The organism is Streptomyces sp. SudanB182_2057 (assembly GCF_964272715.1).
Taxonomy (GTDB): domain Bacteria; phylum Actinomycetota; class Actinomycetes; order Streptomycetales; family Streptomycetaceae; genus Streptomyces; species Streptomyces rubradiris.
The window spans coordinates 4342737-4400407 of sequence record NZ_OZ186798.1 but is presented as its reverse complement, the minus strand read 5'-3'; the positions used below and the strand labels follow the sequence as shown (position 1 = coordinate 4400407).

Sequence of the window (57671 nt, the reverse complement as noted above, 5' to 3'; positions counted from 1 at the left end):
AGGAGCGGGGACCCCGCCCGGGTATCGGCCGCAGGTCCTGAAGGGGGGTCCCCCTCAGGTTGTAGGGGTGGGGCTGCCTGCACCTCCTGAAGGTGGAGCACGGGTCCGCCCCGTCTGCGGGTACGACCCTGAGGAGCCGCCGGGTACGACCCTGAAGAGCCGCCGGGTACGACCCCGGGGAATCACCGGGCACGGTCCCGGGGAGACACCGGGGACGGCCCTACGGGGTCACCGGCGACGGCCCTGAGAAGTCACCGGGGTCAGCCCCGGGAGGTCACCGGGAACCGCCCCGGGAGTTCACCGGGGACAGTCCCGAGGACTCACCCCTCCGACGTCAGGACCAGCCCTGACGTCGGTACCCCGGTGCCGGCCGTCACCAGGGTCCGCGAGGCTGCCGGCACCTGGTTCGCGGCCGTGCCCCGCAGCTGCCGCACCGCCTCCGCGACGCCGTTCATGCCGTGCAGGTACGCCTCCCCGAGCTGGCCCCCGTGGGTGTTCAGCGGCAGCCGCCGCTCGGCCACGAAGTCCGCCGCCCGCCCCCGGCCGCAGAACCCGAACTCCTCCAGCTGCATCAGCACGAAAGGGGTGAAGTGGTCGTAGAGGATCGCCACGTCGATGTCGTCCGGGCCGAACCCCGAGGTGCGCCACAGCTGGCGGGCCACCGCGTTCATCTCCGGCAGGCCGGTCAGATCGTCCCGGTAGAAGCTGGTCATCTGCTCCTGCGCCCGGCCCGCGCCCTGGGCCGCCGCCGCGATCACGGCGGGCGGGTGCGGCAGGTCCCGGGCCCGCTCCAGGGAGGTGACGACCACCGCCTGCCCGCCGTCGGTCTCCTGACAGCAGTCCAGCAGCCGCAGCGGCTCGGCGATCCAGCGGGAGGCCGCGTGGTCGGCGAGCGTGATCGGGCGGCCGTGGAAGTACGCGGCCGGGTTCGTCGCCGCGTACGCCCGGTCCACCACGGCCACCTGCCCGAACGCCTCCGGGGTCAGACCGTGGGCGTGCAGGTAGCGCCGGGCCGTCATCGCCACCCAGGAGGCGGGGGTGAGCAGCCCGAACGGCAGCGTCCAGCCGAGCGCCACGCCCTCCGCCGACGGCTCCCGGTGCCGTACGCCCGCGCCGAACCGGCGGCCCGACCGCTCGTTGAACGCGCGGTAGCAGACCACCACCTCCGCCAGGCCCGTCGCCACCGCGAGCGCCGCCTGCTGGACGGTGGCGCAGGCCGCGCCGCCGCCGTAGTGGACCCGGGAGAAGAAGGACAGCTCGCCCATCCCGCATGCCTGGGCCACGGTGATCTCCGGGCTCGTGTCCATGGTGAAGGTCACCAGCCCGTCCACGTCCGCCGGGGTGAGCCCCGCGTCGTCGAGCGCGGCCCGCACCGCCTCCACCGCCAGGCGCAGTTCGCTGCGGCCGGAGTCCTTGGAGAACTCGGTGGCCCCGATGCCGGCGATCGCGGCCCGGCCACCCAGGGTGTCGCGGGTGCGCAGGCTCATGACCCGGCCCCCGGGACCGTGACCGTCACCGTGCCCGTCACATGGTCGCCGAGCCCGTTGGCCCCTACGACCCGTACGACGGCGGTATCACCCTCGACCTCCTCGACGGTTCCGGTCAGCACCATCGTGTCACCCGGGTAGTTGGGCGCCCCCAGCCTGATGGCGACCTTGCGGAGCACCGCCGTGGGGCCGAAGTGGTCGGTGACGTACCGGCCGACCAGGCCGTTCGTCGTCAGGATGTTCATGAAGACGTCCGGCGCGCCCTTGCTCCGGGCCAGTTCCGGGTCGTGGTGGACGTCCTGGTAGTCCCGGGAGGCGATCGCCCCGGCCACGATCAGGGTGCGGGTCACCGGGATCTCCAGCGGCTCCAGCCGCTCCCCCGCCCTCACCGCTCCACCGCCGTCGCCGTCACCGACACCCCGGTCTCCACCGTCACCGCGGTCTCCGCCGTCACCGCCTGGAAGACCGGCAGCGTCGGCTCCCCGTCGACGCGCCGGAACCCGGCCCGCACCGGCATCCCGATGCGCACCTCGTCGTACGGCACCCCGATCACGTCGCCCACCATCCGCACGCCCTCGGCGAGTTCGACCAGGGCGACCGCGTACGGCGGGTCGAAGCCCGGGACGGGCGGATGGTGCACGACGACGTACGAGTAGACCGTGCCCTCGCCGCTCGCCTCCACGGTGTCCCAGCCGAGGCCACCGCACGCGTTGCAGCCGGGCAGCCAGGGGTGGCGCAGGGTGCCGCAGGCCGTGCAGCGCTGAATGAGCAGCCGGCCCTCGGCCACGCCCTGCCAGAAACCGGCGTTGTCCCGGTTGATCACCGGGCGGGGACGAGGGGGCTCCGGGGGCTCGGACTCCTGGGTGCGGTGGGGTTCGCGGGACCGGGGGTTAGGCTCACGGGGCCTGTGCCGCGCCGGGGCGTACTTGAGGATGCGGAAGCGGTGGACGCCCGCCGGTTCCCCGGCCACCCGGACCTCCGTACGGGTCGTGATGAAGTAGCCCGTGCCGAGCCGGGTCGTCTTGCGGCCGGAGACCTCCTCGATCACCGTGTCGAACGTGACCTCGTCGCCCGGCCGCAGCGGCCGCGGGTACTCCTGCTCGCAGTCGGTGGCCACCACGGCGGTGCAGCCCGCCGCGTCCAGCAGGCCGAGGAGTTCCTCGTACGCCCCGGTGCGGCCCGGGTGCCCGCTGAGGCCGCCCATCGTCCAGACCTGAAGCATGGTGGGCGGGGCGATGGCGTCCGGGCCGGTGTAGGCGGGGTGGGTGTCGCCCAGCGCCTCGCACCAGTGCCGGATCATCGGCGCGTTCACCGGGTCCTTGCCGGCACCGGCGACGGCGGCCGGCCGCCCCACGAACTTCCTGAGCCGCTCGCCCAGTCCGTCCTCCCCGGGCCGCTCGCCCAGCCCGTCACGCGCCTGTTCGCCGCTCACCGCCACCCCCGGGACTCCCGATGACGGTTTCTGACTGTCCGTCAGATACTCGGGACTGTCAAGGTCGCCGGACACGACTGCGCGGCGGCACCGAAGCACCGCCGCGCGGCCGCGTCACGACCCCGAAGCACACCCCACGAGGCCCTTCCCCACGAAGGACCTCAGCCGAGGCTCACCCCCACGGGCTCTTCCGTACGGGCTCGCCCCCCCGCGGGCTCATCCCTGGCTCATCCCCACAGGGGGGTGAAGTTGACGGACGTGTTGTCGTTGCCCTGCTGGATGCCGGTCCACCCGGACCGGTTGACCTGCGCGGTGTTGCTCTGGTTCGAGGCACCGGTGCCGACCGCGTTCTGGTTCGTGGTGGCCGAGTTCCCGCTGTTGTCGTCGCCGACACCGCTGCCGAGCACCGCCGCTGCCCCGGCGTTCGATCCGTCGTCCGCGACGACGCCGTTGTCCGCCGCCGCGACACCGGTGAAGAGGACGGCCGCGAGCGGCAGGGCGGAGACGGCGGCGAGAACGCGGGCGGTACGGATGCTTGCCATGTGTTCCTCCAGAACCAAGCACTGGGCGACCCGAAGGCCGGAAGTGTGTGAACCGCTGGCCATATCAAGGCAGTTGGCCGACCGCCTTGACGATCGTGGACGACGTCGCGCCACCAGAGTTGCCCAGCGGCTCCCCCCGAACCACTCCGGAAGCCGTGATTCGCACGCAAGCGTGATGACAAGTCGATAAACCCCTATCAGCATTTTTAGCCGCTTCCCACCCGAGAGGGAGCTGATACGACTTTCTGTTCATCAAGCGATAGAAGGGATGAATCGTTCCGGCGCAGGACCGGGCCCCCGCCACCCGTTGGCGCGTAATCGATATCCACTCTTCCCTTCCTCGAACACATGTACGACCATGAAGCCATGGCCACCGCAGACCGGCAGGCCACGGCACTGGCCCTCGCACACGCCCTGTCCGCCGCCGAGCGCGGCCTGGCCGTCATCCCCCTGTCCCGGACGAAGCTCCCGGCCCTGCGCTCCCCCCACCGCGACGAACCGGCACCGGACGGACCGCCCTGCCACGGCGCCTGCGGCCGGCCCGGCCACGGCGTGTACGACGCGACCACCGACCCCGGACGCGTCCGCGCCCTGTTCGCCGCCGCCCCCTGGGCCACCGGCTACGGCATCGCCTGCGGACTTCCGCCGTACCACCTGATCGGCGTCGACCTGGACACCAAGTCCGGCACGGACTCGGCCACCGCCCTGCGCGAACTGGCCGCGCGCCATCTGTTCACGATCCCGGAGACGGTCGTCGTACACACCCCGAGCGGAGGCCGCCACCTGTGGCTGACCGGCCCGCCGGACACCGTGGTCCCCAACTCGGCCGGCCGGCTCGCCCCCGGCATCGACATCCGGGGCGCCGGCGGCTACCTGGTGGGCCCCGGCTCCCGCACCGACCACGGCGTCTACACCGTGGCCCCCGGCACCGCCCAGCTGCCCCCGGCCCCCTGCCCACCGGCCCTGCTCCGCCTCCTGGTGCCCCCACCCCGACCCCGCCACCCGGTGCCGACCGCTCCCGGGGACCAAGGTCACGGCCTGATCCACTTCGTCCTCTCCGCGCACGAGGGGCAGCGCAACACCCGCCTGTTCTGGGCGGCCTGCCGCGCCTACGAGAGCGGGCTCGGCCCCGCCCTGGCGGACACCCTGACCGAGGCGGCCCGGACCACCGGCCTGCCGGAGCACGAGGCCCGCGCCACGATCGCGTCGGCGGCCCGGATGACCGGACACCAAGGCCCCTGAACGGGACCGGAACCGCTGGTCAGGCACGCGCCGGGCGGCTGGGCAGGCGCGCGGGCGCGATCCCTTTTACGATCCGAACGTGACGGACATACCGGATGAACTGATCAGGCTGGAACGCACCGCCGAGGTCGAGCGCGCCCGCCTGGCGGGCCTGACCGGCGAGGCGTACGACGAGCAGCGGCGCCGCTTCTGCGCGGCCTCCGACGCGGTGCACGAGGCGATCACCGCCCGGGCCGAGGCGACCGGCACCGACCCCCACGAGGTCGAACAGGCGGTACGCCGCGCGGTACGCCAGACCCAGGAGGACCCGGCCGTCGAGTAGCCACCCCGTGCCTCCGGTGGGGGCGGCCGGCTCAGCTCGCCTCCCATACGACGGCGTCGAACATGGTGCGGTCGTCGCTGCCGACACCGTCGGTGCCGAGCGCGCTGAGCTCGAGCCGGGCGATGTCGCCGACGCTGGTGCGCACGCACAGCACCGTGTCCCTGGTGAGCCACTGCTTCGCGGTGCCTTCCGCGCCCACCGCTTCGGAGCACTCCTCGAACCCCGGCAACCGCTACCGCGTCCCCTTCGCCGGTCCCAGGCGTAGACGGCCAGGACGGATCCGTGCCGACGCCCCCGGCAGCCACCGGACCACGGGTGCAAGGCCAGTCATCGACGGCCTGTCTTCGCGCGCCCTGTCCGAGATCACCCGTCTCGAGCACACCCGCAACTATCTGCAGCCAGGCGACGTCAGCGCGGCTGTGCTCTTGTGGAAGGACTACGTCCACCAACCCGAGCAGGATCTGTGGCACGACTACGAGTGGGGCAACGTGCACTGGTACTGCTGCGGCAACCCGCTCGAAGCCCGAGCCCTCCTTGACACCGTGATGCAGGCCGTATCGCCAGGAAGCGCCCGCGAACTTCGAAGGATCGTCAGCCGGCCAGACGCCGTCTGGAACCGCCCCTCCCCGCCCTATGGCACGGACGGAAGATAGAGAACAAGCTAGAGACGGCTGCTTGGGCAACGAAGTCCAAGTCGGAGCGGGCGCGCGCGGCCCATTACGGCTCCGGTTGGCCCTGGAGGGACGGCTACGGCTTCCCGGAAGCTTTGACTAAACGGATGCCTGTGGCTGCCAGCAGTATCGCGGTCAGGGACCACGCAGGGACACTGCTCGACGGATACAGGACCACAGCCCACCAGGCGTGGCTTCCTGCCGGACCGCGTCCCGCGACGATGCTGGCGATCATCAGCATCATGCCCGTGGCGATAGCTGATGCGGTGTTGCCCACCTGGGCGATCAAAAGACCGACGCAGGTCAGCAGCATGACGTTGCGGGCGGTGTCGAAGCCTGTCACGAAACCGACTGCCAGACACAGGACGAATACGGACGCTACGAATGCCGCATCGATCACGGCGACAGGAACTGCAGCGGTCCGCTCGATGTGATCGGCTCGTCGGTTGAGGCAATACAGGACCGTGGAAGACACCAGCAGAGGAGTGAAGTAGGCCAAGGGAGCGACGCCACTGCCATTGAGAGCGGGCAGCTCGATACTGCTCGTTCCCGAGAGCTGGCATACCACTGCCATCAGGATGATGGCTACAGCCGCGAACCACCACTTCCGCACCGCTGTCACATAGAGACTCACCGCGCCCCCCGCACTGTGCAGGCGTGGTTGAGGACCTGCTGCGTGAACCAGGCGGACTGCTGCTTCACCGGCCTATCGAGAACAGGGCCTACCAATCCCCACAACTGCGGATCGGTTCCCTTGCGTACCTCGTCCCTGTCACCTGCGACAGCAGTGGCCCATACGAGTTCCGGAGCGGACGGGCCTCCGCATGACCGCTTTCCATGCTGGGCCGCAGTTCCCTCGACAGCCGAAATTGCCATGACATCGGCGGCCGTGCGATATGCGGCTTGCGGGTGAGCGGCAGGGAGTGCCCAGTGCAGTCGCCATACGCCCGGTGCGGGTTTCACTGACGGCGACAGGATCTCCATACGCTTCGGCTGCGTCACGCCGGCGGCGACCAGGGCGCTGAGCGGTCCTTGGGCGCTGTGGCGGATCCGCGGAATGTAGGACCGGTACTCCGGTGGTACGCAGATCTGCGGAGCGGTGCCGGAGCATACCGAATCAAAGGCACGGGCGGTCGCCGGATTGCCGTAGCCCCATCCGCTGACCACGGCGTGTCCGGCGAGGAGCGCTGCGGCGGCGGCACCTGCGCCGGCGGGGAGGAAGATACGGCGGGACCCGGTGCGGGTGAAGAGCCATGCGACGGCTATGAGGCAGCCGGTGAAGATCCATGGCACAAAGTAGATTTTGGGCTGGTGGACATCAGTGATGGTGGATGTCCCGTCGATGAACCCGCCGAGGTGCCTCAGCCACGCGTTGGACATGGCATGGGGCATCGCCAGCCAGGCCCAGCACAGGGCTGCTACTGCTGGTGCGGCGATACTTCTGGGGAGACGCCCGCCGACGTACCAGCCAATCACGGCCCACTCGGCAGGAACGATGATCACGTGGACCAGTGCGGTCCACCCGGCACCGGAGGGTAATACTCCGGTGTTGATCCGTGCCAGGACGACGGCCAACACGAGAAGTGCCGCTTCCAGTACGGCGATGGGAGCGCCGATGAACAGCAGCAGCGACCATCGTGACCGCGAGGCCGTGGTCAGCATGTGGCGCACGGACCGCATGCGCCCCGAGTCCCATGCCGCGCATGCGGCCACGGCCGGAGCGATGGTGGCCAGTGCGTAGATCGTGCTCTCGCCCGACTCGACCCCGTAGTGTGATGGGACGGTCGATACCGCGCTCTGCATGTACAGGTATACGAACAGGGCTGCCGGCAGAACGACCCATGGGGCCGCCGAACGCCTCAGCTGTTGCCAGATGATCACCTGGATCCTCCTTCGAGGACAGCGGTGTAGGCGACTTCTGCGGCGCGCTCCGAGTGGATCTGGGTGCCCGAATGGGCGAGGAACGAAGAAACCGTTCCGTTGAACAGGACTCTTCCCCCATGAAGTACTACGACATCGCTGAAGACTTCACTGATGTCGGCGATGTCATGAGTGGAGACGATCACATGTGTTTCGTTCCGCAGTGATGCGATGAGTTGGAGGAACGATCTGCGCTGTTTCGGGTCGAGTCCTACGGTGGGTTCGTCGAGGAGGAGGACCTTGGCGCGGTGGACGAGGGCCTGAGCAATGGCGACACGCTGCTGCTGCCCGCCGGACAGATCGCTGACCTTCCGGTCCGCTTGCCTGGCAAGGCCTACACGTTCCAGTGCCTCGACGGACGCGTTCGACGCGTCGCGCTGTTTCATGCCCTTGAGCCATCCCGCGTAGGTGACGTGCTGACGGCATGTCATCCCTGGGAGGAACGCCGGCTTCTGCGGGAGCCATGCCACTGCCGCGCGATAGGCCGCGGACTGCTTGCGGTTCCACGGGCTCAGACCGTTGAATGACACGTTTCCGGACTGTGGGCGCAGTGCACTCGCCCCGAGCGACAACAGTGTGCTCTTGCCTGCTCCATTGGGACCGAGGAGAACGGTGGCTCCGGAGGTGAAAGCCAGATCGAGGCTCTGAATGACGTCATCACCTCCTCGATAGCGGAAGGTGCACTCGCGGAAGGTGAGAGTCATGGGGGGCCTTTCTGTGCGTCGGGCCCCGCGACACCGTATGCGGCGGGACCCGGCGAACTACCGATCAGTAGTAGACAGTCAGCGAAGAAACCGACACGGGGGCGTATACGTTGGACCCGTAGTCGACGACGAAGTAGTAGTCGCCACTGCCGTGGTCGTCCCAGTTGCCGGTCGATGTGGCCCCGGAGTCGAAGCAGTTGGAGTCATGCAGAACATTGGAGAGCTAGCTGGACCGTGATGACGCCTGAGCGGACACCACGAGAAATCCGACAGCTGCTACTGCCGCCACACCAATGATCACAGCGCGCTTGCCTGCATGGGCCATCGTTAAGTCGGTCATCAAACAGCCTTCCTGTAGGCCAAGATGGGGTTGATGACCAGATCAAATCCTAGTGACCACATTGAGTAAACATACGTGATCACGTGATGATGATCTCATCCTTGGCTGGGTCGTCACTATCAGGCCACCGGCAAAGGGAGGCGGTGTTGGCTGGATTCCGTGGTGTGTGAGGTCCGCGAACAGGGGCGGGCTGATCGCTTCGGGGCGTCGGCGCCGCGAGGCCGTACGAGCCGCTTCGACGCAATCGCTACACCCGATACCGGGCCGGAATCCTTCACGACCTCCATGCATCGGTTTTTGGTCCACGCCTGGTCCGCCCACCGTGATCCACGACGGGCGGGGCCGATTCAAGGCGAGGCCAGCCCATGCGGAAGGGGTGCCCCTCGCTGAGTGACACCCCTTCTGACCTGCGCATTCACAACCTCTGCGGAGGCGGTGGGATTTGAACCCACGGTGACATCGCTGCCACGACGGTTTTCAAGACCGTTCCCTTAGGCCGCTCGGGCACGCCTCCCCGCGCCGGCGGAGACCGACGGCGCGGGTACAGATTACCGGCCCGTCGGCCGCGGCGGGCGGCCCCGTCAGCTGTCGCCCTCGCGCACGCCCAGCGTCACGTCGACCGTGTGCTCCTGGCCGCCCCGCTTGTAGGTGATCTTGACCTTGTCGCCGGGCTGGTGGGTCCAGATCTCGCCGATCAGGGTGGGGCCGCTGTCGATCACGTGGTCGTCGAGCTTGGTGATGACGTCGCCGGGCTTCAGGCCGGCCTTGTCCGCCGGGCCACCGGACTCGACCGCGGCGGCGCCGCCCGTGCCCTGGTCGGTGATCTTCGCGCCGTCGGAGGAGTCCTCCAGGGAGACGGACGCGCCGATCTTGGCGTACACCGGCTTGCCGGTCTTGATCAGCTGCTGGGCGACGTACTTCGCCTGGTTGATCGGGATGGCGAAGCCCAGGCCGATCGATCCGGACTGGCCGGAGCCGAAGCCGCCGCTGCCCGAGGACTGGATCGCGGAGTTGATGCCGATGACCGCCCCGGAGGCGTCCAGCAGCGGGCCGCCGGAGTTGCCCGGGTTGATGGACGCGTCGGTCTGCAGGGCGCTCATGTAGGACGCCTTGCTGGTGGAGCTGCCGTCGCTGGAGGCCACCGGGCGGTCCTTGGCGCTGATGATGCCCGTCGTCACCGTGTTGGACAGGCCGAAGGGCGCGCCGATGGCGATGGTCTCGTCACCGACGGCCACCTTGTCGGAGTCGCCGAGGGCGAGCGGCCGCAGATCGGAAGGCGCGTTCTTGAGCTTGATGACCGCGACGTCGTAGCCCTGTGCGTGGCCGACGACCTCGGCGTCGTACTTCTTCCCGCTCGGGAAGGTGGCCGTGAGCCGGCCGCCGTCCACCGCCTCCGCGACCACGTGGTTGTTGGTGACGATGTGGCCCTGGGTGTCGAAGACGAAGCCGGTGCCGGTGCCGCCCTCGCCGTCGCTGCTCTCGGCCTGGATCGTCACCGTGCTGGGCAGTGCCTTGGCGGCCACGTTGGCGATCGTGCCCGGCGCGCGCTTGACCTGCGTGGCGCTGTCGGGGGCGGAGACCGTGGTGGAGCCGCGGTCGTCCCGGTCCTTGGCCAGGGTGTAGCCGAGGCCGCCGCCCAGACCGCCCGCGACCAGCGCGGCCACCAGGACCGCCGCGACCAGGCCGCCGCGTCCGCCGCGCGGCTTGGGCGCGGGCTGCTGCCAGGAGGCTCCCCAGCCGGCGCCCGGACCGCCGGCGCCCGGACCCCCGGCGTCACCGCCGTAGGACGGACCGCCACCGCCGTACGCGGCACCGTCGCCGTAGGAACCGTAGGAGGGGGTGGCCGGGGGCGGGGGCGGCCAGGAGCCGTCGGGGGCCGGACCGGCCGGAGCCGCACCCTGGCCTGCGGGGACCGTGCCATGGCCCGCCGGCGTCGCGTCATGGCCCGCCGGGGCCGCTCCGTGGGCGGCCGGGGGCTGGTCGGACGCGGGGGCGGCGGGCGGGGCCGCCGGGTTCTCCTGGGGCACGGGCGGGCGGGGTGCCCCCTGGGCGTTCCCCTCGGGCGCGGCGCCCTGCGGGGAAGCGTCGGGAGAGGCCACCGGCACGGGAGGTGCGGACGGCGCCGGGGGTACCGCGTTGCCCTCGTTCTCGGTGCTCACAGCTCTTCTCCTCGGTCCACGCCTGTTGTCGTCGGTCGCACTGGTCTTGCGGTCAGCTTTTCCCACGGGCCGTCAGAGCACCATAAGCCGTGGCTGTGGGTCCGGCGGTCCTCTTTATATAGGATCTGTTGGGGCATTCACCGTAAAAAGTTATATAAGCGATCAGGGTGCCGCTCGTTCGCGGCCCGGTCGTCTCCGTCCCGCCCCGTCCGCCCGGCGACGGTGGCACCATGACGCGGTGACCCACGCACCACAGCGCTCCATCCAGGTCGTCGCCCACCGCGGTGCCTCCGAAGACGCCCCCGAGCACACCCTCGCCGCCTACCGGAAGGCCATCGAGGACGGCGCCGACGCCCTGGAGTGCGATGTACGGCTGACCGCGGACGGCCATCTGGTCTGCGTCCACGACCGACGGGTGAACCGTACCTCCAACGGCCGCGGCGCGGTCTCCGCGCTGGAACTGGCCGACCTGGCCGCTCTCGACTTCGGCTCCTGGAAGACGCGCGAGGCGTGGCACGGGCGGGACGAGGAGCCCGACTGGGAGCACCGGCCGGAGGACCGCGAGGCCACCTCCGTACTCACCCTGGAGCGGCTGCTGGAGCTGGTCGCGGACGCCGACCGCCGGGTGGAGCTGGCCATCGAGACCAAGCACCCCACGCGCTGGGCGGGCCAGGTCGAGGAGCGGCTGCTGACCCTGCTGAACCGTTTCGGTCTCGCCGCGCCCGCCTCCGCCGCCGAGTCACCGGTCCGGATCATGAGCTTCTCGGCCCGTTCGCTGCACCGCGTGCGCACGGCGGCTCCGACCCTGCCGACGGTCTATCTGATGCAGTTCGTCTCGCCCCGGCTGCGTGACGGCCGGCTCCCCGCGGGCGTGGGCATCGCGGGGCCCTCGATCCGCATCGTGCGCAACCACCCCGCTTACGTGGAGCGGCTGCGGCAGGCCGGCCACCAGGTGCACGTGTGGACCGTGAACGAGCCCGAGGACGTCGACCTCTGCGTCGAGCTGGGCGTCGACGCCATCATCACCAACCGCCCGCGCGCGGTGCTGCGCCGACTGGGCCGCTGACCGGCCTACCGCACCGGTGAACGGCGGCGGCCGGGCTCCGTCACGGGGAGTGCACCGGCGCGTTCGCCGCGTGTCCGGCCGTGCCGAGTGCGTCACCGGAAGAGGACTGGCCGGTTTCCGGTACAGGCCAAGAGGGCATCCACACCGTGGCGTGGGGCGAAGGAGGTCTCGGGGGTGGCGTTGGTGGTGGCACAGGAAGTGCCCACGTCGTCGAGCATGGCCGTACCCCATGGCCCTGCGGGCGTGGGGGAGGCGCGGCACCGGATGCGGGCGCAGCTGCGCGGCGGGGGCGTGGCGGAGTCGGTCATCGACGACGCCGTACTGATCCTTTCGGAGCTTTTGAGCAATGCCTGCCGGCACGGGCGGCCCCTGGGGGACGCGGCGGCCGGGGACGGCGACGTCCGCGCCGCGTGGCGGGTCGACGCGCGCGGGCGGCTCCTCGTGGAGGTCACGGACGGCGGCGGCCCGACCCGCCCGGCACCGGCGACGCCGTCGGTGACCGCGCACGGCGGGCGCGGACTGAACATCATCACGGCCCTCGCCGACGACTGGGGCGTCCGGGACGACGTCGAGGGCGAGGTGACGGTCTGGGTGCTGGTCCACGGGGACGTCCACGATCCCGATGCGGGCCGCCCCCATGACGCGTTCGCTACGCGCGTCACCCGGCCCAGGACAGGGAAGACATCGCTCCCGGACCTGGCGCTGCCGAGCGTGGCGGCGGCCTCCGAGGTCGCTCTGCCGGGCGCGGCGGCGGCCTCCGGAGCGGCCCTGCCGGGCACGGCGGCCGGCGATGTGCCACTGCCTCACCTGCCCGCTGCGAACGGCGCGTTGCCGGACGTGTGCGCGCGGGACGCGCCCGGCCCGGACGCGCCGCGCACGGGCATATCGGGGGCATCCCTGCCGGGCATATCGGAGGCATCTCTGCCGGGCATACCGGACAGGACGCTGACGGCCGCATCGGAGACGACCCTGGCAGCCGCATCGGATACGCCCCTGACGGCCGCGTCGGACACGGCGCTGACGGGCCTGACCACCCCGGACGTGCCCTTGTCCGGCCTGACCGGCTCCGGTCTGTCCTCCCCCGGCCTGTCCCTGCCGGACCTGTCCGGCCTGGACTTCGCCGACGCGTTCGACGACTTGGACTGACCGCCACCGACACGGCGCCGATCACCCATGGCGCACGTCGGCAGCCCCGGCGCGCGACGACGGGCGCGGGCGCACACCGGCGCGCGTCCCCAGCCAGGCATCGGCAGCGCGCGGGCAGGAACCAGCGTGCCCCGGCCCGCTGTTCCCCCTTCCCCCGCCAGCCCCGTTCCCCCGCCCCCTCCCAACCGTCGAGCGCCCGTACGTTGTCCACAGGTTCCCGTCGGTCACGGCCCGAACGGCTAGGCTCCCGACGTACGAGAAGCGCCGTAACCGGGAGACACCCACCATGGCCAAGAAGCGCCCCCAGACGAAGGCCAAGCCGCAGCTGATCGACGGGGAGATCCCGGTTGTCGGCGCTCGCGAACCCTGCCCCTGCGGCAGCGGCCGGCGCTACAAGGCCTGCCACGGCCGGGCCGCCGCGCACGCCGCGACCGAGCTGGTGCACCGCCCGTTCGAGGGACTGCCCGGCGAGTGCGACTGGGTCGCGCTGCGTGAGCTGGTCCCGGCCGCGACGGCCGAACTGACCCTGCGGGACGGCCTGCCCGAGGGCGTCCCGTCGGTCACGCTCGCCACGGTGCTGCCGATGGCCTGGCCCGCGCTGCGCCGCGACGACGGCTCGGTCCTGCTCGGCCTGCAGAACGACACGGCGTCCGGTGACATCAGCCGCGACCTCGCCGACACCCTGCTGCGCGCCCTGGAGGCCGAGCCGGGCACCCCGGTGCAGGGCCGCCGCGCCCCCGCCGAAGGCCCCCGGCTCCAGGACCTGCTGGACCCGGAGGGCGCTTTCCGGCCGGTCGTGCACAGCGGCTTCGAGTTCTGGGTGCCGGACGCGGAGAACGCCACCCCGGAGGTGGCCGCCTCCCTGGAGCGGGCCAACGCCGCCGCGATCCCGACCGTGCGACTGTCCGGCGTGGACGCCGCCTACTGGTGCGAGACCCCGGAGAAGAACCACCTGCGCTGGGTCATGCCGCACCCGGAGGAGCAGCTTCTGGACGCTCTCGCGCGACTGCACGCGGCGGGCCGCTCCAGCCTCGGCGAGGACACCCGGCTTGTGGGCTCCTTCCGTGCTCACGGCCTCACCGTGCCGGTCTGGGACCTGCCGAGCGCCATCTCGGCCAAGGACGTGGAGCGGCCGGCCGCCGAGTTCGCCGAGCGTCTCGCCGCCGCCCTCGCCGTGACGGAACCGCTCACTCCGGAGGAGCGCCGGGCCCGTGGCGGACTGACCAACCGGCAGGTCACGCTCAGCTGACCCGTCGTACGCGGGGAGGTACGGCCGGTCGGCCGACGGGCCGTGCCACCGGGCCGGGCGGAGGGTGACTCGTGTCACAACTCGACGCTTCTCCCGGAAAATCGGTGTCCGAATCGGCAAGACCGAATTTGCGAACCGCCGATCTCTTGTTACGGTTCCTGTAGCCCGGTTGCTGGTGCATCCCCCGTCGCCAGCAACCGGGCCTTTCCATGCCCGCGACCAGGGCCCCCGGCCGCATCCGCGCCGGTGTACGGAGCCGGGCGGAGCGTCAACTGCCCGGGAATCCTCAGGTGTTGCTGCCCGAGCGGAGCAGCAGCGCGCCCCTCCCGCCCCGTTCGGCGAACTCGGTGACGGCCGTGTAGGCGTCCGGCCGGCCCCGGAGGCGTTCGCGGGGGGTCTCACAGGTGGCGGGCTCGTCGTCGGTCCCGGTGGCGCAGCGCGTCTGGACCGTCCGGTTCCCCGGCCCCATCAGGCTCAGCAGCGAATCGAGCGATGCGCCGGTGGCATTGCGGTAGTAGGCGCGCGCCCAGGTGTCCTCGCCCTGCGTCAGCACACAGGTCTGGGCCTCGATGCCGTCCGGCGAGGTGAGGGCCGGGCCGCAGCGTGCGGCGGTGGCGAGCCCGATGCCGAGCGGGGAGGGGGAGCGGCGGGCGTCGTGCGCGCCGGCCTTGGCGTCGGCCCGGGCAGCGGCCGGTACGGCGGCACGGCCGGCCTCGCCCACCTGACCCGCGGACGCCACGGTCAGCGGCAGCGCGGCCGCGGCCGCCACGACGGCCCCGAGGGCAAGCAGCAGCCGCGGCCTGTGCGGGCGCTGCCCGCGGTGGCGCGGCTGTGGGGCGCGGTGGCCACCGGATTGACGCAGCATGCCCGGAAGATAACGAGCGGGCGGGCCCCGCCCGCCCCGGCCGCGCCCGACACCCCTACAACTCCGGCGCGCTCACACCCGTACGAGTGAGGGCGTCGACCACGGCGTCCACCACGGCCTCCACGTCGGGCACCCAGGGCGCGGCCGAGCCGGGCAGCGGGGCGCGCTCCCAGCGGACGGCGCCCTGGCCGGTCTCGGACGGGGGCAGGGCGAGATAGCCGCCCTCGCCGTGGAAGCGCAGGGAGCCGGGGACGAAGTCCTTGGCGTAGAGCAGTTCGCCGAGCTGCTCCATGGAGTACGGCTTCACCAGCAGCGCCCAGCGGGTGGGCGAGGCGACCACCGGGCCGAGCCGCATGCCGCGCCGGTCGAGCAGGGCGAGGGCGCGGGAGGCGGCGAGGGCCGGCAGGCTGACCGCGCAGGGCGCCTGCCCCCCGGTCGCCAGGATGACGGGAGCGCTCGGCCGGTTGGTCCACCACCAGCGCACCATGCGCGCGTCGGTGGTGGCGGCGAGCAGTCCCGGGTCGAAGGGGTGGGCACCGGGCACCGTGCACTCCGGGTCGGGGCAGGCGCAGCGGGCCCGCCCCCGCGGGTCCGGCGCCACACCGGGGAGTACCGGCCACTGCCATTCCGTCGCGAAGGTCAGGGCCGCGCCGAGCAGCTCGGGCTTCCCGCCGTTCCGCCTGGACAGGAGCCTGCGTCGCCTTCCGAGGATCTCGCGCATGAGCGCTCGTTCCTTTCCGTTGCACCGCTGGCAACACCGTGGGCTACATCACACCATGTGTCGATCACTTCACTGTGCGTACCTGATGGCGCATCACACCCCGCGCACGGCATGGGTACCCCAAGGGGGTCGAGCGTGGGCCGCGTCCGCGTCCATAGTCCGTCTATCAAAAGCACGGTCGCGGCGTGGGGTGGCGAAGTCTGGCGTTTTGCGTCGCGCGTGTTTCTCTCCGCCTCCGCCACGGGAGGATGGGGCTCGGTCGTCGGTGGCTATGACGCCCGGGTCCGTCGCCAGGTTCCGGGTGGCCCCCAACCACCCCTGGCCTTCTCCGAGTACGTACCCATCACGACCGTTGTGACGCTCCGTGGAACAGGGCCAGTCGACCGCAATGGACCGATACCCGAGGAAGTTTTCAGCCAACTTGACGGTAAGGCAAGGGGTTCGGGCAAAAACCCTTCCGCCCCTCGGACACCAGGAAACCCAGCAGGACAATGCTGGACATCCCCTCACGAGTGCGTGTACATGTGGAGACACTGCTAGCGGCGCAGAATGACATGGGGGTTTGCGATGCTTTCCAGCAGTACGCGCCGGTCTGGAAGCCGGACACCATGAACGCCCCGCACCCTCCGAAAGTGGCTGGAATCGATTCAACAGTTCCCACGCCCGCCCACACTGCGACGCCCGCCCCTCCTGCCCCCGGCGCCCCTTGCGTCCCAGGCGCCGCCGCCGTTCCCGCGCCCCACTCGCCCGCCCCCGGCACCCTGCTCCAGGACCGGCTGGCCGGCTGGGTCTCCGATCTGACGACCCTCCACGAGCTCACCGAGCGCCTCTCGCGCACCAGCGCCCTCGACCCCGCCCTGCACGAACTGCTGCGCGCCGGAGCCGCCCTGGTCGGCGCCCGCCGCGGCCTGGTCGCCCTGGACCCCGCCGACGGCCTCGGCCCCCGCACCAGCCTGGGCCTCGGCCTGGGCCGCGCCGACCTCGGCCACCTCGAGACCGTGCCGCGCGGCTCACTGCCGTACGACACCGGCGGCACCGCCGAGCTGGTCCGCCCCGACCTGCTCGCCGAGGAGGGCCTCGATCCGCGCCACCGCGAGGTGGCCGTCCGCCTCGGCTACGCCGCCAGCTACGCCCTGCCCCTCGCCACCGGCTCTGCCGGTGCCCTCGGCGCCGCCGTGTGGTTCTACGACGAACCGGCCGAGCCGAACGAGCGCCGCCGCCATCTCGCCGGGCTGTACGTCCGGCACGCCACCGAGCACCTGGCCCGGCTGCTGGAGGTCGAACGCACGCGCGCGTGCGTGGCGACCCTCACCGACGGGCTGCTGCCCTCCCGGCTGCCCCGGGTGCCCGGCGTGCGGCTCGCCGCCCGGCACCGCACGAGCGCGCGCGGCGGCGGCGACTGGTACGACGCCCTGCCGCTGCCGGACGCCGCGCTCGGCCTGTCCGTCGGCTCGGTCACCGGCTCCGGGCCCGGCGCGGTGGCCGCCATGGGCCGGCTGCGCGCCTCCTTGCGCGCGTACGCCGTGATGGAGGGCGAGGACCCGGTCGCCGTCCTGTCCGACCTGGAGCTGCTGCTGCGGCTGACCGAACCCGCCCGCTCGGCCACCGCCCTGTTCGCCTATTGCGAGCCCGCGCTGCGCCGGATCACCCTGGCCGGCGCCGGGCACAGCCCGCCGCTGCTGATCGGCGAGCGGCGCACCGAGTTCGCCGAGACCTCCGTCTCCGCGCCGCTCGGCATGCTCGCCTGCTGGGAGGCGCCCAGCGCCGAGGTGCGGACGGAGCCCGGCGAGACGGTCCTGCTCTACACCGACGGGCTGCTGCACCGCACCGGCGACCCGATGGACCGCGCCTTCGCCCGGCTGCACGCCGCCGCCACGAGCGTCCCGCGCGCGCTGCGGCACGACCCGGGGGCCGTCGCCGACCACGTCCTGCGCACGGTCCTGCCGGACGGCCTGGACACGGCCGACAGCGAGGAGGACGTGGTCCTGCTGGCGGCCCGCTTCGACTGACGGCCCCGGCGACGGTTCCGGCCGACCGGTATGACCGGGCATAACAGGTCATCCGCCCCCGCCCGCTCCCGGTACGACCGTACGATGATGGAGGCCCCGCTCGGCCACAAGCAGGAGCGCACGGGCCCCGGGGGAGATCACTGGCGTATCGAGGAGGATCACGTGTCCGACGAGCTCAACCCGGCTGTGCCCGACTCCGCTACCGCGGAGGGCCCGGAGACCGAGCCCGAGGAGCCGGTCAAGCAGCGGAAGAACGGCCTGTACCCGGGCGTCTCCGACGAGCTGGCCGAAAACATGAAGTCCGGCTGGGCCGACACGGAGCTGCGTGACCTGGCGCCCGTCGAGCAGGCCGCGCACACCGCGCGCCGCCGCGCCGCGCTCTCCGCCCGCTTCCCGGGCGAGCGCCTGGTCGTCCCGGCGGGCAATCTCAAGACCCGCTCGAACGACACCGAGTACCCCTTCCGCGCCTCCGTCGAGTACGCGTACCTCACCGGCGACCAGACCGAGGACGGCGTCCTGGTCCTGGAGCCCAAGGGCGACGGCCACGAGGCGACGATCTACCTCCTGCCCCGCTCGAACCGGGAGAACGGCGAGTTCTGGCTCTCCGGCCAGGGCGAGCTGTGGGTCGGCCGCCGGCACTCCCTCGCCGAGTCCGAGGCGCTCTACGGCATCCCGGCCGCCGATGTGCGCGAGCTGGCCGACCAGCTCCGCGAGGCCACCGGCCCGGTCCGCGTGGTGCGCGGTCACGACGCCGGCATCGAGGCGGCCCTGACCGACAAGGTCACCGCCGAGCGCGACGAGGAGCTGCGCGTCTTCCTCTCCGAGATGCGCCTGGTCAAGGACGAATTCGAGATCGCCGAGCTGCAGAAGGCCGTCGACTCCACCGTGCGCGGCTTCGAGGACGTCGTGAAGGTCCTCGACAAGGCCGAGGCGACCTCCGAGCGCTACATCGAGGGCACCTTCTTCCTCCGCGCGCGCGTGGAGGGCAACGACGTCGGCTACGGCTCCATCTGCGCGGCCGGCCCGCACGCCTGCACCCTGCACTGGGTCCGCAACGACGGCCCGGTCCGCTCCGGCGACCTGCTCCTGCTGGACGCCGGCGTGGAGACGCACACCCTGTACACCGCCGACGTCACGCGCACGCTGCCCGTCAACGGCACCTACAGCGAGATCCAGAAGAAGATCTACGACGCCGTGTACGACGCCCAGGAGGCCGGGATCGCGGCCGTCAAGCCGGGCGCCAAGTACCGCGACTTCCACGACGCGGCCCAGCGCGTGCTGGCCGAGCGGCTCGTCGAGTGGGGCCTGGTCGAGGGCCCGGTCGAGCGGGTCCTGGAGCTGGGCCTCCAGCGCCGCTGGACCCTGCACGGCACCGGGCACATGCTCGGCATGGACGTCCACGACTGCGCCGCCGCGCGGACCGAGACCTACGTGGACGGCACGCTGGAGCCGGGCATGGTGCTCACCGTCGAGCCGGGTCTGTACTTCCAGGCCGACGACCTGACCGTGCCCGAGGAGTACCGGGGCATCGGCGTCCGGATCGAGGACGACATCCTCGTGACCGAGGACGGCAACCGCAACCTCTCCGCGGGGCTGCCGCGCCGCTCCGCCGAGGTCGAGGCGTGGATGGCCACGCTGAAGGGCTGATCCGCCGGCGAAGGATCCCTCGCGCTCACGCGGTGAGCAGCGAGGGGTCCTTCGTCCATTTGAGGATCTTGTCGAAGCTGACCACCGTCCCGCCCAGACCGGGCTTCGCCCCGATGTGGACGTGGTCGGTCAGCTCCTGGATCAGGCACAGGCCGCGCCCGTGCTCGGCGTCCGCACGGGCCGGCCGGAAGTCCTGGGCGCGGGGCAGACCGGGCCCGGAATCGGCCACCTCGATACGGCACTTCTCCCCGTCGAGGTACGCCGTCACCCGGTAGGCCTGCGCGTCACCGGGCGCGGCGTCCCCGCCGTGCTCGACCGCGTTCGCGCAGGCCTCGGTGAGGGCCAGCGACAGGTCGTAGGAGATGTCCGGGTCGACGCCCGCCGTCTCCATCGTGCCGATCAGCAGCCGTCGCGCGAGCGGCACGCTCGCGGCCTCGCGCCGCAGATGGAGTGACCACCAGATGCTCATGCTCCAGCCTCCTGGCCGCGGCTCGACATACCGTTACGTATTGCCACGCCCGGGCGACCATAAGCACTCCGTCGGGGCGACCGGGCCCATATGGCCGATGCGCCGGGGCCGGAATCGGTGTATGGGCGGGTCGAACCGGTGATCGCGGACGGCTCGGCCGACCTGCCGTAGGCAGTGGGCGAGGGCAGTGGGATGATGAGCCCGCCATGACTGCCCCCCACCCGCGCACGGCGCGTCCCGGAGCCGGGCTCCGGATCCTGCGGGCCGCGGTGTTCGCCGCGGCCTGCGTCGCGCTGGCCGCGGGCGGGCACACCCTGGCCTCCTGCGCGGGCGTGCCGCTGTGGACGCTCGGCGCGGGCTTCCTCGGCTGTCTGCTGCTCGTGGCCCCGCTCGCCGGGCGGGCCCGCTCGCTGCCGGGCATCGCCGCGCTGCTCGTCCTCGGCCAGACCGTGCTGCACACGCTCTTCGGGCTGGGCCAGCACGGGGCGATGGCCGCGCCGGCGGCCGCGATGACCGCCGGGTCCACCGGCTCGGCACTGAGCGACCGCGCGCTGGTGGAACAGGCCACCCGGCTCCTGTGCGGGTCGACCCCGTCGTCCCTCACCCCCGGGCACGCCTACCGGCTGCTGCTCGACGCCCGGCTGATCGACCGTTCGGGCCGGCCGGCCCCGGCCCTGGGCACCCTGGAGCACGCCCACGACGCCACGGGCGCCTCCGCCGGTCTGCTCCCCTCGCTGCCGATGCTGCTCGGCCATGTGCTCGCGGCCATGGCCGCGGGCTGGCTGCTGCGCCGCGGCGACCTGGCCGTGCTCCGGCTGATCGCACTGTCGGCGCACGGCGCGTACGGAGTCGCGGAGACCGCGCTCATACGGTCCCTGCGCGCCGCGCTCGCGCTGGTGCGCGCCCTGTGCGCCGGACTGCTGCCCGACGCCGGTCCCGGCCCGCGCGGCCACCGCCCCGAGCGGGACGACACCCCGGCCCCGCACACCGCCGTACTCCAGCACACGGTGATCCGGCGCGGCCCGCCCGCCGCCGCCTTCCTCCTCGCCGCCTGACACGACGCGACGACCACCACGACCGGATCCGAGAGAGCCGGGCGGGAGGCGCCGCCGTCGTGCGGCACGCGCGCGTGCGCACACCGGTACCGTCCGCCCCGAGCGGCACGGCCCGCGCACGCGTACTCCCGATCACCCACGCATCTCACCCGGAGTGGAGTACTTCCTGCCATGAAGGCTTCTCGTATCGCCGCCGCAGCCGTCGCCGCCGGCTCGGCCGTCCTCGCCCTGTCCGTCCCCGCGTTCGCGCACGTCACCGTGCAGCCGGAGGGCACCGCGGCCAAGGGCGGCTACGCGGTCGTGAACGTCAAGGTCCCGAACGAGCGCGACGACGCCTCGACCACCAAGATCGAGCTCAGCCTGCCGGCCGACCACCCGATCGCCTCGGTCATGCCGCAGCCGGTGCCCGGCTGGAAGGCCACCGTCACCAAGGCCAAGCTGGACAAGCCGCTGACCATGCACGGCGAGAAGATCGACGAGGCCGTCAGCAAGGTCACCTGGACCGCCGACGGCAAGGGCATCGAGCCCGGCTTCTTCCAGAAGTTCCCGCTCTCCCTGGGCGCCCTGCCCGAGAACACCGACCAGCTGGTGTTCAAGGCCCTCCAGACCTACTCCAACAAGGAAGTGGTGCGCTGGATCGAGGTCCCGCAGGAGGGCCAGGACGAGCCGGAGAGCCCCGCCCCGGTGCTGAAGCTGGCCGCCGCCGAGGACGAGCACGGCTCGGCGAGCGCCTCGAACGCCACCGACAAGACCGGCAAGACCGAGAAGACGGCCGCCGCGGACTCCGGTGACGGCACCGACACCACCGCGCGCGTGCTCGGCGTGGCCGGCATCGTCATCGGCATCGCGGGCGTGGCCTACGGCATCTTCGCCGGCCGCCGCCGCACCGCCGCCTGATCCTCGTTCCACAGCGCGTACCCGGGTGTCGCGCGGGGCCGTCCCCGTACGGCTCCGCGCGACCCCGGTGCGCGCCGGAGTTCACACATCTGGGACATTTTCCTATGCGCAAGAAGACGTTCGCCGCGGCGGCGCTGCTCGCCGCCGCCACCCTGACCCTCTCCGCCTGCGGCAGCGGGAAGGACGACGACGCACCGATCGCCGTGGTCTCGGGCGGCACCCAGTCGAACAAGCCCGCCACCGTCCTCGACCAGCCGTTCGCCAAGCCGGCCCTGGTCCTCACCGACACCCACGGCAAGAAGTACGACCTCCGCGAGGAGACCAAAGGCCACCCGACCCTCGTCTACTTCGGCTACACCCACTGCCCGGACATCTGCCCGGCCACGATGAGCAACATCGCCGTCGCCAAGAAGGCGCTGCCCAAGGCCGAGCAGGACGCCCTGCAGGTCGTGTTCGTCACCACCGACCCCGACCGCGACACCCCCGCCGAGATGGGCAAGTGGCTCAAGGGCATCGACCCCGCGTTCGTCGGTCTGACCGGCGACTTCGCCAAGGTGCAGGCCGCCGCCCGGTCCCTCGGCATCGCCGTGGAGCCGACGAAGAAGGACAAGAACGGCAAGCTCGTCTCCATGCACGGCACCCAGGTCGTCGCCTTCTCCCCGAAGACCGACGCCGGTTACGTCCTCTACGGCGAGAACGCCTCGGCCGACGACTACACCAGGGACCTGCCCAAGCTCGTCAAGGGAGCCAACCCGTGAGCCGCCGGGCCGTCCTGACCGCGGGCGCGCTCGCCGCCGCGCTGGCCCTCACCGGCTGCTCCGCCTCCGCGGCGGACTCGGACTCCAAGGCCGCGAAGTTGTCCGTCAGCTCCCCCTACATGCCCCAGCCCGTCTCCGCCGACATGGCCGCCGGGTTCCTGACGATCACCAACGAGGGCGGGTCCGACGACGAGCTGACCTCGGTCAGCAGCGAGGTCGCCGGGCAGGTCACCATGCACAGCACCACCGGCGGGGCCATGGCGGAGGAGTCCTCGTTCCGCATACCGGCGCACGGCCGGCTGGTGTTCCGCAGCGGGGGCAACCACCTGATGTTCGAGCAGTTGAAGCGTGCGCCGAAGCAGGGCCAGACGGTCAGCGTGAAGCTCACCTTCGCCAAGTCCGGACCGCTCACCGTCGAGATGCCGGTGAAGTCCGCGACCTACAACCCGTCGACCGGCCACTGAGGGAGGGACCACCGTGAACCGGACCACCGCCCCCCGTCCGCGGACCCTGCTGCTGCTCCTGCTCGCCGTCACCGGCGCGCTGCTGGCGGGCGCCTCGCCCGCCTCCGCCCACGCGGCGCTGACCGGCAGCGACCCCGGGCAGGGGGTGGTGGCCGGCACGGCACCCACCCAGGTGTCGCTCACCTTCTCCGAGAAGGTGGCCATGGGCGACGACTCCGTGCGCGTCCTCGACCCCCAGGGCAAGCCGGTGCAGACGGGCAGCCCCGCCAACGTGAGCGGGACGACGTACGCCGTGAAGCTCAAGAGCGGCCTGGCCAAGGGCACCTACACCGTCACCTACCAAGTCGTCTCCGCGGACAGCCACCCCGTCGCCGGCGCCTACACCTTCTCCGTCGGCGCGCCCTCGCGCACCGTCGTGACCGGCACCGCCCCGGCCGCGGGCGGCGGGGCCGTGGGCGGGCTCTACGCCTTCGGCCGGTACGTGTCGTACGCCGGTTTCATCGTGCTCGCCGGCGGCGCGGCCTTCGTGCTCGCCTGCTGGCAGCGCGGCGCGGGGGTACGGGCCGTGCAGCGGCTCGTCGTCGGCGGCTGGATCGCGCTGACCGCGGCCACCCTGTGGCTGCTGCTCCTGCGCGGCTCGTACACCAGCACCGGAAAGTTCGCCGACATCTTCGACCTCGGCCTGCTCGGCCAGGTGCTCCAGACCAAGACCGGGGCCGCGCTGGTCGCCCGGCTGCTGCTGCTCGCCGCCGCCGCACTGTTCGTCGCCGTCCTCTTCGGCACCTACACCCGGCGCGAGGACGCCACCGAGAAGCGCGACCTGACCTTCGGGCTCGCGGTCGGCGGAGTCGTCGTCGCGGCCGGGCTCGCCACCAGCTGGGCCATGGCCGAGCACGCGTCCACCGGACTCCAGCCGGGCCTCGCCATGCCGGTGGACGTCGTGCATCTGCTGGCCGTCGCCGCCTGGCTGGGCGGGCTCACCGCCCTGCTGACCGCGCTGTACCGGGCGCCCGCCGAGCACCCGGTCGAGGCCGCCGCCGTCCGGCGCTTCTCCCGGCTGGCCTTCGGCTCGGTCCTCGCGCTCGTCGTCACCGGCGTCTACCAGTCCTGGCGACAGCTCGGCTCCTGGTCGGCGTTCACCGAGACCCGCTACGGGCAGCTGCTGCTGGCCAAGATCGCCCTGGTGGCGGTGCTGGTCGGCATCGCGGGCCTGTCCCGCCGGTGGACGGGACGGCTCACCGACCGGAGCGCGGACGCGGAGCGGGCGCGCACGGACCGGGTCCCGGCCGCCACGACGACCGGTGGCGGCGCGGAGGGGACGATCGGCGACTCCACCGGTGACGGCCGTACGGAGGGGAACGCCGGTGGCGGTGGCGTGGAGGGGAAGGCCGGCGAACCCGGTGACGCCCGGCGGGCCGCCCAGCTCGCCCGGCAGCGCGCGGCCGTCGACACCGCCCGGCGGAAGCGGCTGCGCGACGCCGACGAGAACCGCTTCGGACTGCGCCGCTCGGTGCTCGCCGAGGCCGGTGTCGCCCTGGTGCTGCTCGCCGTCACCACCGCGCTGACCCAGACCGAGCCGGGCCGCACCGAGCAGGAGGCCAAGGCGGCCACCTCGTCCTCGGCCGGCTCCGGCACCTCGGCGGCCTCCGGCGCGCTCACTCTGGACATGCCGTTCGACACCGGCGGCACCGACGGCAAGGGCGTCGTCCGCGTCGACCTGGACCCCGCGCGGGTGGGCGGCAACACGATGCACGTCTACGTCCAGCGGCCCAACGGCCGGGCCTTCGACGTCCCGGAGGTGAAGGTCTCCTTCACCCTGGAGGCGCAGAAGATCGGGCCGCTTCCCGTGAACCCGGACCACATCACCACCGGCCACTGGTCGGCGAACGGGGTCCAGCTCCCCGTGGCCGGCGACTGGAAGATCGCCGTCACGGTCCGCACCTCCGACATCGACCAGGCCACCGTCTCCAAGAACGCGCAGATCGGCTGAACCGCACCATGCCCGACCAGTCCCTCTCCCAGGTCCGCACCCCCGACGCCCCGGCGGCGGAGCCCGGGGCCCGCCCGAGCGGCATCTCCCGGCGCGCCCTGCTCGGCACCGCCGGCGCCACCGGGCTCGTGCTCGGCGCGGCCGGCGGGGCCGTGGGCTATGCCGCCGCGCCCGCTGGGGCCACCCCGCTGACCGCGCTCGGTGCCGGCCGGGCGATGTTTCACGGGAAACATCAGCCCGGCATCACCGAGGGCCTCCAGGCGCGCGGCCATCTCGTCGCGTTCGACCTGGTGGCGGGTGCGGGCCGCAGGGAGGCGGCGGCCCTGCTGCGCCGCTGGTCGGCCACGGCCGAGCGGCTGATGGCGGGCGAGCCCGCCCCGCACGACGACACCGACGTGGCCCGGGACGCGGGGCCGTCCTCGCTGACCGTCACCTTCGGCTTCGGGCACAGTTTCTTCGGCCGGACCGGGCTCGAGAAGCAGCGGCCGGCCGCGCTGGACCCGCTGCCGGACTTCTCCTCCGACCGGCTCGACAAGGCCCGCAGCGACGGCGACCTGTGGGTGCAGATCGGGGCGGACGACGCCCTGGTGGCCTTCCACGCGCTGCGCGCGATCCAGAAGGATGCGGGGGCGGCCGCCCGGGTGCGCTGGCAGATGAACGGCTTCAACCGCTCCCCGGGGGCCACCGCGCACCCCATGACGGCCCGCAACCTCATGGGCCAGCTCGACGGCACCGGCAATCCGAAGCCGTCGGACGCCGACTTCGACAAGCGGGTCTTCGTGCCCGCGTCGGGCGAGCCGGCGTGGATGGCGAACGGCTCCTACGCCGTCGTCCGCCGCATCCGCATGCTCCTGGACGACTGGGAGAAGCTGTCGGCCACGGCCCAGGAACAGGTCATCGGGCGCCGCAAGGCCGACGGGGCGCCGCTGTCCGGCGGTGACGAGACGACCCCGATGGACCTGGAGAAGGCCGACGCCAAGGGCGACTACCTGGTCCCGCTCAACGCGCACGCCCGGATCACCCGGCCCGACCGCAACGGCGGTGCGGCCATGCTGCGGCGGCCCTTCTCCTACCACGACGGCATCGACGCGGACGGCACCCCGGACGCCGGTCTGCTCTTCATCTGCTGGCAGGCCGATCCGCTGCGCGGCTTCGTCCCGGTGCAGCGCAAGCTCGACCGGGGCGACGCGCTGTCGCAGTTCATCCGGCACGAGGCGAGCGGGCTGTTCGCGGTGCCGGGCGGGGCGGCGAAGGGCGAGTACGTGGGTCAGCGGCTGCTGGAGGGATGAGCGCGGCCGCCGGAGGACGACTACGGCCGCCGGAGTGGGTCCCCGGCCGCCGGAGGACGACCACGGTCGCCGGAGCACGACCGCGGCTGCCGGAGCACGACCGCGGCTTCTGGAAGGACGGCTGTGGCCGCTCAAGGGCGAATCGGGGCCGCTTGGGGGACGAACCGGGTTCAAACCACCCGGCCGAGTGGTATTCCCGAGACACTCGCGACGGGTCCCTCCGCGGCCATTAGGGTGAGGACCATGCCAGCGAGCTATGCCTATCTCGGCCCGGAGGGCACCTTCACGGAGGTCGCCCTGCGCACGCTTCCGGAGACGGCCACCCGGGAGCTGATCCCGTACGTGTCGGTGCAGTCGGCGCTGGACGCGGTCCGGGCCGGCGAGGCCGAGGCCGCGTTCGTGCCGATCGAGAACTCCGTCGAGGGCGGCATCACCACCACCCTGGACGAGCTGGTCGCGGGCGAACCGCTGATGATCTACCGCGAAGTGCTGCTGTCGATCACCTTCGCGCTGCTGGTCCGGCCCGGCACGAAGCTCGCGGACATCAAGACGGTCTCCGCCCACCCGGCGGCCCAGCCGCAGGTGCGCAACTGGATGCGCGCCCACCTGCCGGACGCGGTCTGGGAGTCGGCCGCCTCGAACGCGGACGCCGCCCGCCTGGTCCAGGAGGGCCGCTACGACGCGGCTTTCGCGGGCGAGTTCGCCGCCGCCCGGTACGGCCTGGAGGCGCTGGAGACCGGCATCCACGACGCGGAGAACGCGCAGACCCGGTTCGTCCTGGTCGGCCGCCCGGCCCGGCCCGCCGCGCCCACCGGTGCCGACAAGACCTCGGTGGTGCTGTGGCAGCGGGACGACCACCCCGGCGCGCTGCGCGACCTGCTCGGCGAGTTCGCCTCGCGCGGCATCAACCTGATGCTGCTCCAGTCCCGGCCGACCGGCGCGGGCATCGGCAACTACTGCTTCTGCATCGACGCCGAGGGCCACATCGCCGACCGGAGGGTGGCGGAGGCGCTGATGGGGCTGCGGCGGATCTGCCCCCAGGTGCGTTTCCTGGGTTCCTATCCGCGGGCGAACATGACACCGGGCGAGGCCCGGCCGACCCTGCCGGGGACGTCGGACGAGGAGTTCATGGCGGCGGCGGACTGGGTGGCGCGCTGCCAGGACGGCCGCTTCTGACCGGTCATACGGCCTGACGAACGTTATCCACAGAAGTTATCCACAGGTGCCCTTCTCGACCTGGGGACAAGTCGACAGGGGGCGGGTACAGGGTCGACAAATCGGCCTACGGCGACCGCCCGAGGCCACCGCTCCCCGACCCGCCCTTCGTCCACTCGTTTCCGTTGGTTCATCTTTCAGGGCGACCGTTTTCCACCCGAAAGTGGGCGTCGACGACGTTTGACCCGGGAATTCTTCGGCCTGCCGTGACTTTCCGCAGTGATCAATTCCGGAGTCCACAGATCTTCCACACAGCCTGTGGATAACTCTTGGGAGGGTGTGGATCTCTGTGGACAACCGGCTCGCCAAATCCCGTTCTCCACAAGGGATTCGGGTCAACCGGACACCCAAAGTCTGCTCCGTCCCAGGGAGTGAGACACTTTCGCCTTGACCTGCGGCGCATCGAAGGGAACACCTCCGGCAATTACCGCATAACGGAACGTAGGCCGCGAATGCGAACTCACCGTAATAGTGATTCGTGAGCCGAGACCCGGCACCGGTAGCCTTGGCCTCGTGATTGACCTTCGCCTGCTTCGTGAGGACCCCGACCGTGTGCGCGCGTCCCAGCGCGCCCGTGGAGAGGACGTCGCGCTCGTCGACTCCCTCCTGTCTGCCGACGAGCGGCGCAGGTCCTCCGGCGTCCGCTTCGACGAGCTGCGCGCCGAGCAGAAGCAGCTCGGCAAGCTGATCCCCAAGGCCGCCGGCGAGGAGAAGGCCGAACTCCTCAAGCGCGCCGAGCAGCTGAAGGCCGACGTCAAGGCCGCCGACGCCGAGCGCGACGCGGCCGACGCCGAGACCCATGAGCTGCTGCTCCGGCTCGGCAACCTCGTCCACCCCGACGTGCCCGTCGGCGGCGAGGAGGACTTCGTCACGCTGGAGACGCACGGCACGATCCGCGACTTCGCCACCGAGGGCTTCGAGCCCAGGGACCACCTGGAGCTGGGCCAGCTGCTCGGCGCGATCGACGTCGAGCGCGGCGCCAAGGTCTCCGGCTCCCGCTTCTACTTCCTCACCGGCGTCGGCGCCCTGCTGGAGCTGGCCCTGGTGAACGCGGCGATCGCGCAGGCGACCGCGGCCGGCTTCACCCCGATGCTGACCCCGGCGCTGGTGCGCCCGCAGTCCATGGCCGGCACCGGCTTCCTCGGCCAGGCCGCCCAGGACGTCTACCACCTCGACAAGGACGACCTGTACCTGGTCGGCACCTCCGAGGTCCCGCTGGCGGCCTACCACATGGACGAGATCATCGACGCCGACCGGCTGCCGCTGCGCTACGCGGGCTTCTCCCCGTGCTTCCGCCGCGAGGCCGGCTCGCACGGCAAGGACACCCGGGGCATCTTCCGCGTGCACCAGTTCGACAAGGTCGAGATGTTCTCGTACGTCGCCCCCGAGGACTCCCAGGCCGAGCACCAGCGCCTGCTGGAGTGGGAGAAGCAGTGGCTGACCTCGCTGGAGCTGCCGTTCCGCGTCATCGACGTCGCCTCCGCCGACCTCGGCTCCTCGGCCGCCCGCAAGTTCGACTGTGAGGCGTGGATCCCGACCCAGGGCAAGTACCGCGAGCTGACCTCGACCTCGGACTGCACCGAGTTCCAGTCCCGCCGGCTGTCCATCCGGGTCCGCGACGGCAAGCAGGTCAAGCCGCTGGCCACGCTCAACGGCACGCTGTGCGCCGTCCCGCGCACCATCGTGGCGATCCTGGAGAACCACCAGCAGGCCGACGGCTCCGTCCGCGTCCCCGAGGTGCTGCGCCCGTACCTGGGCGGCCGCGAGGTCCTGGAGCCGGTGTCCCGGTGAGCTTCCCGTACGGGCTCATCGCCACCGACCTCGACGGAACGCTGCTGCGCTCCGACGAGTCGATCTCGCAGCGCACCCGTGACGCGCTCGCCGCGGCCACCGCGGCGGGCGCGGCCCACATCGTCGTCACCGGCCGCGCGGTCCCCTGGACCCGGCACGTCCTGGACGACCTCGGCTACGACGGTCTCGCCGTCTGCGGCCAGGGCGCCCAGGTGTACGACGCCGGCGCGCACCGCCTGCTGACCTCGGTCACCCTGGACCGGCAGCTGGCGGGCGTGGCCCTGGCCAAGATCGAGGCCGAGGTGGGGCCGCTGTACCTGGCGGCCAGCCGGGACGGCCTGGACGGCGAAGTGCTGGTCGGCCCGGGTTACGCGATCACGGGACAACTGCCCGGCACCCCGCTCACGGACGCCTCCGACCTGTGGGCGGCGCCGCTGAACAAGATCTACATACAGCATCCGACGCTGGCCGACGACGAGCTGGTGGAGGCGGCCCGGCAGGCGGCCGGCGGCTTCGTCACGGTGGTCATGGCGGGCGCGGGCATCGTGGAGCTGCTCCCGCTCGGCCTGTCCAAGGCCACGGGGCTGTCGCTGGCGGCCCGCCGCCTGGGCCTGAAGGCGGCCGACACGATCGCCTTCGGCGACATGCCCAACGACATCCCGATGTTCGCCTGGGCGTCCCGGGGCGTGGCCATGGCCAACGCCCACGCGGAGCTGAAGGCGGTGGCCGACGAGATCACGGCCTCCCACGAGGAGGACGGCATCGCGGTGGTCCTGGAACGCCTGCTGGCGTAGCCCGCCGGGCAGCGGCGCGCCGAAGGGGCGCGGACCGTGCCCGGCATGCGGCTTCGCCGCGTGGGCGCGCTCGGCCGCACCCCACCCGCATCGGGCAACGAACCCCGGCCGGGGCGGCTAAGCCCCAGTGGCGATGTCTCGCGGAGGATGCACGGATCGAACGTGCGCGGGCTTTTCCAACCCGACCACGGCTCAGCAAGCCGGTGCCTTGCCACTCGGCCAATCCTCCGGGTGGGCGGCCTCACGCGAGCGTGGCGCTCGCGTGCTCGAAGCGGCCGCCCCGGGCGGTTCCCTGGCTCTACGGAGAGATGGCGAACTACTCCGGAGCCGGCCTCGGGCCGCCCTGACGGGAGCCGGGCGTACTGCCGTGCATGGACATCGCCCACCTCCACTCCCGGTTCATGTCGCCGGGACGGTCCCGGCGGACGGTGCACGACCACTGTGCCCCGCCGCCGAAACGGGCGCCACCGAATAAAAGGCGCGCGGAGAAAGGCCGTACGGAGGCGGCTCCGGCTTGCTCACTCCTCACCGGCGAGCGTCAGCGACCGCAGCTTCTGGCCGGCGTACCAGGTGGCCAGGACAGTGACCGCCACCAGCAGCACGGTGGCCGTCGGCAGGCCCACGTCGGAGGTCACCAGCGGCCCGTCGGCGATCTTGTGGGCGACGGCCAGCGACCACTGCTGGACGCTCAGGGTGCGCGCGCCCGGCACCAGGGAACCGAACAGCGCCTCCCAGACCAGGGCGTAGACGAGCCCGAACACCACCGCGTGCCGGGAGACCGTGCCCAGCAGCAGGAACAGCGCCGAGTAGGCGATGGAGGAGACCAGCGCGGCGACCGTGTAGGCGACGGCGACCTGCTGGCCGTTACCGTTCAGGATCAGCCCCGCGATCAGCGTCGGCACGGCCGAGAAGACCATGGTCACGGCGATGGCGACGATGAGCTTGGTGAAGATGATCGTGGGCCGCTTCAGCGGCTTGGACAGCAGATAGACCACGGAGCCGTCGTCGATCTCGGGGCCGATCGCGCCGGTGCCCGCGATGACACCGATGATCGGCACCATCGTGGCGAGCGCGAAGCCGCCGAGGACGTCGGAGGCCGTCTGGTCGTCGGCCCCGGTCAGGGCACGCACGGCCACGGAGATCACGATCAGCAGCAGCGGCAGTGCGCCGAGGATGAGGGCCCGGCGACGGCCGAGCAGGGCCCGGTAGGTGAGCCGGGCGACAGTGGGGTCGTACATCTTCGGCCTCCTACGCCGCGACCAGGTACGAGAAGACGGACTCCAGGGACTCGTCGGACGGCGAGACCGTGAGGAGCCGGATGCCGTGGTCCCTGGCGACCTTCGGCAGCAGGGCGGTGAAGCGGCCGAAGTCGACGGCCTGGATGCGCAGCGCGCCCTCGGCGTGGTCGACCTCGATGCCGGCCGTGGAGGGATCGGCGATCAGCGCGGCCGCGAGGGCGCGGTCGTCGCTGGAGCGCACCAGGTAGCGGTGCGGGCGGTCGGTCATCAGGCGGCGGATCCGGCGGAAGTCGCCGCTGGCCGCGTGCCGTCCGGCGACGACGACCTCGATGTGCCGGGCGAGCTGCTCGACCTCTTCGAGGATGTGCGAGGAGAACAGCACCGTGCGGCCCTCGTCGCCCATCCGGCGCAGCAGGTCCATCAGCTGCATGCGCTGACGCGGGTCCATGCCGTTGAACGGCTCGTCCAGCAGGAGCAGCGACGGGTCGTGCACCAGGGCGCTGGCCATCTTCACGCGCTGCCGCATGCCCTTGGAGTACGTGGCGATCTTCCGGTCCTGCGCGTACTCCATCTCCACCGTGGCCAGGGCGCGCTGGGCGGCCTTGGCGTCGAGGCCGTGCAGCTCGGCGTTGGCGAGGACGAACTCGCGGCCGGTGAGGAAGTCGTACATCGCCTCGCGTTCGGGGACGATGCCGATGTGCCGGTAGATGGCCTCGTTGCGCCACACCGGCTGGCCGTCGAGGGTGACGGTGCCGGTGGAGGGGGCGAGGAAGCCGCCCATCATGTTGATCAGGGTGGACTTGCCGGCGCCGTTGGGACCGAGCAGTCCGGTGACACCGGGGCCGATGGTCATGGTGATGTCGTTGACGGCGACCACGTTGCCGAACCAGCGGGAGACGTGGTCGATGTTCAGGGTGGTCACAGTCCCACCTTGCGGTAGCGGCGGACGAGGATGCCGTAGCAGGCGGCGATCAGGCCGAGGACGAACAGGACGTGGACCACGCCCTGGCCGCCGGAGGGACCGCTGCCGCCCGGATAGGCGGAGCTGCCGCCGAGGAACGCGGACTGCACGCCGTCGATCAGCGTGATCGGCGAGAACAGCCCGATCCACGGCACGGCGGAGCCGCTGCCCTGGGTGTCGGCGATGGCCTGGAGGGTGGAGACCGCGCCGTAGGAGATGGTCAGTACGGCGATCACGGCGGCGATGCCGAAGCCGCGGCGCGGGGTGAAGGCGGCGATGACCAGGCCGATGCCGGCGAAGAGCAACGAGAGGAGGGCCACGGAGACCAGTCCCTGGGCGAATTCCTTGGTCTGATGGGCGAAGTCCATCTTGGACAGCAGCGCGCCCACGTACATCACCAGCAGCGGGGCGCCGGTGAGGATGAAGAGCGCGGAGGCGAGCGCCGCGAACTTGGCGCGGACGTAGTCGGCGGTCTCGATGGGCCGCGAGAAGTACAGCGGCACGGTCTTGAAGCGCAGGTCGCGGGAGACCGCCTGGGGTGCCTGCGAGGCGACGTACAGGCTGATCACGGCCTGCGTGACGATCGCGTACCGGGTGTAGGCCACCGGCAGTTCGTGTGCCTTGGTGACGACGGCGACGGCCACCATGATGGCGGCCGGCACGCACATCACCGCGAACAGCAGCATCGGCAGCACCTTGGACTTCACCGAGCGGCCGAGGCCGTAGGCGCCGCGCAGGGACTGCGAGTACAGCGAGCGGCGGGCGTAGGAACGGCCGAGGCGGGGGCCGTCGTAGCCGCGGTAGCCGATGTCGTGGATGCGGCTCTGGTCGCCGGTGGGCGTTGCCGGGTGATGCTCAACGGCCATGGCCGGCGGCCTCCTTCCGCTGTTCGTCGCTGCTGGTGAAGACCTCGGAGATGTGGTGCCGGCGCTGTTCCATGCGCACCAGGCCGAGGCCGAGGTCGGCGACCGTGTCGCGGACCAGGTCGTACGTGTCCTCTCCGGTGGCGGTCAGCAGCAGGATGTGCCCGGCGCCGGGCAGTCCGCCGGCCTCGGCGTGGGTGTCGACACCGCGCGCGTGCAGCGCCTCGCGGAGAGCGCGAGTGCCGTCGGGGTGTGCGTCGCTGTCGGTGACCTCGATCGCGAGGGTGGTCGTGGTCTGGGTGAAGTCGGTGGTGGAGCTGGAGCGCAGCAGCTTGCCGCCGTCGATGACGACGACGTGGTCACAGGTGCGTTCCAGCTCGCCCAGCAGATGCGAGGTGACCAGGACCGAAATGCCGAAGTCGCTGTGGATGCGACGGATCAGGCCGAGCATCTCGTCCCGGCCGACCGGGTCGAGTCCGTTGGTCGGCTCGTCCAGGAAGACCAGCTGCGGGTCGTGCACCAGGGCCTGGGCGAGCTTCACGCGCTGCTTCATGCCGGTCGAATAGCCGCCGATGGGGCGGTAGCGCTCCTCGTACAGCCCCACGTGGCGCAGGGTGTCGGCGGTGCGCTCGCGCGCGGCGGTGGGCGGCAGGCCGGACATGCGGGCCATGTGGACGACGAACTCGGTGGCCGAGACGTCCGGCGGCAGGCAGTCGTGCTCCGGCATGTACCCGACCCGCTCGCGGATGGCGGCGCCCTTGGCGGCGACGTCGAGGCCGAGCACCTCGGCCCGGCCCTCCGTGGCGGGGGACAGCCCCAGCAGGATCTTGATCAGGGTGGACTTGCCGGCGCCGTTGGCCCCGACGAGTCCGGTCACACCGGGTCCGATGTCCACGGACAGCCGGTCGAGCGCGGTCACCCGGGGGAACCGCTTGCTCAGGCTTTCGGTCGCGATCACAGTCACGCCTTCGACGGTAGTGATCCGGACCACGTTCGTCGTCAGACCTCAGAGCCGTTTCCTCGTCCGTCCCAGGTATTACGGGACCCTAAGGGTCACCCACCCAGGGGTGGCCCGGGCGCGGCGGACGGCCGTGGCCGACGGCCCTTGATCCCGCCTATTGACGCCGCCTCTAACAAGTGCCAGATTCGCGTGTGTCAAGTTACGGACGCGTAGCGCGCTCGACGGGACGGGGCGGCATGACGACGGCAGTGAGCAGCGAACCCTCCGTGGACCTGCGGGGATTCAAACGGGTGCAGCGCCTGGCCTACGAATGCGCGGAGGCCGTCGCGGCCCGGCTCGAACCGGGGGTGACCGAGCGCGAGGCGGCGCGGATGCAGCGGGAGTGGCTGCGCGAGCGCGGCGTGCGGGACTGGTTCCACCTCCCCTTCGCCTGGTTCGGCGACCGCACGGCCTTCGCGCGCTTCCGCATACCGCTCCAGTTCTTCCCCACCGACCGCGCCCTGGAGCCGGGGATGCCGTTCATCCTGGACCTGGCCCCGGTGTACGAGGGCTACCCGGCGGACGTCGGCTACTCCGGCTCGCTGGGCGTGAACCCGGTGCAGGACCGGCTGATGGCCGACCTGGAGGCGCACCGGGAACTGATCCTGCGCGAGGTGCGCGAACGGCGCCCGCTGCGCGAGATATACCAGGACGTGGACCGGCTGATGGTCCGCCAGGGTTACGCCAACCGGCACCGCGCCTACCCCTTCGGGGTGATCGCCCACAAGGTGGACCGGGTACGGCCGCGCCGCTGGTCACCCCATCTGTTCGGCTTCGGCACGCAGTCTTTGAAGGGCCTGGCCTCCGACGCGCTGCACGGTCACCGCGAGGGCTGGTCGCCGCTGTGGTCGCCGTACCGCTTCTCGGACCACCCGCCGCGGCCGGGCCTGTGGGCGGTCGAACCGCACCTCGGCTTCCGGGGAACGGGCGCGAAGTTCGAGGAGATCCTGGTGGTCACCGACTCCCGGGACGCCGAGGAGAGCGCGTTCTGGCTGGACGACGATCTGCCGCACGTGCGGCGCTGGGCGGAGGAGAAGTGACCTTGAAGGGTGCACGCGAGCGCCGGGTGCGTACCGGCGGGGTCGACCTGTGCGTGGCCGAGCTGGGCGACCCGGCCCAGCCGACCGTCGTGCTGGTGCACGGCTATCCGGACAGCAAGGAGGTCTGGTCGGAGGTGGCCGTACGGCTCGCCGACCGCTTCCACGTGGTGCTCTACGACGTACGGGGCCACGGCCGCTCCACCGCGCCGCAGCCCCTGCGCGGCGGCTTCACCCTCGCCAAGCTCACCGACGACTTCCTGGCCGTCGTGGACGCGGTCAGCCCGGACCGGCCGGTGCACCTCGTCGGGCACGACTGGGGCTCGGTGCAGTCCTGGGAGTTCGTCACCGTCGGCCGCACGGAGGGCCGCATCGCCTCGTTCACCTCGATCTCGGGGCCGTCCCTCGACCACTTCGGGCACTGGATCGACGCGCGGGTGAAGCGTCCGACGCCCCGGCGGGTGGGCCAGCTCATCGGCCAGGGCGCCAAGTCCTGGTACGTCTACCTGCTGCACACCCCGGCCCTGCCCGAACTGGCCTGGCGCGGCCCGCTCGGCAAGCGTTGGCCCGGGATCCTGGAGCGGGTCGAACGGGTCCCGGCCGGCGACTACCCGACCGCCTCCCTTTCCTCGGACGCGGCGCACGGCGCCTGGCTCTACCGGGACAACGTCCGCGCCCGGCTGCGCCGGCCCCGCCCGGACGCCTACGCCCACGCGCCCGTGCAGCTCATCACCCCCCAGGGGGACGTGTTCCTGTCGGAGCGGCTGTACGACGACCTGGACCGGTGGGTGCCCCGGCTGACCCGGCGCACGCTGCCCGCCGGGCACTGGGTGCCGCGCACCCGCCCCGATCAGCTGTCGGCGTGGATCGAGGAGTTCGTCGTGTCCGTGGAAGGCGGCCGGCCCGTCCCGCGGCCCACCGGCCGGCACGCCGAACGGTTCGCCGGGCAACTGGTGCTGATCACGGGCGCGGGCAGCGGCATCGGACGGGCCACGGCGTTCGCCTTCGCGGAGGCCGGCGCGCGGGTGATCGCCGTCGACCGCGACGCCGAGTCCGCGGCCCGCACCGCAGAGCTGTGCCGGCTGGTCGGCGCGCCCGAGGCGTGGGCCGAGCCGGCCGACGTCTCCGACGAGCAGGCCATGGAGAAGCTCGCCGAGAAGGTGCACCGCTCCTACGGCGTGCTGGACGTGCTGGTCAACAACGCGGGCATCGGCCTGTCGGGCTCCTTCTTCACCACGACGACCGACGACTGGCGCTCGGTGCTGGACGTGAACCTGTGGGGCGTCATCCACGGCTGCCGGCTCTTCGGGGCCCGCATGGCCGAGCGCGGCCAGGGCGGCCACATCGTCAACACGGCCTCCGCGGCGGCCTACCAGCCCTCGCGCATGCTGCCGGCCTACAGCACCTCCAAGGCGGCGGTGCTGATGCTCTCCGAGTGCCTGCGCGCGGAGCTGGCCCCGAAGGGGATCGGGGTCACGGCGGTCTGCCCGGGCATCGTCAACACCAACATCACCGCCACGGCCCGCTTCACCGGCGTCGACGCGGCCGAACAGCGCCGTCGCCAACAGCGGTCCGCCCGCCTGTACGGCCTGCGGAACTATCCGCCGGAGAAGGTGGCCGACGCGATCCTGGACGCGGTCGCCCGGGACAAGCCGGTGGCTACGGTGACCCCGGAGGCCAAGGGCACCCATCTGCTGTCCCGGTTCGCGCCGGGGCTGCTCCGGAGGATCGCGCGGGTGGAACCGAGGCTGTGAGGGCGGGGGGCGGGTACGCGCGGGCGTGACGTCCCCTCCGGTTGTCCACAGTTTCGTCAAATCACCTGTGGATAACCGCACTTCGCTGTGGATCAAACCTCCGGCCGGGAAAACCCGCGTGATCTGCGTCTCCCTGCGGCGGGTCCATGGTGCGCCCGCGCGCGACGACCGCTTCGTCCGGTGCCGACGGGCCCGCTTACGCTCGGACCCATGAGTCTGCGTCTGAGCACCGTGATCCTTCCGTACCGCCGCTGGCACGAAGGCGCCCGTTCGGCGTGGGTGCGCGCCGAGCAGCTCGGCTTCCACACGGCGTACACCTACGACCACCTGTCCTGGCGCAGCTTCCGGGACGGCCCCTGGTTCGGTGCCGTCCCGACCCTGACGGCCGCCGCCGCGGTCACCGACCGGCTGCGCCTGGGCACACTCGTCACCTCGCCGAACTTCCGCCACCCGGTGACCCTCGCCAAGGAGCTGATCTCCCTGGACGACATCTCCGGCGGCCGGATCACCCTGGGCATCGGCGCGGGCGGCACCGGTTTCGACGCGACCGCCCTCGGCCAGGAGCCCTGGAGCCCGCGTGAGCGCGCGGACCGGTTCGCCGAGTTCGTCTCCCTCCTCGACCGGCTGCTCACCGAGGACGCGGTGACCCACGAGGGGCGTTTCTACTCGGCCCAGGAGGCCCGCAACATCCCGGGCTGTGTGCAGCGGCCCCGACTGCCGTTCGCCGTGGCGGCCACCGGCCCGCGCGGTGTGAGGCTCGCCGCGCGGTACGGCCAGGCGTGGGTGACCACCGGCGACCCGAAGCTGTACGAGACCGGCACGCCGGAGCAGTCCGTCGAGGCCCTGCGCGGCCAGATCGGCAGGCTGGCCGAGGCGTGCGAGGCCGCCGGGCGGGACGTCGCCGGACTGGACAAGGTCCTGCTCACCGGCTTCACCCCGGACCGCGGCCGCCCGCTGTCGTCCCTGGACGCCTTCGTGGACTTCGCCGGCCGCCACCGCGAGCTGGGCTTCACCGAGATCGTGATCCACTGGCCCGTCCCGGACTCCGACTTCGCGGCGGACGAGAAGGTCTTCGAACGGATCGCCATGGAGGCGCTCGCCCAGCTCGACTGACCGGGGAGACGGGTGTTTCCGGCCCTTTCCGGCACGTCGCGTGTGTCTCATCCGTGCGCGGTCCCGCACGACCGTGCGGACGCCTGCGCGAGAATGGCCGGGTGACCTCAGCGACCAGACAGCCCGGGACCCCTGCCGCCGCCCTGCCGGCGCGGCTGATCGCCACCGACCTCGACGGCACTCTGCTGCGCGACGACAAGTCGGTCTCCGCGCGGACCGTCGCCGCACTGGCCGCCGCCGAGGAGGCCGGGATCGAGGTCTTCTTCGTCACCGGCCGGCCCGCCCGCTGGATGGACGTGGTCAGCGACCACGTCCACGGCCACGGCCTGGCGATCTGCGGCAACGGCGCCGCCGTGGTCGACCTGCACGGCGGCCCCGGCGCCCACCGGTTCGTGAAGGTCCGCGAGCTGGCCCGGGAGAACGCCCTGGCCGCCGTACGGCTGCTGCGCGAGGCGGCCCCCGGCACGGTGTTCGCGGTCGAGCGGACCTACGGCTTCCACCAGGAGCCGGACTATCCCAAGCTGCACTTGGAGATACCGGACACCGTACTGCCCGCCGAGGAGCTGCTCGCCCCCGACGGCCCGACCGCCGACCAGCCGGTCCTCAAGATCCTCGCCTACCACCCCTCCCTCGACCCCGACGCCTTCCTCACGCTGGCCCGCCTGACGGTCGACGGCCACGCCAACGTCACCCGCTCCAGCCCCAGCGCCCTGCTGGAACTGAGCGGCCCCGGCGTGTCCAAGGCCAGCACCCTCGCCCTGTGCTGCGCCGAGCGCGGCATCTCGCACGAGGAGGTCGTGGCCTTCGGGGACATGCCCAACGACGTCGAGATGCTGACCTGGGCCGGGCAGTCGTACGCGATGGGCAACGCCCACCCGGACGCCGTAGCCGCCGCGTCCGGCCGTACCGTCGCCAACAACGACGACGGCGTGGCGGTGGTGATCGAGCGGCTCCTCGCCGACCGCGGGTAGCGGACGGCAGCACCGCCCGCGCCGCGCCCACGAGGCCCGGCCCGCCTCAGCACGCCTCGCCGCCACCTCCCGCGATCCATGGCGGCACGCCTCAGCGGGCTCCGCGAGCCGTGGCGGCACGCCTCAACGGGCTCCCGCCAACGCCTCCGCCTCGGACTCCCGGACGGCCATCTCCCGCAGCGGGCCCTCCTCGGCCAGCAGCCTGCGGTACGGCCCGCGCTGCACCACCCGGCCCGCGTCCAGCACGATCACCTCGTCCACCGCGTCGAGCCCCGCCAGCCGGTGGGTGATCAGCAGCGTGGTACGGCCCTCGGTCGCGGCCAGCAGATCGGCGGTCAGCGCGTCCGCCGTCGCCAGGTCCAGATGCTCCGCGGGCTCGTCCAGGACCAGCACCGGGAAGCCGGCCAGCAGCGCCCGGGCCAGCGCCAGCCGCTGCTGCTGCCCGCCGGACAGCCGGGCCCCGTGCTCGCCGACCAGCGTGTCCAGACCGTCGGGCAACGTCCGGACCCAGTCCAGCAGCCGGGCCCGGGCCAGCGCTTCGCACAGCTCCGCCTCGGTCGCGTCCTTCCTGGCCAGCAGCAGGTTCTCGCGCACCGAGCTGTCGAAGAGGTGCGCATCCTGGGCGCACAGCCCGACGAGCCGCCGTACGTCGTCCCCCGCCACCGCGCACGCGTCCACCCCGGCGAGCGTGTACGAGCCCCCCTGCGGGTCCAGGAACCGCAGCAGCACCTGCGCGAGGGTCGTCTTACCGGACCCGGAGGCCCCCACCACCGCGATCCGGCGCCCCCGCTCGAGCGTCAGGTCCAGCCCGGCGAGCGCGTCCCGCCGCTGTCCCTCATACCGCGCGACCACGCCCTTGAGGACCACCGGGAACGGCGTGACGGGCGCCGGCCGGGGCTGCTCCGGCTCGCGTACGGGCTCAGCGGCGTCCAGGATCTCGTGCACCCGCTCCGCGCTGCGCCGCACCCGCTGCCGGTGCCGCACGGCGAGCGGCAGCCCCAGGACGGCCTCGAAGGCGGCCAGCGGGGTCAGCACGACCACGGCCATCGCTACGCCGCCCAGCCGGCCCGCCGCCACCGCCTGGGCGCCGAACACCGCGGTGGCCGTGACGGTCAGCCCGGAGATCAGCGCGGTGAGCCCGTCCCCGAGTCCGGTGACGGCGGCGGCGCGCGCGGCGATCCCGGTGAGGGTGCGGTCCGCTCGCCGGGCCGCGTCCGTACGGGCCGGCAGCGCGCCGGCGACGGTCAGTTCCGCGGTGCCGGTGAGCAGATCGGTCACCCGGGTGGCGAGGCTGCCGCGGGCGGGCGCCAGCCGCCGCTCGGTCCGCCGGGCCACGGCCGCGGTCAGCAGGGGCACGCCGGCGCCCGCCGCCAGCAGACCCGCCGCGAGGACGGCGCCGGCCTCGGGCAGCAGCCAGGCCGTGAAGCCGACGGAGGCGGCGGAGACGGCGACGGCGACTCCGGCGGGCAGCAGCCAGCGCAGCCAGTAGTCCTGGAAGGTGTCCACGTCCGAGACCAGCCGGGTGAGCAGATCGCCGCGCCGGGCGCCGCGCAGTCCCGCGGGGGCGAGGCGTTCCAGGCGCCGGTACACCGCCACCCGGGTGTCTGCCAGCATCCGCAGGACGGCGTCGTGCGAGACCAGCCGCTCGGCATAGCGGAAGACGGCCCGCCCGATACCGAAGGCACGGGTCGCGGTCACGGCCACCATCAGATACAGCACCGGGGGCTGTTGCGAGGCCCGCGAGATGAGCCAGCCGGAGGTCGCCATCAGCCCGACGGCACTCCCCAGCGCCAGACTGCCGAGCACCAGGGCCCCGGCCAGCCGCCCCCGGGCTCCGCCGCCCAGCGCGCGCACCCGCGCCAGCACACTGCGTCCCGTGCGGACCGGCGTCCGTTCCTCGTGCGTGCCGGTGCCCTCCGGTTCGTCCTCGGGGCCACCGAGCGGGCGGGGACGGGGGTCCAGGGGACCGAGCCCCCTGGGAGTCCGGCCGTCCACCGGGGGCCTCGCGGCATCCGAGCCGTCCAGCCGTACGACCCTGTCGGCCACCCCCAGCAACGCGGGCCGGTGCACGACCAGCAGCACGGTCCGCCCGGCGGCCAGCCTCCGTACCGCCGCCACGACCTCCCCCTCCGTCGCCCCGTCCAGTGCGGCCGTCGGCTCGTCCAGCAAGAGCACGGGCCGGTCCGCGAGAAACGCCCGGGCCAGCGCGAGCCGCTGCCGCTGCCCCGCCGACAACCCGGCCCCGTCCTCCCCGAGCACGGTGTCGACCCCGTCCGGCAGCGCCGCCACGAACTCCCACGCGCCCGCGTCCCGCAGCGCCCGCCGCACGGCATCGTCATCGGCCCCGGGCCGGGCCAGCCGCACGTTCTCCGCGATGGTCCCGGCGTATAGGTGCGGCCGCTGCGGCACCCAGGCGATCCGGGACCGCCACTCCTCCAAGTCCAGGCCGGCGAGGTCGGCGCCCCCGATCCGCACCCGCCCCCCGGTGGGCCGTACGAATCCCAGCAACACGCCCAGCAGCGTCGACTTGCCCGTCCCGCTCGGCCCGACGAGCGCCACGGTCTCACCAGGCTCCACCCGGAACGACACACCGGTCACCGCGTCCGACGAGCGCCCGGGATAGCGGACGCTGACGTCCTCGAAGGCCACGGTGCCCACGGGCACCTCGCCCGTACCCGACGCCGCAACCGGCGTCTCCAGCACGGAGAAGATCTCCTCCGCGGCGGCAAGGCCCTCCGCCGCCGCGTGGTACTGCGCCCCCACCTGCCGCAGCGGCAGATACGCCTCGGGCGCCAGCACCAGGATCACCAGTCCGATGTACAGGTCCATGTCCCCATGGACGAGGCGCATCCCGATCGTCACGGCGACCAGCGCGACGGACAGGGTGGCCAGCAGCTCCAGCGCGAAGGAGGAGAGAAAGGCGATCCGCAGGGTGCGCAGCGTGGCCTGCCGGTACTCCCCGGTGATCCGCCGGATGGACGCGGCCTGGGCCTTGGCCCGGCCGAACACCTTCAGCGTCGGCAGGCCCGCGACCACGTCCAGGAAGTGGCCGGACAGCCGGGACAGCAGTCGCCACTGGCGGTCCATCCGGGACTGGGTCGCCCAGCCGATCAGCATCATGAACAGCGGAATCAGCGGCAGGGTGCCGACGATGATCGCGGCCGACACCCAGTCCTCGGTGACGATCCGCGCCAGCACCGCCACCGGCACGACCACGGCCAGTCCCAGCTGCGGGAGATAGCGCGAGAAGTAGTCGTCCAGGGCGTCGACCCCACGTGTGGCCAGGTTGACCAGCGAGCCGGTCCGCTGCCCGCTCAGCCACCCCGGGCCGAGCGCCGCCGCCCGGTCCAGCAGCCGCCCGCGCAGCTCCGACTTCACCGCCGCACCGGCCCGGTGCGCCGCGAGTTCGGTGAGCCACGCGACCAACGACCGCCCGACCGCCACAGCCGCCAACAGCAGCAAGGGGGTGCGCAGGCCGGCGGCCGACTCACCGTGCTGGAACGCGCCGACGACGATCTCGGCGACGAGCATCGCCTGCGCGATGACCAGCCCTGCTCCCACGGCCCCCAGGCCGACGACGGCCACGAGGAAGAGACGGGTGGCGCGGGCGTACCGCAAAAGGCGTGGGTCAATTGGTTTCACGTGAAACATGCCCTTCGGTCCAGAGGGTGTGTTTCACGTGAAACACACCCTCGGCGGACTCAGTGAGCGGCGTCGGGAGCGATGTGCTGCGTGCCGATCCGCTTGCGGAACACCCAATAGGTCCAGCCCTGGTAGAGCACGACGAACGGGGTGGCGATCGCCGCCAGCCACGTCATGATCTTGAGGGTGTACGGGCTCGACGAGGCGTTGGTGACCGTCAGGCTCCAGTCCCCGTTCAGGGTGGACGGCATGACGTTCGGGAAGAGCGAGAGGAAGAACACTGCCACGACGGCCACGATGGTGACCCCGGACAGCGCGAACGCCCAGCCCTCCCGTCCGGCCTGGTTGGCCACCAGCGCGGCGACCAAGGCGGCGACGGCCACGATCACGGCGGCCAGACTCTTGCCGTCACCGCTGTCGGACTGTGTCCACAGCAGGAAGGCCAGCGCCACGAGGGTCGCCACCAGGCCGACCCACCGGGCCAGCCGCCTTGCCCGCACCCGGATGTCGCCGACGGTCTTGAGCGCGGTGAAGACCGCTCCGTGGAAGGTGAACAGCGTGAGCGTCACCAGGCCGCCGAGCAGGGCGTAGGGGTTGAGCAGATCCCAGACGTCACCGACGTACTCGAAGTGCTGGTCGATCTTCACGCCCCGCACGATGTTCCCGAAGGCCACGCCCCACAGGAACGCCGGGAGGAGCGAACACCAGAAGATCGCCGTCTCCCAGTTGCGCTGCCACTTCTCCTCGGGCCGCTTGACCCGGTACTCGAAGGCGACACCCCGGACGATCAGGCAGACCAGGATGAGCAGCAGCGGCAGGTAGAAGCCGGAGAAGAGGGTGGCGTACCACTCGGGGAAGGCGGCGAAGGTCGCGCCGCCCGCGGTGAGCAGCCACACCTCGTTGCCGTCCCAGACCGGGCCGATGGTGTTGATCAGCACCCGGCGCTCGGCTCGGTCGCGGGCCAGCAGCTTGGTGAGGACGCCGACTCCGAAGTCGAAGCCCTCCAGGAAGAAGTAGCCGGTCCACAGGACGGCGATCAGGACGAACCAGACGTCGTGAAGTTCCATGACTGTTCCCCCGGCCTAGTACGAGAAGGCCATCGGCTTGTCGGCGTCACGGGTGTCGCCGCCGATCTTCGTGGGCGGGTTGAGGTCGGCCTCGGTGAGTTCGGGCGGGCCGGCCTTGATGTACTTCGCGAGCAGCTTGACCTCCACCACGGCGAGGATCGCGTACAGCGCGGTGAAGACAGCCATCGAGGTGATGACCTCGCCCTGGGAGACACCGGGGGAGACCGCGTCCCGGGTCCGGAGGACGCCGTAGACGACCCACGGCTGGCGGCCCATCTCGGTGAAGATCCAGCCCCAGGAGTTCGCGATCAGCGGGAAGGCCATCGTCCAGGTCGCGATGCGCCAGTACCAGGGGGTGAGCTGCGGACCGAGCGCCTGGTTCTTGAACAGCACCAGGTGCGGCACCTCGTCCTCGCCGACCCTGAGGTGCTGCGGCAGCATGAACTTCTTGCGGGTCAGCCACAGTCCGGCCAGCCCGATGGCGAAGGAGGCCATGCCGAAGCCGATCATCCAGCGGAAGCCCCAGAAGGTCACCGGGATGTTGGGCCGGTAGTCACCGGGCCCGAACTTCTGCTGCTCGGACTTGTTGACGTCGTTGATGCCGGGGACGTACGAGGTGAAGTTGTCGTCGGCGAGGAAGGAGAGCAGGCCCGGGATCTCGATGGCCACGCTGTTGTGGCCCTTCTCCACGTCGCCGTAGGCGAAGATCGAGAACGGCGCCGGCTTCTGGCCGTCCCACAGGGCCTCGGCGGCGGCCATCTTCATCGGCTGCTGCTTGAACATCACCTTGCCGAGGGTGTCGCCACTGATCGCGGTGAGCAGACCGGCGATGACCACGGTGATCAGACCGAGCCGCAGCGAGGTCTTCATCTCGCGGATGTGCTTCTTGCGCGCCAGGTGGTAGGCGGATATGCCCACCATGAAGGCGCCGCCGGTCAGGAAGGCCGCCGAGAGCGTGTGGAAGGCCTGGGTGAGGGCGGTGTTCTGGGTCAGCACGGCCCAGAAGTCGGTCAGCTCGGCTCGGCCCCTGGCCTTGTCGATCTTGTATCCGACCGGGTGCTGCATCCAGGAGTTGGCCGCGAGGATGAAGTACGCCGACAGGATCGTGCCGATCGAGACCATCCAGATGCAGGCCAGGTGGATCTTCTTCGGCAGCTTGTCCCAGCCGAAGATCCACAGACCGATGAACGTGGACTCGAAGAAGAACGCGATCAGCGCCTCGAAGGCGAGCGGGGCGCCGAAGATGTCACCGACGAAGCGCGAGTAGTCCGACCAGTTCATGCCGAACTGGAACTCCTGCACGATGCCGGTGACCACGCCCATGGCGATGTTGATCAGGAAGAGCTTGCCCCAGAACTTGGTCGCCCTGAGGTACTTCTCCTTCTCCGTGCGCACCCAGGCCGTCTGCAGCCCGGCCGTGAGAGCGGCCAGGGAGATCGTCAACGGAACGAACAGGAAGTGGTAGACGGTGGTGATGCCGAACTGCCAGCGCGCCAGTGTTTCCGGCGCCAAAGCCAGGTCCACGTCGTCACTCTCCTTACTACGGCGTGGTCAGCGGCGGTTTGCCCCTGTTTGTTGCCCTCATACAGGAGCAAACGGGACGCGCTTGTGAACGCGTTCACATTCACAAGCCATTATGACGCACTGATTTTCAGCCGAACCAGGGGGGTCCCCCCATCGCCGTGACGTCAGGACCTTGGCAGTGACTTCAACATCTTGTTGAATTGCCCGCCATGCAGATACGCATTTCCTGGCCTGCGGGCAGCACCACCGCGAGCCTCGACGCAAGCACCCCGACCGCGCAGGCCCTCGCCAAGGCACTGCCCCTCGCGTCGATCGCGAGCACATGGGGTGAGGAGGTGTATTTCGACACAGGCGTCTCCGTTTCACGTGAAACGGACGCCCGTCAGGTCGTGGAGCCGGGCACGGTGGCCTTCTGGACGGAGGGCAACGCCCTCGCCCTCCCCTACGGACCCACGCCGATCTCGCACGACGGGGAATGCCGCCTCGCGAGCCCGTGCAACATCCTCGGCAGCCTGGACGGGGACGCCGGCCTCCTGGCGACCGTACGAGCCGGCGACCCCATCCGTCTGGAACTGATCGAGGACTGATCCCGCCACGGGATCACAGTTCCTCGCGGCGCTCCCGCGCCACCAGGGAGCCACAGCTCCCACGGCACCGGGCGCTACCGCCGAGTCACCGCTCCTTGTGGAACGCCTCCGCCACCTTCAGGAAGATGTCGTTCGCCTCGGTCTCGCCGACCGTCACCCGCACACCCTCGCCCGGGAACGGCCGGACCACCACTCCGTGCTCCTCACAGGCCTGCGCGAACGCGACGGTTCGCTCCCCCAGCCGCAGCCACACGAAGTTGGCCTGCGTCTCCGGGACCGTCCAGCCCTGGCCCCGCAGCGCGTCGACCACGCGCGTGCGCTCACACACCAGCGAGCCGACCCGGCCCAGCAACTCGTCCTCGGCCCGCAGCGAGGCGATCGCCGCCTCCTGCGCGAGCTGGCTCACCCCGAACGGCACCGCCGTCTTGCGCAGGGCCGCCGCCACCGGCTCATGGGCGATCGCGAAACCGATGCGCAGCCCGGCCAGCCCGTAGGCCTTGGAGAAGGTCCGCAGTACACAGACGTTGGGCCGATCCCGGTACAGCTCCACGCCGTCGGGCACCTCGGGGTCACGGATGAACTCCCGGTATGCCTCGTCCAGCACCACCAGCACATCCCCGGGCACCCGGTCGAGGAACCGTTCCAGCTCGGCCCGCCGCACCACCGTGCCGGTCGGGTTGTTGGGGTTGCACACGAAGATCAGCCGCGTCCGGTCGGTGATCGCGTCCGCCATCGCGTCCAGGTCGTGCACATCACCCGGCGTCAACGGCACCTGAACCGGTCGGGCGCCGCTGATCCGCGTGATGATCGGGTACGCCTCGAAGGACCGCCAGGCGTAGATCACCTCGTCACCGGGACCGCTGGTGGCCTGGATCAGCTGCTGGGCGACCCCCACCGAGCCGGTACCGGTCGCCAGGTGGGACAGCGGCACACCGAAGCGGTCGGACAGCTCGTTCATCAGCCCGGTGCAGGCCATGTCCGGGTAGCGGTTGAAGTCGCAGGCCGCGGCGGTCACGGTCTCCAGCACACCCGGCAGCGGCGGGTAGGGATTCTCGTTCGAGGACAGCTTGTAGGCGACCGGACCGTCGGCCGCGGCCGGCTTGCCCGGCTTGTAGGTGGGGATACCCTCCAGCTCGGCGCGCAGCTTGGGGCTTGTCTCGCTCACCGCAGTCCTCCTCGCGACCACCGGCGGACCGTCGACGCCGCCGGCTTCCAATACTCCTCACCTTAAGAGGATTCGGCCCGGCTGAGTACAGGCACGGCGTCGCCGGTCCCGGTGGCCCCCGGCCCGGGGAAGGCGCGGATCGCGCGGCCGGCGTCGGCATCGGGGGCATCACCACGCGAAGGCGTGCGTTTCGGGGGGCGCGCCGGACATATATCTATGCGCCGGTGGCTTGCGCCCTGGCGCGCGTCGCCCGTGCAGGTGAGTTGAGACCTCTTCGAAACATCGGGCGCTTGGCAGGTCCGTACGCCTCGGCAAGTCGCGTCCTACCCTGGAAACGCCGAACGACCTTTGTTTCTCAGGCACTTGATGCCCTTCGCCCATGCAGAAACGTGCCTCCCGAGGTGTGCATATGCGGCCGCACCACCCCACCGCGTGAGCCCTACTATCGGCTCGCCATGACAGCAGCAGGGAAGCACCAGGTGAGCCGCGCGGAAACCTCACGTCGAGGCAGTCGGCCGGGCCGGGCGGGCATCAGAGACGTCGCCGCCGCCGCCGGGGTCTCCATCACGACCGTGTCCGACGCCCTCAACGGCAAGGGCCGGCTCCCGGATGCCACCCGGCGCCACGTCCGCGAGGTCGCCGACCGCCTCGGGTACCGGCCCTCGGCCGCCGCCCGGACCCTCCGTACGGGCAAGTCGGGCCTGATCGGCCTGACCGTGACGACCTACGGGGATGAACCTTTCACCTTCACGGAGTTCGCATACTTCGCGGAGATGGCCCGGGCCGCCACCTCGGCCGCGCTCGCCCGCGGCTACGCCCTGGTCATCCTGCCCGCGACCTCCCGCCACGACGTCTGGTCCAACGTGGCCCTGGACGGCACGGTCGTCATCGACCCCTCCGACCAGGACCCCGTCGTCAGCGAGCTCGTCCGGCAAGGGCTGCCGGTCGTCTCCGACGGCCGCCCGGCCGGCGCCCTCCCCGTCACCGCCTGGGTCGACAACGACCACGAGGCCGCCGTACTCGGCATCCTCGACCATCTCGCCGACGCCGGCGCCCGCCGCATCGGCCTGCTCACGGGCACCTCGACGGACACCTACACCCATCTGTCCACCACCGCCTACCTGCGCTGGTGCGAACGGGTCGGCCAGGACCCGGTCTACGAGGCGTACCCGGCGCACGACCCGTGCGCGGGTGCCGTCGCCGCCGACCGGCTGCTCGCCCGCCCCGACCGGCCCGACGCGGTCTACGGGCTGTTCGACCCCAACGGCACCGATCTGCTCGCCGCCGCCCGCCGTTACGGCCTGCGCGTCCCCGACGACCTGCTGCTGGTGTGCTGCAGCGAGTCGGCCATGTACGCCAGCACCGAGCCGCCCGTCACCACGCTGTCGCTGAAGCCACGCCGCATCGGCACCGCCGTCGTCCAACTCCTCATCGACGCGATCGAAGGCGTCGAGTCCGAGCAGCCGGTCGAGCAGGTGATACCGACCGAGCTGATCGTGCGCACCTCCTCCCAGCGGCGGTCCCCGCGCACGACGGTCAGCCCGCCGCGCACCCCGGACGACCGGTAGCGGCCCGGACACCCGGCGCGGTACGGGGCGCGGCGGACGCGCCGCGGGGCCCGGCGGACGCGGCACGGGGCGCGTCCGGCGCGGCACGAGAACCGGTCGGCCGGAGGACCGATCGGTCGACAGCCGATCGAACATCTGCCCAAACAGGGCGAAAGCCGCGGTGAACCGGAGTCTTGTTCCGATTCACCACCCCTGGGTCATCACACGGCGCGACGCGCATTCCTATGATGGGCCCCACGACACCGCGGACCGCTGCGACCAGGCAGTCCGAAGCGGTGCAGATGCGGCGCGATGGTGGAGGGGTCTGATGACTCAGGGGGCCGGTCAGGGACCCGAGGCGGAGCGGACGGCGACGCTGCGCGACTTCCGGGTACCCGCATACGTGCACGAGACCGGTCCGTACCCCGGTGGCGCCCACCCCGGCAACGCCGTCCCGGCCGGCGACGAGGCGTACCCCGAGGGCTACACCCCCACCCAGCGCGACCTGCCGGTCATCAACCGCGGTGACACCCTTCAGCTCCCCGTCGAGCCGGTCCCCGCTCCGCCGGCCCCGCAGCCCGCGACCGGGCCCGGGCCGCTCTACGTCGTCGGTGACGTGCACGGCTACCTGGACGAGCTGGTGGCCGCCCTGCAGGAGCAGGGCCTGATCGACGCCTCGGGCCAGTGGTGCGCCGGTACCACCCGGCTGTGGTTCCTCGGCGACTTCACCGACCGCGGCCCGGACGGCATCGGCGTCATCGACCTGGTCATGCGGCTGTCCGCCGAGGCCGCCGCGGCAGGCGGCTACTGCAAGGCCCTCATGGGCAACCACGAACTGCTGCTGCTCGGCGCCAAGCGGTTCGGCGACACCCCCGTCAACTCCGGCGCGGGAACCGCCACCTTCCAGGCGGCCTGGCTGCTCAACGGCGGCCAGAAGACCGACATGGACCGCCTCCAGGACCACCATCTGCAGTGGATGGCCCGCCTGGATGCCGTGGAGGTGGTCGACGGCTATCTGCTCGTCCACTCCGACACCACCGCCTACCTCGACTACGGCGACTCCATCGAGGCGGTCAACGACACCGTCCGCGAGACCCTGACCCGTAACGACGCCGACGAGGTCTGGGACCTGTTCCGCAAGTTCACCAAGCGCTTCTCCTTCAGGGACGAGGGCGGCGCCGACGCCGTGCGCACCCTCCTCGACACGTACGGCGGCACCCGCGTCGTTCACGGGCACAGCCCCATCCCCTACCTCCTGGGCGAGGTCGGCTCCGAGGACGGCGAGGAGAGCACCGGCCCGGTCGTCGAGGGACCGCACGTGTACGCCGACGGGCTCGCCATCGCCATGGACGGCGGAGTGACCATGGCCGGAAAGCTGCTGGTACAGCAACTCCCGCTGGACGACTGAGCGTTCCCCGGTCAGCCCTCCTCCGGACCGCGTGCGGACAGTCCGGAGGGCGACGTCCGGCAATCCCCCGTCATCGCGCACCGCGCACGGCTGAGCCGGCGCGGTGCGCTCACCGTGGGCCGGTTCAGTCGGCGATGGGCAGGTACACCCGGTTGCCGGCCGCCGCGAACTCCTGCGACTTCTGGGCCATGCCCGCCTCGATCTCGGCCCGGCTGCCTCCGTGCTCCCGCCGGATGTCCTGCGAGATCTTCATGCTGCAGAACTTCGGACCGCACATGGAACAGAAGTGGGCCGTCTTGGCGGGCTCGGCCGGCAGGGTCTCGTCGTGGAACTCCCGTGCCGTGTCGGGGTCCAGCGCGAGGTTGAACTGGTCCTCCCACCGGAACTCGAAACGGGCGTCGGACAGCGCGTCGTCCCACTCCTGCGCCCCGGGATGCCCCTTGGCGAGGTCCGCCGCGTGTGCGGCGATCTTGTAGGTGATGACGCCGGTCTTGACGTCGTCCCGGTTGGGCAGGCCCAGGTGCTCCTTGGGCGTGACGTAGCAGAGCATCGCCGTGCCCCACCAGGCGATCATCGCGGCGCCGATGCCGGAGGTGATGTGGTCGTACGCCGGAGCGACGTCCGTGGTCAGCGGGCCGAGCGTATAGAACGGAGCCTCATCACAGATCTCCTGCTGAAGGTCGATGTTCTCCTTGATCTTGTGCATCGGGACGTGCCCGGGGCCCTCGATCATGGTCTGTACACCGAAACGCCTGGCGATCCGGTTGAGTTCCCCGAGCGTCCGCAGCTCCGCGAACTGCGCCTCGTCGTTGGCGTCGGCGATGGAACCGGGCCGCAGGCCGTCACCCAGCGAGTACGTGACGTCGTAGGCGGCGAGGATCTCGCACAGTTCCTCGAAGTTCTCGTACAGGAACGATTCCTTGTGGTGCGCCAGGCACCACGCGGCCATGATGGAGCCGCCGCGCGAGACGATGCCGGTCTTGCGGTTGGCGGTGAGCGGAACGTACGGCAGCCGGACGCCCGCGTGGACCGTCATGTAGTCCACGCCCTGCTCGGCCTGCTCGATGACGGTGTCCTTGTAGATCTCCCAGGTCAGTTCCTCGGCCCTGCCGTCGACCTTCTCCAGCGCCTGGTAGAGCGGCACCGTGCCGATGGGAACGGGGGAGTTGCGCAGCACCCACTCGCGGGTGGTGTGGATGTTGCGGCCGGTGGACAGGTCCATGACCGTGTCGGCGCCCCAGCGGGTCGCCCAGGTCATCTTCTCGACCTCCTCCTCGATGGAGGATGTCACCGCCGAGTTGCCGATGTTGGCGTTCACCTTCACCAGGAACCGCTTGCCGATGATCATCGGCTCGATCTCCGGGTGGTTGACGTTGGCCGGCAGCACGGCTCGGCCCGCAGCGATCTCCTCGCGGACCACCTCGGGCGACACGTTCTCCCGGAGCGCCACGAACTCCATCTCCGGGGTGATCTCGCCCCGGCGGGCGTACGCGAGCTGCGTCACCGCCTGACCGGCGCGCCCCCGCCGCGGCTGGCGCGGGCGGCCGGGAAAGACCGCGTCCAGGTTGCGCAGCCCGCCGCGCGGCGAGGTGTGCTTGATCCCGTCGTCCTCGGGACGGACGGGCCGGCCCGCGTACTCCTCGGTGTCGCCGCGGGCGATGATCCAGTTCTCCCGCAGCGGCGGCAGGCCCCTGCGGACGTCCGTTTCGACGAGTGGATCGGTGTACGGGCCGGATGTGTCGTACAGCGTGACCGACTGCCCGTTGGTGAGATGCACCTGACGGACCGGCACCCGGAGGTCGGGGCGCGAGCCCTCGACATACGCCTTGTGCCAGCCGATGGACTTCCCGGCCTCCGTGGACTTCTCGTCCTGGGCGGAGGCAGGCGTGCGTGCGTCCTTGTTGGTCATGAGACCTACTCCCTACGCCGGCATTACCCGGTAACAGGTTCGGCGGTCGACGCAGCGGTTTCCGTCGGCCGACGTTTCCTGCGGAACATCGCTCGTTCCACGTGAAACATCGCATCCACGGAGGTCAGCGCCCTCTCAGCCCGGTGCTCCGAGCTCCCGCGTGTGCAAAGGTGCCTCCACGCTAGCGCCATGTAGGGCGCGGTGAACAGTGGGCCCCCCTGCGTTCTTGGGATGATCGGGCGGTGACCAGCATGGAGCAGTACCCCTACCAGCCGCCCGAGCCGCACCGCCGAGAAGGCGCGGAACAGGGCACCGGGCACGGTCACGAGGCCGCCGAGACCGCCCATGGAGCCGCTTCCGGGCACGGACACGCGCACGGCCACAGCCACAGCCACGGCCCCGCCGCTCCCGTATCCCAGCACCTGCGCAAGGTCATCGCGGCGGTCCTGGTCCCCTTCACCGCGGCGGTCCTGGTCGGCCTCGTGGTGCTCTGGCCCGGACAGGCCCCGGCCCACAAGCGCACCGGCGTCGGCTTCGACCGGCAGACCCAGCAGGCCACGGTCACCCGCGTCGTGGAGCTGAGCTGTGCGTCGGCGAACGCCTCCGGCGTGCCCCCGACCGGGGACACCTCCACGGCCGAGGGCAGTTCGGCGCAGCAGCAGGCCGATGGCACCTGCAAGAAGGCCACCATCCGGGTCGACACCGGCAAGGACAAGGGCCGTACCTTCACCGAGATCGTGCAGCCGGACCAGTCGCGCCAGCTCCACCAGGACGAGAAGGTCGTCGTCGCCTACGAGCCCTCGGCACCGAAGGACCTGCAGTACGCGGTGACCGATGTGAACCGGAAGTTCCCCATGACGCTGCTGGCGGGGGTGTTCGCGGTGGCCGTGGTGCTGGTGGGCCGGCTGCGCGGTGTCATGGCGCTGGTCGCACTGGCCGTCAGCTTCCTGGTGCTGACGCTGTTCATCCTGCCGGCGATCCTCGAGGGCTCGAACCCGTTGCTGGTGGCCGTGGTCGGGTCGAGCGCCATCATGCTGATCGCCCTGTACCTGTGTCACGGACTGTCGGCCCGTACCTCGGTGGCGGTACTCGGCACGCTGATATCGCTGGGGCTGATCGGTGTGCTCGGCTCGCTGTTCATCGGCTGGGCCGCGCTGACCGGCAACACGGACGACAACACCGGTCTGATTCACGGCCTGTATCCGTCGATCGACATGAGCGGTCTGCTGCTGGCCGGGGTCATCATCGGTTCGCTCGGCGTCCTGGACGATGTGACGGTCACCCAGACCTCGGCCGTCTGGGAGCTGCACGAGGCCAACCCGTCGATGGGCTGGCGCGGGTTGTACCGGGCGGGCATCCGGATCGGCCGTGACCACATCGCGTCCGTGGTCAACACCCTGGTGCTCGCCTACGCCGGTGCCGCGCTGCCATTGCTGCTGCTGTTCTCGATCGCGCAGAGCAGCGTCGGGACCGTGGCCAACAGCGAGCTGGTGGCCGAGGAGATCGTGCGCACACTGGTGGGCTCCATCGGTCTGGTCGCCTCGGTCCCGGTCACCACGGCGCTGGCCGCGCTGGTGGTGTCGGCCGACCGCACCGCCCCGGGCGCCGGGGTGGCCGGGGCATCCGCCGAGGCCCGGCCCGCGCCGGCGCGCGGCGGCCGGGGCCGGCGCCGGAAGCGGTGAGCGCCGACGGTCCCGGCTCCGGCTCCGGCTCCGGCGATGAGCGTCGCCGGAACCGGCACCCGGCGTGCAGAAGCGTTCCTGCGGCACACCGCGCGAGACCGGCGGGGCGCCCCCTTGCCGTAACGCCTCAGCCGGCGCTCTGCTCCTCGGCCAGGATGCGGTCCAGGGCCTCGTCCAGATGCGCGTCGAAATCGGCCAGGGCGCCCTCCTGGCCGAGCGGCACCAACTTGTCCGTGCGGTCGAGGAAGGCCACGAGCGGGGGTGCCGACGAGCGGAAGACGGCGTGGTCGCCGCCGACCTGAAGGCGGATCAGCACCTCGCCCAGCACCTCGGAATCGGCGGGGGAGATGCGCACGTCTCCCTCCCCGCACGGACGGCCGACCCCGTCGACCAGCAGCTCGCGCCCGAAGGCCCAGGTCACCGGCGCGTCACCGGGCAGATGAAAGGTGAGCCGCACGGCATAGGGATCACTGGTCTCGTAGCGCAACTCCACCGGGATGCGGAAGGAGAGCTCCTCCGACACGAGAAAGCTCATCATGACTTCTGCCTGTACGGACTCGCGCATTGACTACCCCGTCATATGACGTCGACTGGCCGGGATCGATCCCTCTGACCGTGCTCAAATCTTGCTGAAAGTACACAGTGGATTACAAGGAGTGAGTTTTCAGATACTGATAGAGAGTGTGAGCGACCCCAGGTGACGCCCGATCTCCGTCTGCAGCCGGCGGGCGGCGGGCAGCAGCCGGTCGGCCTGGTGGGCGGGGAGCGAGATGGCCATCGTGGCCGCGGTGGCGCCGACCGTGATGGGGACCGCCGCGCAGACCGTCCCGACGGCGTACTCCTGGCGCTCCACCGTCGGTTCCATCCGGCGGGTCCGGGCCAGCCGCCGTAGCAGCGCGTCGTCGTCCCGCACGGTGTACGGCGTGAGGGGGCGGACGGGGTAGCGCGCGAGATGGTCGCGCCGCGCCTCCTCGTCCAGCTGGGAGAGCAGACACTGCCCGATGGCGTGAGCATGGCCGGTCTCGCGGAAGTCCGCCCATTCCTCGACCGCCGGTGCCTGCCGGGAGGCGGAGACGCACATGACCTCGATCTCACCGTCCCGGTAGATCGCGTAGTAGACCGGCACCCCGATGGAATCGCGCCAGTGCGCGAGCGTGTCCGCCACCATGCTGCGACGTTTCTGCTGTGCCCCGCCGCGGGCCAGGCGTTCCGCGGCGTCACCGAGGAAGAACAGCCCCTTGTCCCGGTACAGATAGCCCTCGTGCACCAGTGTGCGCAGCAGGTGGTAGGTGGTGGGCAGGGCGAGCCCGGTCTCGCGGGCGAGTTGTTTCGCGGGGGCACCGTAGGGGTGCGAGGCGACGGTCTCCAGCAGGCGCATGGCGCGCTGGACCGAGCCGATGAGCGTGGCGGCGGGCGCGGTCGTGGGCCGCGGTGCCGGCCGGCCGGCGGAGGACGGTGGCCCGCAGTCGTCCGCGGCGGGCGCCGGGCCGGGGCTGTCCGCCCTGGACGCGGACCCCTGGCCGGGGACGAGCGGGGTCGGCGGTCGCTGGAGAGGGGGTGCGCAGGGGCGCGGTGCGACGGCGGGTGCGGGGGGTGCCGCGGGTGCGGTGTCGACGATGGCCAAGGAGGTCACTCCCGAAGCGCGAGGGGGAGCCCGTGCGAGAGGAGGTGCACGGGGGTTGGCGCCGCCCACGGAGCCGGAGCCGGTGGGGGGTTCCGGACTTTAACCGTCCGCCACCGCGCCGGAACCGCTCCGGACCGAAACTTCCCTCCCCCGAGGGAACCGCCCCCGTCACCGCTGACCGATGACCGGGTGCCTCACCACCCGCTGCGCGAGGAGGAGTTGCCGGTGAACTTCCGCACGATGTAGATCAGGCCGCCGACCAGGGCGACGAAGACCAGCACCTTGAACAGCAGGCCGATCACGAACCCGACCACGCTCGCTATCAGGCCGCCGAACACGACCAGGGCGATGACCGGCACCGCGACCCACTTCACCCACCACGGCAGCCCCGCGAAGATCTCTCGCATCGCCTCGTCCTTTGCGCTCTCGTGCGTTGTCTGTCGTACGCACTCGATGCTAGGGCCGCGAAGGCCCTGGTCGGGGGCCCGGCATCCCTTGTCCTGCCCTGATCCGTCCCCTAGGGAACGCGGGGTTCCCGGCTCACGCCTCGGGCGGAGAGAACACGACGAGCACCCTGAGGTCCTCGCTGATGTGGTGGAACTTGTGCGGGACCCCGGCGGGCACGTACACGACGCTGCCCCGCGCCACCTGCGTCGTCTCCAGGCCGACCGTGAGCGAGGCCCGGCCGCTGACCACGAAGTACACCTCGTCCTGGTGGTGCGGCTTCTGCGGGTCGTGGTCGCCCGCGTCGAGGGCGTAGAGGCCGACCGACATGTTCCGCTCGCGCAGGAACTGCAGGTAGGCGCCCTCGTTGGCGGCGCGTTCCGCCTCCAGGTCATCCAGTCGGAATGCCTTCATCGCAGCTGCCGTCCTCGCTTCACTGCTCGCCGTTGTCCTGCTCCTCGCGCTCCGCCCGCCACCGCCCGGCCGGGTTCCGCCCGGTCTGCCACGATCGGACACATGAGGAATTTCCTAGTCAAGACGATCGCCAACGCGGGCGCCCTGGCGGTCGCGGTATGGGCGCTCGACAAGATCACCCTGACCGGTGACGGCACCGCCAAGAAGGCCGGCACGCTGATCGCCGTCGCGTTGATCTTCGGCCTGGTCAACTGGCTGGTCAAGCCGATCGTGAAGGTACTCACCTTCCCGTTGTTCATCCTGACCCTCGGGCTGATCACCCTGGTCGTGAACGCGCTGATGCTGCTGCTGACCTCCTGGGTGTGCGGCAAGCTCGACCTCAGCTTCCATGTGGAGGGCTTCTGGACGGCCGTGCTCGGCGGCCTGATCGTCTCCGTCGTCTCCTGGGCGCTGCATGTCGTCCTGCCCGACGAGGACTGAGCGCCCCATGACCTACCGCGTCTGTTTCGTGTGCACCGGCAACATCTGCCGCTCCCCGATGGCCGAATCCGTCTTCCACGCGCGCGTGGCGGAGGCCGGTCTGGAGGATCTGGTGGTGGTCGACAGCGCCGGCACCGGCGGCTGGCACGAAGGGGAGCCGGCCGACCCGCGCACCGTCTCGGTCCTGGAGGAACACGGCTACGGCAGCGAGCACACGGCCCGCCAGTTCCTGCCGTCGTGGTTCGCCCGGCTCGACCTCGTGATAGCCCTCGACACCGGCCACCTCCGGGCCCTGCGCCGTCTCGCGCCCACCGAGGAGGACGCCCGCAAGATCCGCCTGCTGCGGTCCTACGACCCCGCCGCCGGCCCCGACCTCGACGTGCCCGACCCGTACTACGGGGGCCGGGAAGGCTTCGAGGAGTGCCTTGAGATGGTGGAGGCGGCGAGCACCGGGCTGCTCGCCGCCGTACAGGACGAACTGGAAGGACGGGCCGCATGAGCGAGGGCACGAAGGACGAGGGCCGCACGGGCGACGGCACGCGCGCGGTACGGGCGGGACTGCCCGAGCCGGTCAAGCACGAGCCGACCCTGCCCGGCCCGGTGTTCGCGGCGCACTTCCACCTGCCCGGCGAGGTGACGGGACCGTACTCGTACGGCCGGGACGACAATCCGACCTGGACCCTGCTGGAGCGGGCCATAGGCGAGCTGGAGGCGCCGGGGCGGGAGGACGTCGAGACGCTGGTGTTCGCCTCCGGCATGGCGGCGATCTCCTCCGTGCTGTTCTCGCAGCTGCGCGCCGGTGACGCGGTCGTGCTGCCCTCCGACGGCTACCAGGTGCTGCCGCTGGTCCGCGCCCAGCTGGAGGCCTACGGCATCGAGGTGCGCACCGCGCCGACCGGCGGCGACGCCCAGCTGGAGCTGCTGGACGGGGCGCGGCTGCTGTGGATCGAGACCCCGTCGAACCCCGGGCTCGACGTCTGCGACATCCGGCGGCTGG

51 protein-coding genes, 2 tRNA genes and 1 pseudogene (1 of these 54 only partly in view) are annotated in these 57671 nt (G+C 71.5%); 27 read left to right on the top strand and 27 right to left on the bottom strand.

The features are described 5' to 3' along the window. Positions 1–320: 320 nt before the first annotated feature. The 4 genes from ACSURM_RS19195 to ACSURM_RS19180 form a co-directional block, all read right to left on the bottom strand. Complete coding sequence (locus ACSURM_RS19195; RefSeq protein WP_436956575.1) at positions 321–1487, bottom strand: lipid-transfer protein; 1167 nt, start codon at positions 1485–1487, stop codon at positions 321–323. Beyond that, positions 1484–1876, bottom strand: a complete 393-nt coding sequence (locus ACSURM_RS19190) for a MaoC family dehydratase (protein ID WP_436956573.1) — start codon at positions 1874–1876, stop codon at positions 1484–1486. Before ACSURM_RS19190 ends, ACSURM_RS19195 begins: the two co-directional genes overlap by 4 nt. Beyond that, positions 1873–2919, bottom strand: a complete 1047-nt coding sequence (locus tag ACSURM_RS19185) for a bifunctional MaoC family dehydratase N-terminal/OB-fold nucleic acid binding domain-containing protein (protein ID WP_436956571.1) — start codon at positions 2917–2919, stop codon at positions 1873–1875. The genes ACSURM_RS19190 and ACSURM_RS19185 overlap by 4 nt, the downstream gene beginning before the upstream one ends. Positions 2920–3146: 227 nt before the next feature. Then, positions 3147–3461: a hypothetical protein gene (locus ACSURM_RS19180; RefSeq protein WP_436956570.1), complete on the bottom strand. Its 315-nt coding sequence runs from the start codon at positions 3459–3461 to the stop codon at positions 3147–3149. 366 nt (positions 3462–3827) lie between these two features. On the opposite strand from ACSURM_RS19180, the gene ACSURM_RS19175 reads away from it, so the two are divergent. Together ACSURM_RS19175 and ACSURM_RS19170 are read left to right on the top strand one after the other, a co-directional pair. Next, complete coding sequence (locus ACSURM_RS19175; RefSeq protein WP_436956568.1) at positions 3828–4703, top strand: bifunctional DNA primase/polymerase; 876 nt, start codon at positions 3828–3830, stop codon at positions 4701–4703. 79 nt (positions 4704–4782) lie between these two features. Then, positions 4783–5025 carry a hypothetical protein gene (locus tag ACSURM_RS19170; RefSeq protein WP_436956566.1) on the top strand — a complete coding sequence of 81 codons (243 nt, stop codon included), beginning with the start codon at positions 4783–4785 and terminating at the stop codon, positions 5023–5025. A 31-nt stretch (positions 5026–5056) separates the two neighbouring features. Here the strand turns inward: ACSURM_RS19170 and ACSURM_RS19165 are convergent, their stop codons facing one another. From ACSURM_RS19165 to ACSURM_RS19140, 6 genes are all read right to left on the bottom strand, one after another. Further along, positions 5057–5224, bottom strand: coding sequence for a hypothetical protein (locus tag ACSURM_RS19165; protein WP_436956564.1), 168 nt, complete (start codon positions 5222–5224; stop codon positions 5057–5059). Between the two features lie 548 nt (positions 5225–5772). Then, on the bottom strand, positions 5773–6330 hold the full coding sequence (locus tag ACSURM_RS19160; protein ID WP_436956563.1) for a hypothetical protein: 558 nt from the start codon (positions 6328–6330) through the stop codon (positions 5773–5775). Further along, on the bottom strand, positions 6327–7577 hold the full coding sequence (locus ACSURM_RS19155; protein WP_436956561.1) for a DUF7224 domain-containing protein: 1251 nt from the start codon (positions 7575–7577) through the stop codon (positions 6327–6329). Before ACSURM_RS19155 ends, ACSURM_RS19160 begins: the two co-directional genes overlap by 4 nt. Continuing rightward, positions 7574–8320, bottom strand: coding sequence for an ABC transporter ATP-binding protein (locus ACSURM_RS19150; RefSeq protein WP_436956559.1), 747 nt, complete (start codon positions 8318–8320; stop codon positions 7574–7576). Before ACSURM_RS19150 ends, ACSURM_RS19155 begins: the two co-directional genes overlap by 4 nt. 767 nt (positions 8321–9087) lie before the next feature. Beyond that, positions 9088–9174 (bottom strand) — tRNA-Ser (locus tag ACSURM_RS19145). A gap of 67 nt (positions 9175–9241) precedes the next feature. Then, on the bottom strand, positions 9242–10819 hold the full coding sequence (locus ACSURM_RS19140) for a S1C family serine protease (RefSeq protein ID WP_436956558.1): 1578 nt from the start codon (positions 10817–10819) through the stop codon (positions 9242–9244). Positions 10820–11057: 238 nt separating this feature from the next. Between ACSURM_RS19140 and ACSURM_RS19135 the strand changes: the two genes are divergently transcribed. The 3 genes and pseudogenes from ACSURM_RS19135 to ACSURM_RS19125 all read left to right on the top strand — a co-directional run bounded on the left by ACSURM_RS19135 (position 11058) and on the right by ACSURM_RS19125 (position 14280). After that, positions 11058–11885, top strand: coding sequence for a glycerophosphodiester phosphodiesterase (locus ACSURM_RS19135; protein ID WP_436956556.1), 828 nt, complete (start codon positions 11058–11060; stop codon positions 11883–11885). Between the two features lie 87 nt (positions 11886–11972). Next, a pseudogene (locus tag ACSURM_RS19130) lies at positions 11973–12587 on the top strand (ATP-binding protein); the annotation flags it as partial. Between the two features lie 730 nt (positions 12588–13317). Then, positions 13318–14280, top strand: coding sequence for a DUF5926 family protein (locus ACSURM_RS19125; protein ID WP_436956555.1), 963 nt, complete (start codon positions 13318–13320; stop codon positions 14278–14280). Between the two features lie 286 nt (positions 14281–14566). Here the strand turns inward: ACSURM_RS19125 and ACSURM_RS19120 are convergent, their stop codons facing one another. Together ACSURM_RS19120 and ACSURM_RS19115 are read right to left on the bottom strand one after the other, a co-directional pair. Continuing rightward, the gene (locus ACSURM_RS19120; RefSeq protein ID WP_436956553.1) at positions 14567–15145 is read right to left on the bottom strand and encodes a hypothetical protein; all 579 of its coding nucleotides are present in this window, start codon (positions 15143–15145) and stop codon (positions 14567–14569) included. A 55-nt stretch (positions 15146–15200) separates the two neighbouring features. Continuing rightward, positions 15201–15866, bottom strand: a complete 666-nt coding sequence (locus ACSURM_RS19115) for a bifunctional DNA primase/polymerase (RefSeq protein WP_436956551.1) — start codon at positions 15864–15866, stop codon at positions 15201–15203. A 491-nt stretch (positions 15867–16357) separates the two neighbouring features. Here ACSURM_RS19115 and ACSURM_RS19110 point away from each other — a divergent pair, with 491 nt between their 5' ends. Further along, positions 16358–17875 carry a PP2C family protein-serine/threonine phosphatase gene (locus ACSURM_RS19110; RefSeq protein ID WP_436956549.1) on the top strand — a complete coding sequence of 506 codons (1518 nt, stop codon included), beginning with the start codon at positions 16358–16360 and terminating at the stop codon, positions 17873–17875. Between the two features lie 162 nt (positions 17876–18037). Beyond that, a complete protein-coding gene (locus ACSURM_RS19105; RefSeq protein WP_436956547.1) occupies positions 18038–19522 on the top strand; it encodes an aminopeptidase P family protein in 1485 nt (494 codons plus the stop codon). Between the two features lie 25 nt (positions 19523–19547). Here the strand turns inward: ACSURM_RS19105 and ACSURM_RS19100 are convergent, their stop codons facing one another. After that, the gene (locus tag ACSURM_RS19100) at positions 19548–19991 is read right to left on the bottom strand and encodes an ATP-binding protein (protein ID WP_436956546.1); all 444 of its coding nucleotides are present in this window, start codon (positions 19989–19991) and stop codon (positions 19548–19550) included. 206 nt (positions 19992–20197) lie between these two features. Here ACSURM_RS19100 and ACSURM_RS19095 point away from each other — a divergent pair, with 206 nt between their 5' ends. The 9 genes from ACSURM_RS19095 (at position 20198) to ACSURM_RS19055 (ending at position 30244) form a co-directional block, all read left to right on the top strand. After that, positions 20198–21046 (top strand): hypothetical protein, encoded by an 849-nt coding sequence (locus ACSURM_RS19095; protein WP_436956544.1) that lies wholly within the window; start codon positions 20198–20200, stop codon positions 21044–21046. 171 nt (positions 21047–21217) lie between these two features. Continuing rightward, entirely contained in the window at positions 21218–21943 is a 726-nt protein-coding gene (locus ACSURM_RS19090) for a YcnI family copper-binding membrane protein (RefSeq protein WP_436956543.1), read from the top strand. A gap of 104 nt (positions 21944–22047) precedes the next feature. Next, a complete protein-coding gene (locus ACSURM_RS19085; RefSeq protein ID WP_436956541.1) occupies positions 22048–22701 on the top strand; it encodes an SCO family protein in 654 nt (217 codons plus the stop codon). Further along, the gene (locus ACSURM_RS19080) at positions 22698–23165 is read left to right on the top strand and encodes a copper chaperone PCu(A)C (protein ID WP_436956539.1); all 468 of its coding nucleotides are present in this window, start codon (positions 22698–22700) and stop codon (positions 23163–23165) included. Before ACSURM_RS19085 ends, ACSURM_RS19080 begins: the two co-directional genes overlap by 4 nt. Before the next feature lie 13 nt (positions 23166–23178). Then, entirely contained in the window at positions 23179–25155 is a 1977-nt protein-coding gene (locus tag ACSURM_RS19075) for a copper resistance CopC/CopD family protein (protein ID WP_436956537.1), read from the top strand. An 8-nt stretch (positions 25156–25163) separates the two neighbouring features. Next, positions 25164–26444 (top strand): iron uptake transporter deferrochelatase/peroxidase subunit, encoded by a 1281-nt coding sequence (gene efeB / locus ACSURM_RS19070; protein WP_436956536.1) that lies wholly within the window; start codon positions 25164–25166, stop codon positions 26442–26444. Positions 26445–26687: 243 nt separating this feature from the next. Continuing rightward, a complete protein-coding gene (gene pheA, locus ACSURM_RS19065; RefSeq protein WP_289966065.1) occupies positions 26688–27620 on the top strand; it encodes a prephenate dehydratase in 933 nt (310 codons plus the stop codon). Between the two features lie 552 nt (positions 27621–28172). Beyond that, on the top strand, positions 28173–29450 hold the full coding sequence (gene serS, locus ACSURM_RS19060; RefSeq protein ID WP_359041295.1) for a serine--tRNA ligase: 1278 nt from the start codon (positions 28173–28175) through the stop codon (positions 29448–29450). Next, complete coding sequence (locus ACSURM_RS19055) at positions 29447–30244, top strand: HAD family hydrolase (protein WP_436956533.1); 798 nt, start codon at positions 29447–29449, stop codon at positions 30242–30244. The genes serS and ACSURM_RS19055 overlap by 4 nt, the downstream gene beginning before the upstream one ends. 141 nt (positions 30245–30385) lie before the next feature. On the opposite strand, the gene ACSURM_RS19050 is transcribed toward ACSURM_RS19055, so the two are convergent. The 5 genes from ACSURM_RS19050 to ACSURM_RS19030 form a co-directional block, all read right to left on the bottom strand. Then, positions 30386–30473 (bottom strand) — tRNA-Ser (locus tag ACSURM_RS19050). Between the two features lie 289 nt (positions 30474–30762). Next, complete coding sequence (locus tag ACSURM_RS19045; protein ID WP_189994839.1) at positions 30763–31482, bottom strand: ABC transporter permease; 720 nt, start codon at positions 31480–31482, stop codon at positions 30763–30765. A gap of 10 nt (positions 31483–31492) precedes the next feature. After that, on the bottom strand, positions 31493–32404 hold the full coding sequence (locus ACSURM_RS19040; protein ID WP_359041293.1) for an ABC transporter ATP-binding protein: 912 nt from the start codon (positions 32402–32404) through the stop codon (positions 31493–31495). Further along, a complete protein-coding gene (locus tag ACSURM_RS19035) occupies positions 32401–33309 on the bottom strand; it encodes an ABC transporter permease (protein WP_436956531.1) in 909 nt (302 codons plus the stop codon). The genes ACSURM_RS19040 and ACSURM_RS19035 overlap by 4 nt, the downstream gene beginning before the upstream one ends. Next, positions 33299–34264, bottom strand: a complete 966-nt coding sequence (locus ACSURM_RS19030) for an ABC transporter ATP-binding protein (protein WP_436961138.1) — start codon at positions 34262–34264, stop codon at positions 33299–33301. Before ACSURM_RS19030 ends, ACSURM_RS19035 begins: the two co-directional genes overlap by 11 nt. A gap of 239 nt (positions 34265–34503) precedes the next feature. Here ACSURM_RS19030 and ACSURM_RS19025 point away from each other — a divergent pair, with 239 nt between their 5' ends. From ACSURM_RS19025 to ACSURM_RS19010, 4 genes are all read left to right on the top strand, one after another. Beyond that, positions 34504–35346 carry a M24 family metallopeptidase gene (locus tag ACSURM_RS19025; protein WP_359041291.1) on the top strand — a complete coding sequence of 281 codons (843 nt, stop codon included), beginning with the start codon at positions 34504–34506 and terminating at the stop codon, positions 35344–35346. Next, entirely contained in the window at positions 35343–37097 is a 1755-nt protein-coding gene (locus ACSURM_RS19020) for an SDR family oxidoreductase (protein ID WP_436956529.1), read from the top strand. The genes ACSURM_RS19025 and ACSURM_RS19020 overlap by 4 nt, the downstream gene beginning before the upstream one ends. Before the next feature lie 210 nt (positions 37098–37307). Then, complete coding sequence (locus tag ACSURM_RS19015) at positions 37308–38210, top strand: LLM class flavin-dependent oxidoreductase (RefSeq protein WP_436956527.1); 903 nt, start codon at positions 37308–37310, stop codon at positions 38208–38210. Between the two features lie 101 nt (positions 38211–38311). After that, positions 38312–39181 (top strand): HAD-IIB family hydrolase, encoded by an 870-nt coding sequence (locus ACSURM_RS19010; RefSeq protein WP_436956526.1) that lies wholly within the window; start codon positions 38312–38314, stop codon positions 39179–39181. A gap of 123 nt (positions 39182–39304) precedes the next feature. Here the strand turns inward: ACSURM_RS19010 and cydD are convergent, their stop codons facing one another. From cydD to ACSURM_RS18995, 3 genes are read right to left on the bottom strand one after another with little or no spacing between them, the layout of a single operon-like run. Beyond that, positions 39305–42823: a thiol reductant ABC exporter subunit CydD gene (gene cydD, locus ACSURM_RS19005; protein WP_436956524.1), complete on the bottom strand. Its 3519-nt coding sequence runs from the start codon at positions 42821–42823 to the stop codon at positions 39305–39307. 59 nt (positions 42824–42882) lie between these two features. Continuing rightward, complete coding sequence (cydB, locus tag ACSURM_RS19000; protein ID WP_436956522.1) at positions 42883–43890, bottom strand: cytochrome d ubiquinol oxidase subunit II; 1008 nt, start codon at positions 43888–43890, stop codon at positions 42883–42885. A gap of 15 nt (positions 43891–43905) precedes the next feature. Beyond that, the gene (locus ACSURM_RS18995) at positions 43906–45414 is read right to left on the bottom strand and encodes a cytochrome ubiquinol oxidase subunit I (RefSeq protein ID WP_359041284.1); all 1509 of its coding nucleotides are present in this window, start codon (positions 45412–45414) and stop codon (positions 43906–43908) included. A 209-nt stretch (positions 45415–45623) separates the two neighbouring features. Between ACSURM_RS18995 and ACSURM_RS18990 the strand changes: the two genes are divergently transcribed. Next, on the top strand, positions 45624–46001 hold the full coding sequence (locus ACSURM_RS18990) for a cyclophilin-like fold protein (protein WP_436956520.1): 378 nt from the start codon (positions 45624–45626) through the stop codon (positions 45999–46001). Between the two features lie 85 nt (positions 46002–46086). Here ACSURM_RS18990 and hisC read toward each other — a convergent pair whose 3' ends face one another. Then, complete coding sequence (gene hisC / locus ACSURM_RS18985) at positions 46087–47166, bottom strand: histidinol-phosphate transaminase (protein ID WP_436956519.1); 1080 nt, start codon at positions 47164–47166, stop codon at positions 46087–46089. Positions 47167–47621: 455 nt separating this feature from the next. Here hisC and ACSURM_RS18980 point away from each other — a divergent pair, with 455 nt between their 5' ends. Then, on the top strand, positions 47622–48734 hold the full coding sequence (locus ACSURM_RS18980; protein ID WP_359041280.1) for a LacI family DNA-binding transcriptional regulator: 1113 nt from the start codon (positions 47622–47624) through the stop codon (positions 48732–48734). A gap of 307 nt (positions 48735–49041) precedes the next feature. Then, the gene (locus ACSURM_RS18975) at positions 49042–50121 is read left to right on the top strand and encodes a metallophosphoesterase (protein ID WP_436956518.1); all 1080 of its coding nucleotides are present in this window, start codon (positions 49042–49044) and stop codon (positions 50119–50121) included. A gap of 124 nt (positions 50122–50245) precedes the next feature. Here ACSURM_RS18975 and thiC read toward each other — a convergent pair whose 3' ends face one another. After that, positions 50246–52030, bottom strand: coding sequence for a phosphomethylpyrimidine synthase ThiC (thiC, locus tag ACSURM_RS18970; RefSeq protein ID WP_436956516.1), 1785 nt, complete (start codon positions 52028–52030; stop codon positions 50246–50248). A 251-nt stretch (positions 52031–52281) separates the two neighbouring features. Here thiC and ACSURM_RS18965 point away from each other — a divergent pair, with 251 nt between their 5' ends. Further along, positions 52282–53712, top strand: coding sequence for a YibE/F family protein (locus tag ACSURM_RS18965; protein WP_436961137.1), 1431 nt, complete (start codon positions 52282–52284; stop codon positions 53710–53712). A gap of 127 nt (positions 53713–53839) precedes the next feature. Here ACSURM_RS18965 and ACSURM_RS18960 read toward each other — a convergent pair whose 3' ends face one another. The 4 genes from ACSURM_RS18960 to ACSURM_RS18945 all read right to left on the bottom strand — a co-directional run bounded on the left by ACSURM_RS18960 (position 53840) and on the right by ACSURM_RS18945 (position 56194). Next, positions 53840–54277, bottom strand: coding sequence for an SsgA family sporulation/cell division regulator (locus ACSURM_RS18960; RefSeq protein WP_189994866.1), 438 nt, complete (start codon positions 54275–54277; stop codon positions 53840–53842). Positions 54278–54376: 99 nt separating this feature from the next. Further along, a complete protein-coding gene (locus tag ACSURM_RS18955) occupies positions 54377–55111 on the bottom strand; it encodes an IclR family transcriptional regulator (RefSeq protein WP_436961136.1) in 735 nt (244 codons plus the stop codon). Between the two features lie 419 nt (positions 55112–55530). After that, positions 55531–55743, bottom strand: a complete 213-nt coding sequence (locus tag ACSURM_RS18950) for a DUF5326 family protein (RefSeq protein ID WP_189994868.1) — start codon at positions 55741–55743, stop codon at positions 55531–55533. Between the two features lie 133 nt (positions 55744–55876). Further along, on the bottom strand, positions 55877–56194 hold the full coding sequence (locus ACSURM_RS18945; RefSeq protein WP_362187332.1) for a cupin domain-containing protein: 318 nt from the start codon (positions 56192–56194) through the stop codon (positions 55877–55879). Positions 56195–56296: 102 nt separating this feature from the next. Between ACSURM_RS18945 and ACSURM_RS18940 the strand changes: the two genes are divergently transcribed. The 3 genes in view from ACSURM_RS18940 to ACSURM_RS18930 are tightly spaced (at most 7 nt apart) and all read left to right on the top strand, a layout consistent with a single transcriptional unit that may run on beyond the window. Then, positions 56297–56674 (top strand): phage holin family protein, encoded by a 378-nt coding sequence (locus ACSURM_RS18940; protein WP_289966020.1) that lies wholly within the window; start codon positions 56297–56299, stop codon positions 56672–56674. A gap of 7 nt (positions 56675–56681) precedes the next feature. After that, positions 56682–57173, top strand: a complete 492-nt coding sequence (locus tag ACSURM_RS18935) for a low molecular weight protein-tyrosine-phosphatase (RefSeq protein ID WP_436956514.1) — start codon at positions 56682–56684, stop codon at positions 57171–57173. Next, positions 57170–57671: the start of a cystathionine gamma-lyase gene (locus ACSURM_RS18930; RefSeq protein ID WP_436956513.1), read on the top strand. Its footprint extends 647 nt past the window's final position; 502 of the gene's 1149 nt are visible here — the first part of the coding sequence; its start codon is at positions 57170–57172; the stop codon falls past the right edge of the window. Before ACSURM_RS18935 ends, ACSURM_RS18930 begins: the two co-directional genes overlap by 4 nt.

What these genes read in the sequence shown, in the direction of transcription:
- ACSURM_RS19150 (WP_436956559.1), bottom strand. Translation starts at nt 8,320, where the DNA reads ATGACTCTCACCTTCCGCGAGTGCACCTTCCGCTATCGAGGAGGTGAT.
- ACSURM_RS19195 (WP_436956575.1), bottom strand. Translation starts at nt 1,487, where the DNA reads ATGAGCCTGCGCACCCGCGACACCCTGGGTGGCCGGGCCGCGATCGCC.
- ACSURM_RS19045 (WP_189994839.1), bottom strand. Translation starts at nt 31,482, where the DNA reads ATGTACGACCCCACTGTCGCCCGGCTCACCTACCGGGCCCTGCTCGGC.
- ACSURM_RS18960 (WP_189994866.1), bottom strand. Translation starts at nt 54,277, where the DNA reads ATGCGCGAGTCCGTACAGGCAGAAGTCATGATGAGCTTTCTCGTGTCG.
- ACSURM_RS18990 (WP_436956520.1), top strand. Translation starts at nt 45,624, where the DNA reads ATGCAGATACGCATTTCCTGGCCTGCGGGCAGCACCACCGCGAGCCTC.
- ACSURM_RS19035 (WP_436956531.1), bottom strand. Translation starts at nt 33,309, where the DNA reads ATGGCCGTTGAGCATCACCCGGCAACGCCCACCGGCGACCAGAGCCGC.
- ACSURM_RS19015 (WP_436956527.1), top strand. Translation starts at nt 37,308, where the DNA reads ATGAGTCTGCGTCTGAGCACCGTGATCCTTCCGTACCGCCGCTGGCAC.
- ACSURM_RS19090 (WP_436956543.1), top strand. Translation starts at nt 21,218, where the DNA reads ATGAAGGCTTCTCGTATCGCCGCCGCAGCCGTCGCCGCCGGCTCGGCC.
- ACSURM_RS19095 (WP_436956544.1), top strand. Translation starts at nt 20,198, where the DNA reads ATGACTGCCCCCCACCCGCGCACGGCGCGTCCCGGAGCCGGGCTCCGG.
- cydB (WP_436956522.1), bottom strand. Translation starts at nt 43,890, where the DNA reads ATGGAACTTCACGACGTCTGGTTCGTCCTGATCGCCGTCCTGTGGACC.
- efeB (WP_436956536.1), top strand. Translation starts at nt 25,164, where the DNA reads ATGCCCGACCAGTCCCTCTCCCAGGTCCGCACCCCCGACGCCCCGGCG.
- ACSURM_RS19025 (WP_359041291.1), top strand. Translation starts at nt 34,504, where the DNA reads ATGACGACGGCAGTGAGCAGCGAACCCTCCGTGGACCTGCGGGGATTC.
- ACSURM_RS18980 (WP_359041280.1), top strand. Translation starts at nt 47,622, where the DNA reads ATGACAGCAGCAGGGAAGCACCAGGTGAGCCGCGCGGAAACCTCACGT.
- ACSURM_RS19180 (WP_436956570.1), bottom strand. Translation starts at nt 3,461, where the DNA reads ATGGCAAGCATCCGTACCGCCCGCGTTCTCGCCGCCGTCTCCGCCCTG.
- ACSURM_RS18935 (WP_436956514.1), top strand. Translation starts at nt 56,682, where the DNA reads ATGACCTACCGCGTCTGTTTCGTGTGCACCGGCAACATCTGCCGCTCC.
- ACSURM_RS19115 (WP_436956551.1), bottom strand. Translation starts at nt 15,866, where the DNA reads ATGCGCGAGATCCTCGGAAGGCGACGCAGGCTCCTGTCCAGGCGGAAC.
- ACSURM_RS19175 (WP_436956568.1), top strand. Translation starts at nt 3,828, where the DNA reads ATGGCCACCGCAGACCGGCAGGCCACGGCACTGGCCCTCGCACACGCC.
- ACSURM_RS18945 (WP_362187332.1), bottom strand. Translation starts at nt 56,194, where the DNA reads ATGAAGGCATTCCGACTGGATGACCTGGAGGCGGAACGCGCCGCCAAC.
- ACSURM_RS18940 (WP_289966020.1), top strand. Translation starts at nt 56,297, where the DNA reads ATGAGGAATTTCCTAGTCAAGACGATCGCCAACGCGGGCGCCCTGGCG.
- ACSURM_RS19110 (WP_436956549.1), top strand. Translation starts at nt 16,358, where the DNA reads ATGCTGGACATCCCCTCACGAGTGCGTGTACATGTGGAGACACTGCTA.
- ACSURM_RS18975 (WP_436956518.1), top strand. Translation starts at nt 49,042, where the DNA reads ATGACTCAGGGGGCCGGTCAGGGACCCGAGGCGGAGCGGACGGCGACG.
- ACSURM_RS18950 (WP_189994868.1), bottom strand. Translation starts at nt 55,743, where the DNA reads ATGCGAGAGATCTTCGCGGGGCTGCCGTGGTGGGTGAAGTGGGTCGCG.
- ACSURM_RS19100 (WP_436956546.1), bottom strand. Translation starts at nt 19,991, where the DNA reads ATGAGCATCTGGTGGTCACTCCATCTGCGGCGCGAGGCCGCGAGCGTG.
- ACSURM_RS18965 (WP_436961137.1), top strand. Translation starts at nt 52,282, where the DNA reads ATGGAGCAGTACCCCTACCAGCCGCCCGAGCCGCACCGCCGAGAAGGC.
- ACSURM_RS19120 (WP_436956553.1), bottom strand. Translation starts at nt 15,145, where the DNA reads ATGCTGCGTCAATCCGGTGGCCACCGCGCCCCACAGCCGCGCCACCGC.
- thiC (WP_436956516.1), bottom strand. Translation starts at nt 52,030, where the DNA reads ATGACCAACAAGGACGCACGCACGCCTGCCTCCGCCCAGGACGAGAAG.
- ACSURM_RS19085 (WP_436956541.1), top strand. Translation starts at nt 22,048, where the DNA reads ATGCGCAAGAAGACGTTCGCCGCGGCGGCGCTGCTCGCCGCCGCCACC.
- pheA (WP_289966065.1), top strand. Translation starts at nt 26,688, where the DNA reads ATGCCAGCGAGCTATGCCTATCTCGGCCCGGAGGGCACCTTCACGGAG.
- ACSURM_RS19125 (WP_436956555.1), top strand. Translation starts at nt 13,318, where the DNA reads ATGGCCAAGAAGCGCCCCCAGACGAAGGCCAAGCCGCAGCTGATCGAC.